This is a genomic window from Aquicoccus sp., assembly GCF_041686535.1.
Taxonomy (GTDB): Bacteria; Pseudomonadota; Alphaproteobacteria; order Rhodobacterales; family Rhodobacteraceae; genus Aquicoccus.
Map to the genome: position 1 here is coordinate 1 of NZ_JAWLDS010000009.1, position 55,717 is coordinate 55,717.

Sequence of the window (55,717 nt, forward strand, 5' to 3'; positions counted from 1 at the left end):
GGACCTTGCGCATTACGACAAAGGATTTTGACATGACTGCCCGAATGACTCTTGCCGCCTGTGTCGGTATCGGCGTGGTCATGGTTTCCGGCCCGGTCTGGGCGCAGGCCCTGTCGTCCGACAACACCACCCGGATCGAGCAGGACGGCTTGGAGAATTCCGCACGGATCGACCAGGCGGGGAGTTCGAACACCGCAGGCACCGACGCAGATCCATTGTTGCAGCAGGGGGTCGAAAACGGCTTGACGATCCGTCAAACGGGCGAAAGCAACCAGGTGGGAGCGGGTCCCGAGGGCCTGCTTCAGGAAAACACTGCGCCGGGTCTGCCCGGCGTCAACATCGCGTGGATCGAGCAAGAGGGCGGCGGCAACCGCGTGGACGGGGTGCTGCAGCAGATCGAGGGCATTGTGCCCGGCGATGGCAACCGCCTGCTCGTTCTGCAGAACGACGGTGCCGGCTTCGGGTTCAACGTGATCGACCGCGTTCAGCAGATCCTGGGGGCCGGTCTGCCCGGCCAGTCGGCCGAAATCACCATGGACGGCACGGGCAACCGGATCGAGCTGATACAGCAGGACGGCCTGTCGAACCTGCGCCGCGAAGAGAACAGCATTTTCGCCTCGATCACCGGCACGGGCAATGGCACGCAAGACCTGCGCGGAGTGGCACAGGTGTCGGGGGTGCAGGCCAGCACGTTGGTGCAGACCGGTGGCAGCGAAGACACGCTGTCGAACGGCAACATCATGCAGCTGGAGATCCAGGCAAACGGCACCGCCTTTGGCATCCTGCAGCGCGGGCGGGGCAATCTGACCGGGCCGATCGTCATCGTTGGCGATGGAAACGCCATCGGTATCGACCAGGACGGGACCGACAACGAGCTGTCGCTTGGCCTTATCGAGGGCGCCGACAACGAGATCGGACTTGCGCAGTTCGGAACCAACACCGCGGCCTTGTCGCTCTTGGGCGAGAGTGACCGCAACTCGGTGCGGATCGACCAGATGGGCAGCAACGACGCCACGGTGACGGTCGAGGGCGATGACAACGTCCTGCTCACCGATCAGGGCTACCTGGCGGGTGCGGGTGGCACGAACAATGCCGAGCTGGGCGTGACGGGCAACGACAACCGTGCCGAGTTGGGCCAGAACGGTGACGGAAACACGATGGTGCTGTTGATCGAGGGCGATTTCAACAACAACGTTGCCGGCGGGTTCACCAGCGCGATCGTGCCGTCCGGCGCGCTTCCCGGCGTCTACATCCAGGCGGGCGTTCTGAACAGCGCCGTGGCCACCGTCGAGGGCGACGCGAACGTCAGTTCCTGGTTTCAGTCCGGCGCGCTGAACACCATCCTGATGACCGTGACGGGCGATGAAAACGAGGCTTATCTGCGCCAGATTGGCAATGGAAATTCTGCCGGGTTGAACCAGAGCGGCAGGAGCAACGTGGCGGTACTCCTGCAATAGAGACACCTGACATTCGCGAACCCCTGCCGATTTTCGGACAGTGGGCTGTGCCCTGCCTTTCGGTTCGGCACGCAAGCACGTCAGGCGCGATACAACATGGCCGACCCGGCTGCATTCTTGACCATCTGCCCGCGTGTCTTTAGGCGGGGCGGGACGGAAATTTCCAAAGGATGGACCCCATGAGTAACCCCTCGCTTCTTATCCTGCCCGGTGACGGGATCGGCCCGGAAGTCATGGCCGAGGTTTCCAAGGTCATTGATTGGTTTGGCGCCAAGCGCGATTTGAACTTCGACGTGAGCGAGGATCTTGTGGGCGGTTGTGCCTATGACAAGCATGGCGCCCCCCTGCATGATGATACGATGGCCAAGGCGCAGGAGGTTGACGCGGTGTTGCTGGGCGCCGTGGGTGGGCCAAAATACGACGACCTGGATTTCAGCGTAAAGCCCGAGCGAGGGCTGCTGCGCCTGCGCAAGGAGATGGACCTTTTCGCCAACTTGAGACCTGCACAGTGCTTCGACGCGCTGGCCGATTTCTCGTCGTTGAAAAAGGAGGTGGTGGCAGGACTCGACATCATGATCGTCCGCGAACTGACAAGCGGGGTCTATTTCGGCGAACCGCGCGGCATCTTCGAGGAAGGCAACGAGCGGGTTGGGATCAATACCCAACGCTATACCGAGAGCGAGATCGACCGGGTGGCGCGCGCGGCCTTCGAATTGGCGATGAAGCGCAACCGCAAGCTTTGCTCGATGGAAAAGGCCAACGTGATGGAGTCGGGCATCCTTTGGCGCGAGGTGGTGACGGAAGTGGGCAAGGACTATCCCGATGTCGAGCTGAGTCACATGTATGCCGATGCCGGCGCGATGCAGCTCACACGCTGGCCCAAGCAGTTCGACGTGATCGTGACCGACAACCTCTTTGGTGACCTGCTCTCTGATCTGGCGGCGATGCTGACCGGCAGCCTCGGGATGTTGCCTTCGGCCAGTCTTGGCGCACCGATGGAAAACGGGCGTCCCAAGGCGCTTTACGAGCCGGTGCATGGCTCGGCCCCCGACATCGCTGGGCAGGGCAAAGCCAATCCGATCGCGTGTATCCTGAGCTTTGCAATGGCGCTCCGCTATTCCTTTGGTGCGGGCGAAGAGGCGGCGCGACTTGAGCAGGCTGTGAATGCGGTTCTGGCCGACGGGCTGCGCACGGCGGACCTGCTGGGCGAGGAAGGCGTGAAACCGGTCTCGACCACCGAGATGGGCGATGCGATCGTTGCCAAGCTCGAGGAGTCACTCTGATCTTGGAAGGTCGAATTCGGTGGTAATTCGGCCCTGCTCAACCGCCAACAAGCCGGTTGAGCAAGACCACCTCACTTTCCTCCGATATGGGGGTTGCCCAAGTGTCGTTGTAAATCTTGCCGTCGATTGACACTGAAACCCCGCGGTCGAGCTGGGGCTTGAGTGCCGGGTAATCCCGCGCCAGCCCATCGAGAAGCTGCCGAAGGTTGGCGGCCTCGATCTCGACGGTCTGCTGGCCGTCCGCAAGCTCGGCCAGCGAGCCCCAGAGTCGGACCGCCACCACTTATTCCGCCTTCAGGGCTGCCAGAACCTTGGGCGGCGACATCGGCAGCGAAGTGAGCCGAACACCCGCCGCGCGGCTGACCGAATTGGCGATGGCCGCGAGTGGCGGCACGATCGACGTTTCGCCAACGCCACGCACACCATAGGGGTGGCCCGGGTTGGGAATCTCGAGGATCACCGGTTCGATCATCGGCAGGTCGGAGGCCACGGGAATGCGGTAATCGAGGAAGCCTGCATTCTGGAGCCGCCCGTCATCGCCATAAATGTATTCCTCGTTGATGGCCCAGCCGATACCCTGGGCGGCACCACCCTGGAACTGGCCTTCGACATAATCTGGATGCACCGCCTTGCCCGCATCCTGGAACACGGTATAGCGCAGCACCTTGACGGCGCCGGTTTCGGGATCGACCTCGGTGTCGACCATGTGGGTGGCAAAACTTACCCCCGCTCCCTCGGCATTGACCTCGTGATGCCCGGCGATCGGCCCACCGGTATTCGAGGCGATGGCGGCAATCTCCTTGATCGTCATCGGCGGGAACTTCCCGGCATTGGGTCCCGCGGGATGAGCGGCCCCGTCGCGCCAATCGACCGCCTCGGGGTCGATCCCCCATTTCATCGCGGCGCGTTCCTTCATGATCTGGATCGCATGGCGGGCGGCCTTGATGGTGGCTAGGCCGACCGCGAAAGTCACGCGAGAGCCGTCGGTCACTTCGTTCTGGCCAAGACTTGCCGTGTCGGCGATGATGGTGCGGACCTGATCGAGCGGCACGCCGAGTTCCTCGGCGGCCATCATCGTCATCGAGGCGCGCGAGCCGCCGATATCGGGGTTGCCCTCTGAGAGCGATACGGTGCCATCGGGGTTGACCATCAGCGAGACGCAGGTATCGCCGCCGAAGTTGAACCAGAAGCCACAGGCCACGCCGCGCCCCTGGTTGGGGCCAAGTGGCGCGCTCCAGTGCGGGTGCGATTTCGCGGCGTTGAGCGTCGCTTCGAGGCCGATGGCGGGATATGTCGGGCCATAGGAGGATTTCGTACCTTCCCGCGCGGCGTTTTTCAGGCGGGTTTCCAGCGGGTCGAGATCAAGTTTCTGGCAAAGCTCGTCGATCACCGACTCGACCGGATAGGCCCCCATCGGTGCGCCAGGGGCGCGATAGGCGGCGGCCTTGGGCCGGTTGGTCATCACCTCGAAGCCCTCGGTGCGGACGTTTTCAAGGTCGTAGGGCGCAAAGCCGCACATCGCCGACAGGAACGCGATGCCGCCTGGATAGGCGCCGGCCTGAAGCCGGTAGCTGGCGGTGGCGCCGGTGATCGCGCCGTCCTTGGTCATGCCGATCTTGACATCGACAGAAGAGGACGCCGTGGGGCCGGTGGCGCGGAACACCTCGTCGCGACTCATGACCAGCTTGACCGGCTTGCCAGACTTGCGCGCGAGCATCAGCGCGGTAGGCTCCATCCAGACATGGGTCTTGCCGCCAAAACCGCCACCGATTTCCGAGGCGGTTACACGCAATTGTCCCGCATCGAGGCCAAGAACCCCGGCACAAACGTTGCGCACCATGTAATGGCCCTGCGTGCAGACCCAAAGATCGCCCTGACCATCGGACCCGAGCGTGGCGAGGCAGGCATGTGGTTCGATATAACCCTGATGTGTTGCCGCGGTCTTAAAGCTGCGCTCGACGATCAGGTCGGCCTTCTCAAAGCCTGATTCGGGGTTGCCATGACCGTATTGTGAGCGACCTGTCACGTTCTCGGAATAGCCTTCGGGCACGTTTTCCTGTTGCCGGCCGGTTTCGACCACCGGGGCGCCGGGCTTCATGGCCTCGTCAACATCCGTGACATGGGGCAGCACCTCGTAATCGACCTCGATCGCGGCGAGCGCCGCACGGGCGATGGATTTCGAGGTGGCGGCGACGGCGGCGACGGCATGGCCGTCATAGCGCGCCTTGCCACCGGCCATGCAGTTGTCGAGGATGTCAGCCATGTCGGCATCATCGGGCTGATGGGTGAAATCGGCGCGGGTGATCACGGCCTTGACGCCCTTCATGGCACGGGCCTTGGAGGTGTCGATGCCCTTGATCCGGGCATGGGCGTGAGGGCTGCGCAGTATTGCGCCCCAGAGCATGCCGGGGGCTGATATATCGGCGCCGTAGCGGGCCTTGCCCGTCACCTTGTCAATGCCATCGGGGCGGATCGGCCGGGTTCCGACGACCCGGAAATCGCGGGATTGATATTCGTCCTTCGGCATCAGGCGGCCCCCCTCATGTCGGCGGCGGTGTCCATCACCGCGCGGATGATCTTGTCATAACCCGTGCAGCGGCAGAGGTTTCCGGCAAGCCAGTAGCGCACCTCTTCCTCGGACGGGTTCGGGTTGCGTTCCAAAAGGTTCTTTGCAGCGACGAGAATGCCCGGGGTGCAGATCCCGCATTGCAGCGCCGCGTGTTCAAGGAATTTCTGTTGCAGCGGGTGAAGTTGGTCGCCCTGGCCCATGCCTTCGATGGTCTCGATCGCGCGGCCTTCGGCCTCGGCGGCGAGCATCAGGCAGGAACAGACAAGGCGACCATCGACCACGACGCTGCAGGCGCCGCAATCACCGGTGCCGCAGCCTTCCTTGCTGCCGGTCATGTCGAGATGATCGCGCAGCACGTCAAGCAGGGTTTCGTCGGCCTCGCAGAGATATTCGGTCTCGTCGCCGTTGATGGTCGTGGTGATATGGATCTGGGACATCAGCTGTCTCCTCTGGCGCGGGCGAGTGCAATCTTGGCGGCGCGTTTCGCGAGAACGCCGGCCACGTCCTTGCGGAAGGCGACGGTGCCGCGCTTGTCATCGATGGGTTTGGCCTCGGCCGATGCCGCGGCAGCGAGCGCGTCCAGCGCGGCGTCGTCCCCGGCGGTGCCGATGAGCGTGTCGGCGCAGGATTGCGACAGGATCACGGTGGGTGCGACCGCTCCGAGCGCGACACGGGCATCGGAAATTTTTCCCTGATCGTCGAGGGTTACGTATATGCCACAGCCGACCACGGCGATGTCCATCTCGGTGCGCGGGATGAAGCGCAGATAGGCGTCGCCGGAGCGGGCGGGCTTGGGGGGCAGGTGAATGGAGGTGACAAGCTCTCCCTTGCTGAGCGAGGTCTTGCCGACCCCGGTGGGGATGTCCTCGACCGCAACGTCGCGGGTGCCGTCGGGGCCGGCGATGCGCGCGGTTGCGCCGGCGGCCACCATGGCGGGCACGCTGTCGGCGGCAGGCGAGGCGTTGCAGAGATTGCCTGCCAGCGTGGCGCGGCCCTGGATCTGGGTCGAGCCGATCAGGTCGGCGGATTCGACCACACCGGGCCAGTCGGCCTTGAGGGCGGCATGCTCGTTCATCTCGGCCGAGGGCACGGCCGCGCCAATGCGCCAGCCGCCATCCTCTTGGGAAATAACGGTCATTTCCGCTATACGCTTGATGTCGATGATGGTGCTGGGCGCGATATTCCCGGCGCGCAAACGCACCAGGAGATCAGTGCCGCCGGCCAGAAGCCTGGCCCCCGGGTCGGCGGCGAGAAGCGCCACGGCTTGGTCGACGGATGTCGGGGTTTCAAATCTCATTCTCTTCAGCTCTCTGCTTGGCCACGTAAGACCTGGCGTCACGGGGCGGGGTCGCACGGACCCCTCTGTCCGACAGAGTGTTGCGACTCGGCTGATTTGGCAACCCCCGTTGCGCTGGCCCACTCCGGAGGGGTTAACGCGATTTTTCGGCGAAAAACCGGGGGTGATCTTCGGCTGCCGCCCGGCTGCCGGGCGTGCACCGCCGCGTTGCAGCGAAATGGTTCGCCGAAATGGTAAACGCAGCGCGCGGTGGTGGGTGAGGATGAGTATTTTGCCAAGAAAGAGACAGGGCCGCGGGCTGCCTGTCGACCTGAAATGCCCGGGATGGACAGGTGCAAAAAACCGGGCGCGGAGATGACCCGCGCCCGGTTTCAAAGGTCTGAGGTTTTCCGTGGCCGCGATCAGGCCAGGTCGAACCGGTCGGCCATCATCACCTTGGTCCAGGCGGCCACGAAGTCGTTGACGAATTTCTCTTTCGAGTCGTCCTGGGCATAGACCTCGGCATAGGCGCGCAGGACCGAATTCGAACCGAACACGAGGTCGGCGCGGGTGGCGGTCCAGCGGGTCTTGCCCGAAGCACGCTCCACGACCTCGTAGAGGTTCGAGCCTTTCGGTTCCCACTTGTAGTCCATGTCGGTCAGGTTGACGAAGAAATCGGTCGTCAGGGCGCCCTCGTTGTCGGTGAAGACGCCGTGCTTGGTGTCGCCATGGTTGGTGCCCATCGCCCGCATGCCGCCGACGAGGACGGTCATCTCGGGTGCGGTGAGGCCCATGAGCTGTGCGCGGTCGAGCATCATTTCCTCGGGCGAGACCACGTAATCCTTTTTCAGCCAGTTGCGGAAACCGTCGGAGACGGGTTCGAGCCACTTGAAGCTGTCGGCGTCGGTCATCTCGTCAGTGGCGTCGCCGCGACCCGGGGTGAAGGGCACCTCGATGTCGAAGCCTGCGGCCTTGGCGGCCTGTTCGACGCCGAGATTGCCGGCCAGCACGATCACGTCGGCCACGCTAGCGCCGGTATCCTTGGCGATCGGCTCCAGCACCGAGAGCACCTTGGCCAGGCGTTCGGGTTCGTTGCCTTCCCAGTCCTTTTGCGGGGCAAGGCGGATGCGTGCGCCGTTGGCGCCGCCGCGATAGTCCGACCCGCGGAAGGTGCGGGCGCTGTCCCATGCGGTGGCGACCATCTCGGCGACCGAAAGACCGGCATCGGCGATTTTCGCCTTGACCGCCGCGACATCATAGTCGGCGTTTCCCGCGGGGATCGGATCCTGCCAGATCAGGTCTTCCTTGGGGGCCTCGGGGCCGAAATAGCGCTCTTTCGGGCCCATGTCGCGGTGGGTCAGCTTGAACCATGCGCGGGCGAAGGCATCGTCGAATTCCTTGGGGTTGTTGTAGAACCGCTCGGAAATCTCGCGATACTTGGGATCCATCTTCATGGCCATGTCGGCGTCGGTCATGATCGGGTTGTGACGGATCGACGGGTCGGTCGTATCGACGGGCTTGTCTTCTTCCTTGATGTTGACCGGTTCCCATTGCCATGCGCCGGCGGGGCTCTTCTTGAGTTCCCACTCGTAGTTGAGCAGCAGTTCGAAATAGCCGTTGTCCCACTTGGTCGGGTGGGTGGTCCAGGCGCCCTCGATGCCCGAGGTCACGGCGTTGGTGGCCTTGCCGCCCATCTTGGGGTTGGTCCAGCCAAGGCCCTGTTCTGCGACATCCGCGGCTTCGGGTTCGGGGCCGAGGAGTTCGGCATCGCCATTGCCGTGGGTCTTGCCGACGGTGTGGCCGCCGGCGGTCAGGGCGACGGTTTCCTCGTCATCCATGGCCATGCGGGCGAAGGTTTCGCGCACCTGCTCGGCGGTCTTGAGCGGATCGGGTTCACCGTTCACGCCCTCGGGGTTGACGTAGATCAGGCCCATCTGCACCGCGGCGAGCGGGTTTTCCATCGTGTCGGGCTTGGACACATCGCCATAGCGTTCGTCGGAGGGCGCAAGCCATTCCTTCTCGCTGCCCCAGTAGGTGTCTTTTTCCGGGTGCCAGATGTCTTCGCGACCGAAGGAGAAGCCGAAGGTCTTGAAGCCCATGGATTCGTAGGCGACGTTGCCCGCCAGAATGATGAGGTCGGCCCAACTGATCTTGTTGCCGTATTTCTTCTTGATCGGCCAGAGCAGGCGGCGCGCCTTGTCGAGGTTGGCGTTGTCGGGCCACGAGTTCAGCGGCGCGAAACGCTGGTTGCCGGTTCCGGCGCCACCGCGGCCATCTGCCACACGGTAGGACCCTGCGGCGTGCCATGCCATGCGGATCATGAGGCCGCCATAGTGCCCCCAGTCGGCCGGCCACCAGTCCTGGCTGTCGGTCATCAGCGCGGTGAGGTCGGCCTTGAGCGCGTCAACGTCGAGCTCCTTGAGCGCCTCGTGGTAGTCGAAATCGCCAAGCGGGTTGGTTTTGGTATCATGCTGATGCAGGATGTCGAGGTTGAGCGCGTTGGGCCACCATTCCATCACATCCGCGCCGGTCGTCGTCAGCGCCCCGTGCATCACCGGGCATTTGCCCGACTTGTCCATGTCGTTTCCGTCCATCTTGCTCTCCCATCGTGGTTTACGAGTTGTCATGCGCCCGGGTCGCGATGTGCCCCGGATAAGTTCAACCATCACGGCACCTGCCTGTATCGGGCATGATGTCGTAGCACGGCTGATTCTCTTTCTGGAATGAATCTAACAAACTCTGACCATTGGTTTAAGTTGCATTTCCTGATTCGGCAGATAAGTTTTGCTTATGAAAAATCTGACCTTGAAGCAGTTGCGCTATTTCATGGCGCTGGCCCGGCACGGGCATTTCGGGCAGGCGGCAGAAGCCTGTGCCATATCGCAACCGGCACTTTCGATGCAGATCAAGGAGCTGGAGGAAGCGCTGGGCACACCCCTGTTCGAGCGCGGGGCGCGGCATGTGCGCCTGACCGGGTTCGGCGAGCTCTTCGAAGAGCGGGTGCGCGGGGTCTTGAGGGATGTTGACGAACTCGGCGATCTGGCGCGTGCGTCGCAAGATCGGCTGGTCGGGCGGCTCAGGATCGGGGTCATCCCGACGATTGCGCCCTATCTTTTGCCGCGGATCATCGGCGATCTGACCGCGGCCTTTCCCGAGATCGACATCCAGGTGCGCGAGACCATGACCCCGAAGCTCGTCCGGGAGCTTTCCGACGGGCTTCTGGATACGGCGATCGTGGCATTGCCCGTGTCCGAACCCGGATTCGCGGAGGTGCCGATCCTGACCGAGAACTTCGTGCTGGTGCGGCCCGAGGCCCAGGCGGGGCAGCCCGTGCCCTGTCGCGAAGGGTTGCGCGAGATGCGGCTATTGCTGCTCGAGGAGGGGCATTGCTTTCGCGATCAGGCGCTTTCGTTTTGCAGCATACCTTCGGGCCGGCCGCGCGAGGGGCTTGACGGGAGTTCGCTCTCCACGCTGGTGCAGATGGTGGGGGCCGGAATCGGGGTGACCTTCATCCCGGAAATGGCGGTCGAGGTCGAAACCCGATCGGCCCGCGTGTCGGTCGCGCGGTTCGACGATCCGCAGCCGAGCCGCACCATCGGCATGATCTGGCGCCGGTCGACACCGCTTGCCGGGCAACTGGAGCGGATCGCGCAGGTAATCCTTCCGGGCTGCCGGGCGGCTTGAAACGCAGAACGACCGATCGGGAGCGTCCGTTCAGCTGGGCCGCCGGGGGGGCGAAGTCACGCGCTCCCGGGCCATCACGCACGTTGAGCGAGCTCCGCGGTCGGACTCAAAAGCTCTAATTTGTTCGTAATATCAGAGATTTGGTCCGCTTCCTTTCGTTGGATTTGACATCTGCGGCAAGCATGTCATCGTAGTGAGACACTGTCGGCGGATCTGCCGGTGCGCAATTGGTGGCACCCGACCCGTCGTGAAAACGCATCACGAGGGCCAGATTGGCCCGGTGCGTCCCCCGGGGCAAGAGTCCGAGTGGGGGTAAAAAGCAAAGATTGTCCTCGTATTCCAGTGCGACCTGCGCTGGCTTAGTTGTACGATTGAAACAGAAAGGGAGACGACATGAAAATCACGAAACGCGTGCTCACAGGAGCGGCGGCAGCCGCGGCATTGGCCGCGAGCATGACAGCGGCACAGGCCGAAACCTGGCGCTATGCCTTCGAAGAAGCGATCACCGACGTGCAGGGCGTGTTCGCGACCAAGTTCAAGGAAGAAGTCGAGGCGAATTCGGACCACGAGATCCAGCTTTTCCCTTACGGGACGTTGGGGGAGTCTGCCGACACGATGGAACAGACCCAGGACGGCATCCTTCAATTCGTTGACCAGTCGCCGGGGTTCACCGGTTCGCTGATCCCCGAGGCGCAGGTCTTCTTCGTCCCCTACCTGCTGCCGCAGGACACCGAGGAGCTGGGCGAGTTCTTCCGCACCTCGAAGGCGATCAACGAGATGTTCCCCAAGTTCTATGCCGAGCAGGGGCTTGAGCTTCTCAAGATGTTCCCCGAGGGCGAGGTCTGCATGACCACCAAGGAGCCGGTGAGCGAACCGGCGGACCTCAACGAGGTCAAGTTCCGGGTCATGACCAACCCGTTGCTTGTGGAGAACTACAAGGCTTTCGGGGCGACCCCCACGCCGCTGCCCTGGGGCGAGACATATGGCGGCCTGCAGACCGGCATCATCCAGGGCCAGGAAAACCCGATGTTCTGGATCGAGTCGGCCAAGATGTATGAGGTGACGGACGTCATTACCTGCGTCGGCCACAACAACTTCACCACCGCGGTGATGGCCAACAAGGACTTCTATGAGGGGCTGTCGGAAGAGGATCAGCAGGTGATCCAGGACGCGATGGACGCGGCCTTCGAACACATCATCGACTATCAGAAGGGTCTGCACGAGGAGAGCCTCGAGAAGATCCTCGAAGCCAAGCCCTCGATGGAGGTCAACGTTCTTGACGAGGAAGAGCGTGCGCCCTTCGTGGCCGCAGCCGAAGAGGTCGAAGCGAAGTTCATCGAGATGACCGGCGACAGCGGTGAGGATCTGCTCGAGCAGTTCAAGGCCGACCTCGAAGCCGTGACCAACTAAAGCTCGAAACGACGGGATGCGCCCGGCAACGGGCGCATCCACATTCCAACAAATTTGCATTACAACAAGGTTCAGACAGGGACAGTTCGGTGGAAGATGAAGAAAAGCGCAGCCAGATCCAACTCAGCCAGCTGCAATCCCAGACAGATACGACCGGAACCGACGATGCCGCGCTCGAGGTGTATCAGTCCACGTTACCCGGTTTCCTAGGAACAATCGACACAGCGATCGGCCGGATAGAAAGTGTCTTTCTGGCCGTTGGCGTTCTCTTGATGGCGCTCAACACGGTGTCCAACGTGATCGGGCGCTTTATCTTTCAGAACTCGATATTCTTTTCCGAAGAACTCAACCGGATCCTGATCATCCTGATCACATTCGCGGGTATTTCCTATGCCGCGCGCCATGGGCGGCATATCCGCATGTCGGCGATTTTCGATGTCTTGCCGGTCAAGCCGCGCAAGCTGTTGATGATCATCATCGCCCTGGTGACGGCGGTCTTCATGTTCGGGCTGGCGTGGTACTCGTTTCAATACATCCTCACACAGGCAGGTCGCGGGCGGGTGCTTTCATCGTTGCAGATCCCGGTCTGGATGATCCTCGTGTGGGTGCCGATCGGCTTTTTCATGACCGGGCTGCAATACGTGCTGACCGCGATCAAGAACATGATCGAGAAGGACATCTACCTCTCGACCAATGTTCTGGAAGGCTATGACGACGAAGAGCTGGAGATCTGATCCATGGCAGTGACAATCTTTTCCATCATGATCGTTCTCCTGTTGCTGGGCTTTCCGATGATGGTCCCGCTGATCGTCGGGTCCTTCGTGGGGTTCTATTCGATGTTCGGCGGCATGGGGCAGATGGAAACCATGGTGCAACAGATGATGGCGGGTATCCGGCCTGCCTCTCTGATCGCGGTGCCGATGTTCATCTTTGCGGCCGATATCATGACGCGAGGCCAGTCAGCGGGGCGGCTTATCGACCTCGTGATGTCGTTTGTCGGCCATCTTCGGGGCGGGCTGGCCGTGTCCACGGCTGCCGCCTGCACGATGTTCGGCGCGGTCTCGGGCTCGACCCAGGCCACGGTGGTTGCGATCGGCGGCCCGCTGCGCCCGCGGATGCAGAAGGCCGGCTACAATGACAGTTTCATCCTCGCGCTGATCGTGAATTCGTCGGACATCGCCTTCCTTATCCCGCCCTCGATCGGGATGATCATCTATGGCGTCGTCTCGAACACGTCGATTGCCGAGCTGTTCATCGCCGGGATCGGGCCGGGGCTGCTGATCCTCGTGCTGTTCTCGATCTATTCGTGGATCTACGCGGTGAGAAACAACGTCCCGACCGAGGAGCGTGCCACGTGGGGTGAGCGGGGGCAGGCGCTCAAACGGGCGCTTTGGCCGATGGGCTTTCCGGCGATCATTATTGGCGGCATTTATGGCGGCATCTTCTCGCCGACCGAAGCCGCGGCGGCCTGTGTGCTCTATGCGATCATCCTGGAAATGCTGGTGTTCAAGGAAATGGATTTCCAGGCGCTTTACGATACGGCCAAATCCACCGGGCTGATCACCGCCGTGGTGTTCATTCTCGTGGCGGCCGGGATGGCATTTTCCTATATCATCTCCTTCGGACAGATCCCGCAAGCGATCCTGTCGGGCATCGGCATCGACGAGATGGGCCGGATCGGTGTTCTCGTGGTGATTTCGATCGCGTTCTTCATCGGCTGCATGTTCGTCGATCCGATCGTGGTGATCCTCATCCTGGTGCCGATCTTCGCGCCGGTGGTCAACGCGATCGGGCTCGACCCGGTCCTCGTGGGCACGATCATCACCTTGCAGGTGGCGATCGGATCGGCCACGCCGCCCTTTGGCTGTGACATCTTCACTGCCATCGCCGTCTTCAAACGCCCCTACTGGGAGGTCATTCGCGGCACGCCGCCCTTCATATTGATCCTGTTTTGCGTCTCTGCCCTGTTGATCTTCTTCCCGGACATCGCGCTGTTCCTGCGTGACGTGGCCTTTGACAAGTAGCTGAGAGGAGGACGAGGATGTTCAAACGGATACTTGTGCCTTTTGACGGGTCGAAGGGTGGCGAGAAGGCATTGCACAAGGCTGTGGAACTGGCTGAACTGTGCGGCGCGGAGATCAACGTGCTGACCGTCTATCGCCACCACGGGATGCTCGAGGCATCGTTCTCGATGGTGCGGGCCTCGGACCCGGGGCGGATGGATGACGCGATGCGCGATCATGCCAGGGAAGTGGCCGAATTCGCCAAGGAACAGGCAAAGAAGGGCGGGGCCTCGCCGGTTCGTGCCTTTGTCAAGTCGGGGCAGCCCGCCCGAACGATCGTGCGTTTCGCGAATGAGCATGAGTGCGACCTGATCGTTCTGGGTGCGCGCGGCATGGGATCGGTCGAGGGCTACCTGCTCGGCTCGGTGTCGCACAAGGTGACCGGGCTCGCGCCGATGCCGGTTCTCGTGGTCTAGCGCGAAGCCTCCAGAGAAAACGAAGAGGCCCTGCCGGGATGCTCCGGCAGGGCCTTTCCTTGTCCGGCGCGGGGGCCGATCAACTCGGGTCGGCGATGGTGCGCAGGTAAGGCAGCTTGAAATCGACATTGCCGAATTTCTGCTTGGCCTCCTCGTCCGAGAGGGTGAGGGCGACGATCACGTCCTGCCCCTTGACCCAGTTGGCGCCGGTAGCGATGGGGGTTTCATAGGTCGCCTGGAGCGCGTCGAGCGCACGCAGCACCTCGGCGAAGTTGCGGCCGACCGACATCGGGTAGGTCATGATCAACTGCACCTTCTTGTTGGGCGCGATGATGAAGACAGAGCGCACCGAGGCGCTGTCGGCGGCGGTGCGCCCATCGGGCAGATAGGCCTCGGCCGGCAGCATGTCGAAAGCCTTGGACACTTCGAGCGAGGTGTCGGCGATGATCGGAAAATCCGCCTCGGCCCCGGCATATCCCGAGATGTCGGATTTCCATTGCACATGCTCTTCGGCGCCATCGACCGACAGGCCGATGACCTTGGTGCCGCGCTTTTCCCATTCCTTGGCCAATTGCGCGACGGCGCCGAACTCGGTGGTGCAGACGGGGGTGAAATCCTTGGGGTGCGAGAACAGGATCGCCCAGCTGTCGCCGATCCAGTCGTGGAAGGTGATCGTGCCCTGATCGGTTTCGGCGGTGAAGTCGGGGACGGTCTCGTTGATGCGAAGGCCCATGCCGGAAGGTTCCTTTCGTTGTCGTGACTGTTGTTGCAATATCCAATTACCCTGTTCCGCAGCGTTTTGCAGCCCGTGTCTTGCAGCCCGGCGGTCTGAGTGACAGAGTGCCGCAGACCGGATTCCCGGGCAGTTCTGCCCTCAGCACGAATGGGAGAGACCAGATGATCGAAAAGCGTCAGTTTTATATCAACGGTGAGTGGGTGGACCCCAAAGAGGGCCGCGAGCATCACGTGATCGACCCTTCGACCGAAGAGCCTGCGGCGGTGATCTCGCTTGGCGGGCAAGCCGATACCGATGCGGCGGTGGCCGCGGCCAAGGCGGCCTTCCCGGGCTGGATGGCCACCCCCAAGGAAGAGCGTATCGCGCTTCTGGAAAAGCTGATCGAGATCTACAAGGCCCGCGCCGAGGAAATGGCCGAGACGATCACCATGGAGATGGGTGCGCCCATCGAGATGTCCAAGACCCAGCAATGGGGCGCGGGCTATGGTCACCTCAAGAATTTCGTGCGCGCGGCCAAGGGGTTCGAGATGATCCGCCCGCTGGGCGATCATGCCCCCAATGACCGGATCATCTATGAGCCGGTGGGCGTTGCGGCGCTGATCACGCCGTGGAACTGGCCGATGAACCAGATCACGCTCAAGGTGGGCGCGGCGGCGGTTGCCGGTTGCACGATGATCCTCAAACCCAGCGAGGAAACGCCGCTCGATGCGATGCTCTTTGCCGAGATGATCGACGAGGCAGGTTTCCCCAAAGGTGTGTTCAACCTCGTGAACGGCGATGGTGCAGGCGTGGGCAGCCAACTTTCGGCGCATCCGGGGATCGACATGGTGTCGTTCACCGGCTCGACCCGGGCCGGTATCCTGATTTCCAAGGCCGCGGCCGATACGCTCAAGAAAGTGCATCTCGAGCTCGGTGGCAAGGGCGCCAACGTGATCTTTGCCGATGCCGATGAAAAGGCGGTCAAGCGTGGCGTCATCCACATGATGAACAACTCGGGCCAGAGCTGTAACGCGCCCAGCCGGATGCTGGTCCAGCGCGAGAAATACGATCAGGTCGTGGAAGAGGCGGCCAGCGTGGCCAACTCGATCAAGGTCGGCAACCCCCACGAGGAAGGCCGCCATATCGGCCCGGTGGTGAACGAGACCCAGTGGAACAAGATCCAGGACCTGATCCAGGTCGGGATCGACGAAGGCGCGCGCCTTGTCGCCGGGGGCACCGGTCGGCCCGAGGGCCTCAACAAGGGGTATTACGTCCGGCCCACCGTCTTTGCCGACGTCAACAACCAGATGCGGATCGCGCGGGAAGAGATCTTTGGCCCGGTCTTGTCGATCATCCCCTTCGAGAACGAGGAAGAGGCGATCGAGATTGCCAATGACACGCCCTATGGCCTGACCAACTATGTCCAGACGCAGGACGGCGCACGGCTCAACCGGATGGCGCGCAGCTTGCGTTCGGGCATGGTCGAGATGAATGGCCAGCCGCGCGGTGCCGGGGCGCCCTTCGGCGGGATGAAGCAGTCGGGCAATGGCCGCGAAGGCGGTGTCTTTGGCATCGAGGATTTCCTTGAAGTGAAGGCGGTTTCGGGCTGGTCGAACGAGAACGACTGATCCAATCGGATGGACTGCGACATGATCCGGGGCTATCACGGCCCCGGATTTTCTTTTGGGTGCACGATGACCGAGACCACGATCACATTCGTTGCCGAGACGGTGCACAAACGTGACGTGTTCTCGGAAACCATATCGGGGCACCTGGCCGAACGGCCGGAGTTGAAGGTGGTTCTGCGCAAGCTTGACGGGGTGCCGTGGTGGGCGCGCCCGGTGGCGTGGGTCCTGGCCCGGCGCGAGATCGCCGGTCTGCGCGCGGTGGACGGGATCGAGGGGGTGCCCGCGCTCTTGCGGGTGGATCGCGAGGGGTTGTTGCGCAGCTGGTCGCAGGGAACACCCCTGCAACTGGCCAAGCCGGATCACGCGGAATGGTATCGCGATGCCAAGCGGCTCTTGCGCGAGATGCGGCGGCGGGGGGTCACGCATAACGACATCGCCAAGCCGCAGAACTGGTTGATGACGCCCGAGGGCCGGGCGGCGGTGATCGACTTTCAACTGGCCTCGGTTCATCGGCGGAAGGGCAAGATTTTCAAGGTAATGGCGCGGGAGGACCTGCGCCACCTGCTGAAACAGAAGCGCCGCTACGCGCCGCATCTTCTGACCGCATCGGAGCGGCGGATGCTCGAGCGCAAGGCCTGGCCGACGCAGCTGTGGATGGCGACGGGCAAGCGGGCCTATAATCTCGTGACCCGGCGGCTGATGAACTGGTCGGACGGAGAGGGTACGGAGGACCGGATCGAACGCGACGGCGCGGCGGTGCGCGCAGGGCTGATGGCGGGGGGCGGAGTGCGCGAAGTGGCGCTCTTTACCTATGCGCTGCCGGCGCGGGGGGTGGGGCTTTATGCCTTTGCCGAAACCGATCTGGATCATGCGGGTTTGCGCGCGCGGGTGAGCGAGGCGCAGGCGGACCTGGTTCAGCCGGTGGTCCGGTTGCCGCGCCGGGCCGATGGTCGGCTGCGCGAGGATGCGTTGCAACTGGTGGCCACGAACCGTCTGGACGAGTTGGAGGCGATGATGGCGGCCGAGCCCGACCTGGCAGAGGTCCTCAAGCCGATCATCGCGGGGCGGCAGAACCTCACCGACCGGGTATTTTAGCCGATTGCGGGGCTTTTCTTTGCCGGATCATGTCATATATTGTCTTTTGAATGTAAGATCAGGAGGCTGACATGGCCCAATCCATGAAACTGACCTGTCTGGAGTGCGGGCAGGTGAACCGGGTGCCGGCGGAACGGCTGGGCACAGGGGCGAAATGTGGCACATGCGGGGCGCGGCTGATCCCGGGCAAGGTGGCCGAGATCGATCTGGCGACGCTGGAAAAGGCCGCGCGGAATGACGATCTGCCGCTGGTGGTGGATTTCTGGGCGCCGTGGTGTGGCCCCTGCCGAATGATGGCGCCGGAATTTTCCAAGGCGGCGCAAGAGCTTGGTGGTCAAGCGCGTCTGGTCAAGCTCAACACCGAGGCGCATCCCAAGGCTGGGGCGACCTACGGCATACGCGGTATTCCGACCATGGCCGGTTTTGTCGGTGGACGGGAAAAGGCGCGGCAATCCGGCGCGATGCCGGCGGCGCAGATCGTGAACTGGGTGAAAAGCGCGTTCTGACCGCGGCGTTCAGCGTGTGCTCTGTGAGCGTGCGATGACACCGGGCATGGTGTCGGGAACATTGATGCTGCGGACGATCAGCGTGTGTACATACGCACCAGCCATGACCAGCGCTGCCGGGGTAATGCAGGCGACAAGATAGATCATCAGGGCCTGAAACCAGGTCACGTCGGCGAAGACGAGTGCCGCAATCGAAGCGACAATGCCAAGGACACCGGAGAGGATGATCACCACAATTGCCATATGCCAACCTTTCATTGACCGCCTTCGAGCCCCCTTTTACAATCTCGATCGCAAATACGCCGTAAATATGGCGCGATCGGGGTTGAGTTGTGACGGGAACCTAGCCTGTGCGTTTCAACTTCAGGTTTATACCACGGCAGTTTACAAAAGGTAAACCGCAGCGTCGGTGCCTGGGCGGCGATCCACCGGCGGGCCGGAGCGGCTGAGTCGACGGGGCTTAGGGTGTGAGCCGGGTCAGACCGCCGCGACGACCTTGTCGAGCATCTCGCGGACCCGGGTGACGACCTTCTTGAGATCCTCATTGTCGATGGCAGCCATCGACGCGATCGGATCGACGGCCGAGATCTCGACCCCGGCATCCGTGCTGCGCAGGATCACGTTGCAAGGCAGCATCGTGCCAAGCTTGGGTTCATGGCCAATTGCCTCCCATGCGAGAGCCGGATTGCAGGCGCCGAGGATCCGGTAATCGGTCATGTCCTTGTCGAGTTTTTTCTTCATCGTGGCCTTGACGTCGATCTCGGTCAGCACGCCGAAGCCGGCATCCATCAGGGCCTTGCGGGTGCGGGCGTCGACCTCTTCGAACCCGGCGTCGGTGATCGTGCGATCCATCGTGTAGGACATGGAAAACTCCTTAGAAGTCAGAGGACAGTGACCTTCGTGCCGATCGGAACACGGTCATAGAGGTCGATTGCATGTTCGTTTATCATGCGGATGCAGCCATTCGAGACGGACCGTCCGATCGAACCGGGTTCGGTGGTGCCGTGGATGCGGTAATAGGTGTCACGCCCGTTCTGGAAGAGATAGAGCGCGCGGGCGCCGAGCGGGTTGCCGGGGCCGCCGGGCTGGACGTAATCGTTATCCTTGAACTCGGCATAGGTCTCGGGCTCGCGCTCGATCATTTCGTCGGTGGGGCGCCATGTGGGCCATTTCTTCTTCACGTCGATCGTGGCGGTGCCGGTGAATTCCAGCCCGGCCTTGCCGACACCGACACCGTAGCGCAACGCGCTGCGCGGCTCGATGATGTAGTAGAGGAAATGGGCCTTGGGCAGAACCAGGAGTTGCCCGGGGGTGTAAGATGCTGAAATCTTTACGGTTTGTGGAGCGAACACCGGGTCGAGCTGGAACGCGGCGCGAGCGACATGAGGCGCGGCAAGGGTGCTGGCGGCGACGGCGGTGAGGAATGTGCGACGGTTGATCATGGTCGGTCCCAAGTGCTTCTGTATGACTGGAATCTTGTCATGCGGGGCGGAAATATCAATATATGCCTATCCGATCGCACGAAATCGTTAAAGCCCCGTGGGCAGGGCCGAACCGGGGGGTGATTTCCGTGCACCATCCGGCTGCCGGCCGGCTGTCGGGGGGCGACGGACCATCCCAGGGTCGCAAGGGTTAACGCGGCGTGCGGTGTGCGGCGGGCGCGGACGGCGAAATCCGGCGTCGAATGCAAAACGCGGCCCACGATGGGGCCGCGTTCGTTCACGTCATCCCGAGTGATCGGGAAGAGGCGTCAGGCCAGCGCGATGTTCGTGGCCGACTCGCGGCCGTCGCGGCCGGATTCGACGTCGAACGTCACTTTCTGATCGTCGGCGAGGCTGGTGAGGCCCGAACGCTCCAGCGCGCTGATGTGAATGAACACATCCTTGCCGCCGGTTTCCGGTGCGATGAAGCCGAAGCCTTTAGTTGCGTTGAACCATTTTACGGTGCCATTGGCCATGTCCGTAGTCTCCAATAATGATGTTGCCCACGGTATTGCGGCAACCCGGCGTCGTCGGTCTGGATCGAGTGACTGAACGCCGTTTGAAGGGAGACAGTGGGTCGAAAAAGAATAACATCTGCGACGAGCCGTATGACGCATGGCAGCGAACATTGCAAGCGAAATCGTCGGGCCCGCGCAGAACCGTCCGGGCGCGATGCGCCCGGACGCATCAGCGCCGGACGTAGGTTTGCCACAGCCAGATCAGCAGGAGCGCACCGAGCACCGCACCGATGAAGCCGGCGGCGAAGCCCATCACGCTCAGCAGGACGCGCAGGATCAGCCCGCCGATCAGCGCCCCACCGATGCCGATGGCCACGGTGGTGATGATGTCGGTATCCAGGTTCATGATCCGGGTGGCGAGGAACCCCGCCGCCGCGCCGATGATGATGAGCCAGACGATGGCCATGGGGGCCCCTTTCAGCGTTTTCGGAAATGGGTGGGGACGATGATGAGCGCACCGATGGACGAGACGATGGCGTTCAGGCCCGGCGAGCCGAAGCCGATGCCGAACATCAGCCGGACGAAATAGAACAGGAAGGCGCCGCCGACGCAGATGATGATCGAGGGGATGACGCCGTTATGGGTGAAGCGCGATTTCTCGGAGGCGTAGCCGATGATACCTGCGATGACGACGGTGCCCATGATGGTGGGAAACATGCGTTGGTCCTTATTCGAGCCGCGCGCCGGGTTCGAGGCGGATGCCGCGCTGGAACCTGTCGGCATCCTGCGCCTTGTGGCCGGGTCTTTGCAAGCGCGTGATCTGCACTGCCCCCGTGCCGCAGGCCACTGTGAGGGGCGTGTCGAGCAGGGTGCCGGGTGGCCCCTCGCCCTGCCCCATATGCGAGCCCAGCAGCTTGAGCCGTTCGCCCTGCAACATGCACCATGCGCCGGGAAAGGGAGAAAGGCCGCGGATCTGGCGGTCGATCTCGGGGGCGGGGCGGGTCCAGTCGATGCGGGCCTCGGACTTGTCGATCTTGGCGGCATAGGTGACGCCGGTTTCGGGCTGCGGCTCGGGGGTGAGCCGGTCGAGGCGGGTGAGCGCATCGGTGATCATGTCCGCACCCATCGCGGCGAGGCGGTCATGCAGATCGGCGGTGGTGTCCTCGGGGCCGATGGGGGTGGACTGGCGCAAGAGCACCGGACCGGTGTCGAGCCCTTCCTCCATCTGCATGATGCAGATGCCGGTTTCGGAATCGCCGGCCATGATCGCGCGATGAATGGGGGCCGCCCCGCGCCAGCGTGGCAAAAGCGAGGCGTGGATGTTGAGGCAGCCGTGTTTCGGTGCGTCGAGCACGGGTTTGGGCAGGATCAGCCCGTAGGCCACGACCACGGCGATATCGGCACCGAGACCGGCGAAGGCGGCCTGTTCCTCGGCGGATCTGAGCGAGGCCGGGTGCCGGACGGTCAGGCCCAGTTCCATCGCGCGGGCATGGACCGGGGTGGGGCGATCCTTCTTGCCGCGCCCGGCGGGGCGGGGCGGCTGGCAATAGACCGCGACGATGTCATGGCCCGCGGCCGCCAGCGCGTCGAGTGCGGGGACCGAGAAGTCGGGGCTGCCCATGAAGATGATGCGCATCGTGGAAATCCTTCGCGGGGTGCCGGGCGTAGAAAATTCGATAGGGTGCGACACGCTATAGCCCCCTCGTCCCGTCATTTCAATTTGCGCGCCCGCTTGATGAGCCGGTCGCGTTTGAGCCGGGAGAGGCGGTCGAAATACATCTTTCCGTCGAGGTGGTCGATCTGGTGCTGCACCGAGGTGGACCAGAGGCCGACGAGGTCGCGGGTTTCGATCTCGCCCGCGTCGTTCAGGAAGCGCACGGTCACGCCGCGCGGCCGTTCGAGCCGGGCCGAGACGCCGGGCAGGTTGGGGCTGGCCTCTTCGTGGTCGCGCAGGATGGCGGAGGCGTCGATGATCTCGGGGTTGGCCATGCGGATCGCCTGGCCGCGCGCATCGCTGGCATCGACCACGGCGAGGCGCAGCATCACGCCGATCTGGGGCGCGGCGAGGCCGACGCCCGGCATGGCCTCCATCGTGTCGATCATGTCGGTCCAGATGGCGTGGATGTCGTCGGTGATCCCGGCCACGGGGTCGGCCGGGGTGCGCAGGCGGCGGTCGGGCCAGCGGATGCAGCGGCGGACGCTCATGCGTGGTCAGCGAGCCAGGGTTTTTCCAGCGTTTCGCGCAACTCGGGCGCGATCCGGTCGAAATGAAGCATCCCGTTGAGGTGGTCGAATTCGTGCTGGATCACGCGGGCCTCGGCCCCGTCGAAATCGCCCATGTGGATGTCGCCGGTTTCGTCCGTCCATTGCATGGTCACGGCCTTGTGGCGTTCGACCGGGACGGCGAGGCCGGGGACCGAGAGGCACATCTCCTCCATCACCACGGGGATGCGTTCGCAGGCGATCATCACCGGGTCGATCATCACCATGGGCGTGCCTTCGCCGTCCTTCCATGTCGCGTCGAAGACGAAGAGCCGTTTCATCACTCCGACCTGTGGCGCGGCGAGGCCACGGCCCTTTGCGACATACATGGTGTCGAACATGTCGGCGATGAGCGGGCGCATGTCCTCCTGGCCGACATGGGCGCAGCGTTGCGACAGGCGCGGGTCGGGCCATTCGAGGATCGGCAGGACGCTCACGCGCGGGCCTTTTCCCGTTTGAGCTTTTGCATCTTGCGGGTGATCATCTGGCGTTTCATCGCGCCGAGATAGTCGATGAAGAGCTTGCCGTCGAGGTGGTCGATCTCGTGCTGGACGCAGGTGGCCCAGAGGCCGGAAAAATCCTCGCTCTGCGGGTTGCCGTCGCGGTCGATCCATTTCACCGAGACCTCGGCAGGGCGGGTGACGTCGGCATATTGCTCGGGGATCGAGAGGCAGCCCTCTTCGTACGTGCTTTGTTCGTCGGAGCGGGCGGTGATCTCGGGGTTGAACATGACGAGGGGGCGGGGGGCGGCGCCCTCCTCCTTGACGCAGTCGAGCACGATCAGGCGGCTGAGCACGCCGACCTGGGGTGCAGCAAGGCCGATGCCCGGCGCGTCATACATGGTTTCGAGCATGTCATCGGCCAGCGCGCGCAGATCGTCGGAAAGATCGCTCACGGGCGCGCAGGCCTTTTTCAGGCGCGGATCGGGATGGATGAGGATGGGCCGTTTCATGCGGATGATTTAGGCGATGCGGGGGCGATCTGCAACGGTGTCGCGCGCGACCCGGGCGAGGCAGGGCGGGACCGTGTCATGACCTCGGCGCCGCGGATGGGCGCGATGAGGAGATAATACCGAATTGATAACCATTATAGGGAAGGTATTCCTCAATGCTCCCGATTGCCGGAACCCGCTTCCATTTTCGACGCATCCACTGGAATATCGTGGTTTGGCGGAAAGGCGATTGTCACCCGCCTGTTGATGAGATTACCTAGCCACGCGGCGCGATCAAGGAGGACGTGATGAATTTCGACGAGGTCATCGACCGGCACGGCACCCATTCGGTGAAATGGGACATGATGGAAAAGATTTACGGGGTGCCGGCGGATGACGGGATCGCGATGTGGGTGGCGGACATGGATTTCCGCCCGCCGGCGGCGATCCAGCGCGCGTTGCAGGGGATGCTCGATCACGGGATCTATGGCTATTACGGCGACGATGCATCCTATCGCGCGGCGATCGGTTGGTGGATGCAGACGCGCCATGGCTGGTCGATCGAGCCGGAATGGATTTTCACCACCCATGGGCTGGTGAACGGCACCGCGATGTGCGTGGACACCTGGACCGAGCCGGGCGACGGGGTGGTCTTGTTCACCCCGGTTTATCACGCCTTTGCCAAGGTCATCAAAGCCAACAATCGCCGGGTGGTGGAATGCCCGATGGTGATCCGCGATGGCCGCTACGAGATGGATTTCGACAGCTATGACGCGATCCTCGACGGATCGGAAAAGATGGTGATCCTGTGCAGCCCGCACAATCCGGGCGGGCGGGTCTGGTCGCGGGTCGAGCTGGAACAGGTGGCGGATTTCGCCAAACGGCATGACCTGGTCCTGGTCTCGGACGAGATTCACCACGACCTGGTGATGCCGGGGCAGACGCATACGCCGATGGCGCTGATCGAGGGCGTGTCCGACCGGCTGGTGATGATGAGTGCCACGACCAAGACCTTCAACATCGCCGGGAGCCATTCGGGCAACGTGATCATCGCCGACGAGGCGCTGCGCGCGCAGTTCGGGGCGCGCATGGCGGGCCTGGGCATGTCGCCCAATTCCTTCGGGCTGGTGATGGCCGAGGCGGCCTACAGCCCCGAGGGCGCGGAATGGGTGGACGCGCTTTGCGCCTATCTCGACGGGAACAGGCAGGTGTTCGACGAGGGGGTAAACGCGATCCCGGGGCTGCACTCGATGAAGCTCGAGTCGACATATCTCGCCTGGGTGGACTTCGAAGGCACCGGGATGAGCCGGGACGAGTTCACCCGGCGCGTGGAAGAAACTGCGCGGATCGCGGCCAATCACGGGCCGACCTTCGGCTCGGGCGGCGAGAATTTCCTGCGATTCAACCTGGCCACGCCAAGATCCCTGGTGAGCGAGGCGGTGGAGCGGCTGCAGGCTGCGTTCGGCGACCTGCAGTGAGCCATCGCGCGCACGCGGCCCGGCCCCCGGGGCGGGGCCTGTCGGGTGCGCGCACCGGTATTGGCGGGTGATCTATCGCGCGTCTTCGATCAGGCCGGTCGGCGCATCCTCTTCGCGGGCGAAGTCGAGCGGCGCATGGTCATGGGCCTGTGTGCTGCGCTTGTATTCATAGCGAATCTCGGTCCCCTCTTTCTCGGAGGCGATGACGAGGCATTGGGCCTTGTGGTGCGCGCCGTCGTAAAGATCGACCAGCCCCCGCATATGCGGCGCGTCCTCGGCATCGAGGGCGAACCCGTCCTTCCAGATACGCAATACGGGATAGGTGTCGTCACCCACCTTGACGCGCATGCGGCCATTCTTGCGCGCCGCGAGCCTGCGGGCCTGCTCCAGCCCGGCGCGCAACTCTTCGGTCAGAAACTCGGTCATCGGCGAGGCCCCCAGCGGTCGATTCCGTTTCATCACAAGTCTGACCGGAAGGATCGAATAGTCAAGTTAAGGTCGTGTGAAGCCATGCGCTCCGCTTCTCTTGATCCGGGTGGCCCGGTGTTTCGTAACAAGATAACATTTGTCGTTCTTCGGGTGATGTGCACAAGCGCGCAGCATCCTGCGCGCGGGGCGAGGCTTGGACAAATGCGACGCAATGCATAGGTGCGGTCAAAGGGCAAGGAGAGTGACAATGGGTCAACTGGTCGAGGGAACGTGGCAGAGCGGGTGGTATGACACCAAGTCCTCGGGCGGGGCATTCCGGCGCAGCGCGGCGGTGTTTCGCAACTGGATCACGTCCGATGGCGCCCCGGGGCCCAGCGGTGCGGGCGGCTTCAAGGCCGAGAGCGGGCGTTATCACCTCTACGTTTCCCATGCTTGCCCATGGGCGCATCGCACGCTGATCTTTCGGTCGCTCAAGGGGCTGGAGGATCACGTCGGCCTGTCCGTGGTGCATCCCGACATGCTCGATGACGGGTGGAGTTTTGCCAGCGATTTCCCCGGCGCGACGGGGGACGGGCTCTATGACCTGGCTTACCTGCGCGAGATCTACCTCAAGGCCGAGCCGAAGATGTCGGGGCGGGTGACGGTGCCGGTGCTGTGGGATCGCGAGACCGAAACAATCGTGTCGAACGAAAGCGCCGAGATCATCCGGATGTTCAACTCGGCCTTCGATGCCATCACCGGCAATCGCGAGAATTACTGGCCGTGGGATCTGCGCGGCGATATCGAGGCGGCGAACGCTCGGATCTATGACACGCTCAACAACGGGGTCTACAAGGCGGGGTTCGCGACCACGCAGGCGGCCTATGACGCGGCGGTGGGGCCCTTGTTCGAGACGCTCGACTGGCTTGAGCGGCATCTTTCGGACAACCGTTACCTGATGGGCGCACGGATTACCGAGGCCGATTGGCGGCTCTTCACCACGCTGGTGCGGTTCGACGCGGTCTATCACGGGCATTTCAAGTGCAACCGGCGGCGGATCGTGGATTATCCCAACCTCTGGGCCTACACGCGCGAGCTTTATCAATGGCCGGGCGTGCGCGAGACGGTGCATATGGATCACATCACGCGCCATTACCATTACAGCCACGAGACCATCAATCCGCACCGGATCGTGCCGATCGGGCCGGTGATCGATTTCGAGTCGGCGCATGGGCGCGCCGCGATGCGGTTCTGAGCGGCCGCACCCCACTGCCCGTCCGGGCGGACGGGGGTTATCCTCGAACGCTTCGCACTGCGCGAACTGCCCGATCCGGTCGGCCCGCGTGACCGTGAACTGCGTGGGCATCAACCGCGCAAGGCAGACCGCGCTTCGATCCCGGTCGCACCAGAGAAATGAACCGCACCGGGTTTGCCGCAGGCATGTTGATGTCAGTTGCGCGGCCATGGTCCGAGTTTCCAGCGCTGCCGGAAGAACCGAGCGGGCTGATGCCATCTTGACCCCAAGCAAGGTCCATGCGAACAAAACTCACCGGCTCGCCAGCCCCAAGTGAAACCGCGACCCACCCCGGACAGCCTGCCAAGCGGTCAAACTATCCGAAGCATATCCATTAAGTTGGCGCTGTAATGGAAAATGGAGACATGAAGAAAAAAAAATATGGCGCGACGCAACCTTGCCCGGCTTTTGAAGCGCTCTCAAAAAACCCCTATAGAGCGATGGCTTGTGGAAAAGCTGAGATAGGGGCGGGGCCGGTCGAAAATGGACCCAAAAATGTGAGAATGTGCCAAGCCCTTTTCGTGAACAAGTCAAGACCAGGACGCGAATTGACAAGTGATCTATTCCGAACCGGAAAGGGAAATTGCCGAATTGGATATGCACATATGCAATTTGCGTTTATCCAATCTTCTCGACCCGGTTTCCATCTTTTCAATGGAACAAAAGAAACTGCCCCTGAAACCGGGGCAGCGGATGTATTCGAAGATGCTGTTGTGTGAATCCATGTCGCATATCGTATCCTCAAACCTGTCCACTTCACTGCACGCTTCTTTTCCTTATCGCCCGCGGGGCTGAAATGAACCCTATTGATAGAAGGCCGACTCGAATGCCCGGACCGTCCCCGCGTGAAGAGCTTTTCCATAACCCCCAATTCGATTCCGGAGCCTTTGCCTCCAGCATGGAAAAAAAGGAAGCGCCGCGCACCTTCGGGATCATTTTCACGCCGCGGTCTGGCTCATCCTGGTTGACCGACGTTCTGAGCCAAACGCGTTTGTTGGGAAAACCGCAGGAATGGTTCAATCCGAATTTCGTGCCCAATATCACGCGCGCAGTGAATGCCAAGGATCTCGACAGTTATCTCAAGATGCTTCGCCGCAAGCATAAACCCGGGGGCTTTTTCTCATTTGAGGTGACAATTTACCAGATGTTGCGTGTGTTTGGTAGCGAACGCAACTTTCTTGCCCGCTTTCCGGAAACGACCCCGCTATTCTACCTGACCCGGGAAGACATGGTGCTCCAGGCCATTTCACTTTCCAAGGCAGTGCGCACCTCTGTATTTCATTCACCGAATGCATCGGATGACGAGATTGACAAGGCAGACACGGAATTCTCATATGATGCAGCCGAAATCAAACGGTGGCTCGATCATGTCTTTGATCAGGAGAAGAAGTGCGAGGCATTCTTTTCAGCCGCGGGCCTGCATCCGCACCGGATGAGTTACGAACAGGTCACCGCTGACGGGGCCGAAGCAACGGTGCGAAGATTCCTGCGTGTCCTGAAGCCAGAGAAGGCGACCGAACTGGTGATCCCGGATCTCGAGCCCAAGCACAGGAAGATCGCATCCAGCCGGAACGGCGACTACGCCACGCGGTTTCGCGAGGAGCATCCCGAAAAGATAGCCGAGATCGAGGCATTCCGAGCCGATCTTCCCGCTCTCGACACTTGAAGTCCCGCGATGTCGCGCAGGCTCTATATACACATCGGTGCGCACAAGACCGCCACAACGGCGGTTCAAAGGGCCTGTTGGAAAGAGCGCGGCATTCTTGCGCAGAATGATCTGCTCTACCCGGAGTCGAACATTTATCACTTTGGGCACCACCGGCTGGCCTTTGCGCTGAAGTCTCGCCCCGATCCGAAACGGGGCGATGTTCCGGACATGGATGAAGAGATCGCGGCGTTGCGCGACGCGATCGAGAGCGCCGATCGATCGAGGGTTCTCATATCCAGCGAGGCATTTTTCGTGATGCACAGGGCGAAGCTCAAACGCCTTCGCGCCGCGCTGGATGGCATTGACGTTCGCGTCCTGGCTTTCGTGCGCCGGCAGGACGATTACCTTTTATCGCTCTACAATCAAAATGCGCGCATGATCGGTAACGATTTCACCCGACCGTTGCGCAAATATGTTGCCGACCCACGCAGCATCGGAGGAGAAATCTCCTTCTTGCGTTGGTTGAACCTTTGGCGAGAAGTGTTCGGTGGGGATGCCGTGCATCTCTGGCGGTACGAGGATCGTGACCCGTTGGATGCCATGCTCGAGATCATCGGGCTTCCGGAAGGGCTCATCACGACGCGGGGCGGCGTGAACGCATCTTCCCCCGCGGTGGTGGTGGAAGCGGTACGCCTGGCCAAGCGTGCCGGCTTGCCGCGGCGGGTCCAGTCGGCTGTACGAAGCGCCACGACGCGCATGTTCGCCAACTGGCCGAGAAGACGGCTATCAGACTCTCAACGCGCCAGTATTCTCGATGTCTTCGCAGAGGAGAACGATGAGTTGTTTGCATCGTTCGACATGGAGAACACTTATCGCTTGTCGTGAAAGGATGGAACATTGGCGACCCCGGCAGGATTCGAACCTGCAACCTGCCCCTTAGGAGGGGGCTGCTCTATCCAGTTGAGCCACGGGGCCTTGCCCGGGCTTGTTAGCGCAGGATCGCCGGGTTGTCATGACCATGATTTCACTTGTCGCATCCTTTGTGCTCATGCACTTGCGTCACGGGTTGAACCGGGCCGATTCTTCGGGCTAACTGGACGAAGAGAATTCATGCCGGGCATCCCCCTTGACCACGCCTCCTAAGCGCCCCCTGACATTGCGAGACGTATCCGAAGCCTCCGGTGTTTCGGAGATGACGGTCAGCCGCGTGTTGCGCAATCGTGACGATGTTTCCGATGCGAGCCGGCAGAAAGTGCTGCAGGCGGCCAAGCGCCTGGGCTATGTGCCCAACAAGATCGCCGGCGCGCTGGCGAGCCAGCGGGTCAATCTCGTCGCGGTGATCATTCCGTCGATGTCCAACATGGTCTTTCCCGAGGTGATGACAGGAATCAGCCACACCCTGGAAGACAGCGGCCTTCAACCGGTTGTGGGGATCACCGACTATCTTCCCGAGAAGGAAGAAAGGGTGCTCTATGAAATGCTGTCCTGGCGGCCTTCCGGGGTGATCATCGCCGGGCTTGAACATTCCGAGGCGTCGCGCGCAATGCTCATGGCCAGCGGGATTCCCGTCGTTGAGATCATGGATACGGATGGCCAGCCGGTCGACTCGGTCGTTGGCATCTCGCATCGCGCGGCGGGACGCAAGATGGGTGAAGCCATCGTCGAAGCAGGCTACAGGAAGATCGCGTTTCTGGGGACGAAAATGCCGCTTGACCACCGCGCACGCAAGCGGTTCGAAGGATTCACCCAAGCCCTGGCCAAGGCCGGAATCGAAGCCGTCGATCACGAGTTCTACTCCGGTGGTTCGGCACTGGCAAAGGGACGGGAAATGACCGCGACCGTCCTGTCACGCACCAAGGATATTGATTTCATATATTATTCCAACGACATGATCGGCGCCGGGGGCCTTCTCTACCTTCTTGAGCAAGGAGTCGATGTGCCCGGACAGATCGGACTGGCCGGCTTCAACGGTGTCGAACTGCTCCAGGGCTTGCCGAAACGGCTCGCCACGATGGATGCCTGCCGGGCCGAAATCGGCCGGGAGGCGGCAAAGATCATCCTCGGGCGCAGCCAGGGCCAGGATGTCGATCCGTCACCGGTCAGGATCGAACTGACCCCGATGATTTCCCGGGGCGATACCTTGCGCGTGACGGGCGGCTGATCGCCGGGATGCAAGCGTTAAGCCAAACGTAAGATTTGGCCTGCTACACCTTTTCACGGGTGAGTTAGCAAGGTGGTGAGATGAGCGCGCAAAGCAATGCCGCGCCAGTCATCATCAAACGGAAGAAAGTCGTCACAAGTGGCGATCACCACGGCGGAGCGTGGAAAGTTGCCTATGCCGATTTCGTAACGGCGATGATGGCGTTCTTCCTTTTGATGTGGCTGCTGAACGCGACGACAGAGCAGCAAAGAAAGGGCGTTTCCGACTATTTCAGCCCGACGATTCCCGTTCACCGGGTATCTGGTGGAGGAGTTGGGGCCTTCGGAGGAGAGAGTGCCTTCTCCGAGCTTGAACTGCCGCAGAACGGCATTGGCGCGACGAATCGGCGCTCGACGGAGGCCCGGCAGGCGCGTGGAGAAAGTGGCCTGGCGGCGGAAGGTACCGAAGCCGATCCGATGCAGTCCGAGCCGGATGAGCAGACCGAAAAGCTCCTGCAGATTCAGGAAGCGCTCATGGGGCGCGCAGGGGAAAGCAAGTTGCCCGACGACATTCGCAAACACGTCGTCTCGCATGTGACGGACGAAGGCTTGATCCTCGAGTTTTTCGATGCAAGGGGCCAGCAATTGTTTGATCCCGGCGGCGATTCTCCCACCGAATTGCTGAATCGGATCGTGACATTTCTCATCCCGGTTCTGGGCCAGATCGGGAACGGTATCGCGATCGACGGGCACACGCGCGCCCGTGCCGTGGTCATGGTCGAAAACCCGGTTTGGGACCTGTCATCCTCGCGTGCAAGCAGAATGCGCGCCGCTCTCGAGGACGCGGGCTTGAAGTCTGCGCGTTTCAGGCGTGTGACGGGGCATGCCGACCAAAGCCTTGCGACCGACAACCCGATGTCGCTTCGCAACAACCGGATCGAGATCATCATCTTGCGGGACAACACGTGAATGCATGGAGGATTTTAGCCGTTAGGTCGCTGTTAATGGCCGCGCGTTATGCCTTGTCGCTGACCGATGTTGGTGCAGCAGAAAGGCGTGTCCATGACGATTTCATCTTCGCTCAATGCCGGCGTTTCCGGCCTTGCCGCAAACGCGACGCGTCTCGCGGCGATTTCCGACAATATCACGAACTCGTCCACGTTCGGCTACAAGCGGGTCGAAACCGATTTCCATTCCATGGTGATCTCGCCCGAGGGCGGGACCTATTCCGCCGGTGGCGTACGCAGCACGACACAACGCCTGATCGACGAGCGTGGCGCATTGCTTTCCACATCGAATCCCACGGACCTTGCGGTGCGCGGACGCGGCATGCTCCCGGTGGCCCAGATCTCGGACATCCTGAGCGACAATGGCGAGGCGCAGATGAACCTCTCGACCACGGGTTCGTTCCGCACCGATGAGAACGGCTACCTCAAGTCCGAAGCCGGTCAGGTTCTGCTGGGCTGGCCGGCCTTGGCGGACGGCACGATTCCGACCTATCCCAGAGACACGTCCGACGGGCTCGAACCGGTGCGCATCAACGTCAACGAATTCTCGGGGGAACCGACCACCAGGATCGACCTGGGTGTCAACCTGCCCGCTGTCCAGACAGAAGAGGGGGCGGAAGGAAAGACATCGGAACTCTCGGTGGAATACTATGATAATCTGGGAACCCCGGAGAACCTGACCATCGAGTTCACACCAACCGTTCCGGCGGCAGGGTCCTCGAACGAATGGACCATGACCATCACCGACTCGGCCTCACCGGGGGTGACCATCGGCGAATACACGCTGGAGTTCGACGACGGCCGCAGCTCGGGCGGAACGCTGCAATCGGTCACGACCGTCACGGGCGGGGCCTATGATCCCGCAACAGGGGCGATGATCGTCGATGTTGCGGGTGGGCCGGTGGAACTCGATATCGGGCTTCTCGGTGCGGCTGACGGTCTGACCCAGCTGTCGGACACTTTCGCGCCGGTGTCGATCTCGAAAGATGGGTTTCCCGTGGGCAACATGACATCGGTCGAGGTCGATGCCAACGGGATGGTGAAGGCACTGTTCGACACGGGGATCACCCGAACAATCTATCAGGTTCCACTGGTGGACCTGCCCAACCCGAACGGCATGGTGGCACTCGACGAACAAACCTATCGGCCTTCGCCGGAAAGCGGGCCGTATTTCCTTTGGGATGCGGGCGACGGGCCGACAGGTGATATCGCGTCCTTCGCCCGGGAAGAATCGACAACCGATGTCGCGGGCGAACTGACCTCCATGATCGAGACCCAACGTGCCTATTCCTCGAACGCCAAGGTCATTCAGACCGTGGACGAGATGCTTCAGGAAACCACCAATATCAAACGCTGAAACCTGAAGTGAGACACATTTCATCCCGAAGGAGCTTGCCATGAGTCTGTCCGGAGCCCTGTCCAATGCGCTTTCGGGCCTGAATGCGGCCTCACGTTCCTCCCAGGTGACGGCGTCGAACCTGTCGAATGCCACCACTCCGGGCTATGGCCGCCGCGAAGTCGAGCTGGGTGCGAACGGTTTGGGAACGCATGGCGGCGTCTCCGTTCTGGGCACCACCCGCCATATGAATCCCGGCCTGCTCTCGGAAGTCCGCCTGGCCAGCGCAGCGCGGGCCGGGTCGGATGAGACCGCGAAATTTCATGATCGTCTCGAAACGTTGATCGGCTTGCCATCCGACCCGGCATCACTCGGCGCCACAATCACGCGTTTCGAAAGCGCGCTTGTCGAGGCGGCCAGCCGCCCGGACCTCACCGAACGCCTTGGTGCCGTTCTGCAAAGCGCCGAGGACCTCGCCAGTGGGTTCAAGCAGGTGTCGGATGGCATTCAGTCCATGCGCGGAGAAGCGGATCGCAAGATTGCGAGCGACGTAGACTCCCTCAACACGCTCCTGTCGCAAGTGCGCGACATCAATCGACAAATCACTGTATCAACTGTGAATGGCCGGGACAGTTCGGCACTCGAGGATCAGCGGCAGGTCATGATCGACAGCATCGCCGAGATCGTCCCGGTCAAGGAGACAAAGCGGGAGCTTGGCGCGGTCGCGCTCTTTACATCGGGCGGGGCGATCCTCCTCGATGGGAACGCCGCGCGGGTCGAATTCTCGGCAACCAACATGACCGCACCACACATGACACAGGCCGGTGGAGAGCTGTCCGGGTTGACGATCAACGGCAGGCGGGTCGCCACCGACGCCGAGGGCGGCCCGATGCATGGCGGACGATTGGGGGCCTTGTTCGAATTTCGCGACGAAATCGCTCCGAAGATCCAGACCCAGGTCGATGCCACGGCACGCGATCTCGTAGAGCGGTTCGAAAGCGCGGGGCTCGATGCGACCCGCACCGCCGGTGATCCCGGTCTGTTCACGGATGGCGGGGCGGCCCTCGCACCCGGCGATGAAACCGGCTTGTCCGGTCGCCTGGCGCTCAATGACGCCGTGGTTCCCGAAAATGGCGGTGCGCTCTGGCGACTGCGCGACGGCCTCGGCGCAGCCGATCCGGGCCCGGTTGGCAATGGCACACTGCTTCGCGACATGGCGTCGGCCCTTTCAGAAGGCCGAACCCCGGCATCCGGGGCCTTCGGCCCGGGCAAGTTGAGCGCCGCGGGTTTGCAATCGGGGTTGCTCGACCAGATCTCGAATGACCGCAACGCGAGCGAACTTGAGCAATCCTTCGCAGCGGCCCGGTTCGACTCGGCCAATTCTCAACTGCTTGCCGAGGGCGTCGATTCCGATCAGGAAATGCAGCGCCTGATGCAGATCGAACAGGCCTATGCCGCGAACGCGCGCCTGCTTCAAACCGTCGGCGAAATGTTCGACGCCCTGATAAGGATCTGATCCATGCCAAATCTTTCCGTTGGTGACATGTCGCAATCGGTGCTGCTGCGACAGCAGAACACGCGCTTGTCCTCCGAACTCGGACGCTTGACCGAGGAGCTTGCAACCGGCCGGACCGCCGATCCGTCACGGCATCTGAAAGGCAATTTCAGTCACCTGAGCGCGCTTGAACGTGACCGGACGACACTCGAAAGCTATGGCATGGCCGCAACCGAGGCACAGACCTTCACCGGCACCATGCAAACGGCACTGGGCAAGGTACAGGAGACGTCCGGCAATCTCGCGGCGGATCTGCTCGCTGCGGGAAACGGCGGGTTGCCCGAGGTTGTGCAATCCACGTCGGGCAAGGCCGGCGAGGCATTCGACGCGCTGGTGACGACGCTGAACAGCTCGGTTGCCGGGCAGGCTCTCTTTGCCGGCGCGCGCACGGATGCCACCGCCCTCGCCAGCGCCGATGCGATGCTCACGGAAATTCGCGGCGAGATCTCCGGCGAAACCGATCTGCCCGGCATGATTGCGGCGGTCGAGGCCTGGTTCAACACACCTGGCGGCGGCTTCGAGACCGTTGGGTATCTGGGCGAACAGAACGGGACAAAGCCCTTCTTGCTCGGCGAGAACGAGACTGTATCCCTCAATCTCGGCGCCGACGCCCCACAACTGCGCAGTATTCTCATGCACACGGCAATCGCCGCCCTCGCGGCAGATCCTGAGCTCGGCTTGCCGAACGAGCTGCAGAAAAGCCTTTTGGCCCATGCCGGAAACGGCCTGGTTGCCGCACAGGATCCGCTGACCGGAATTCGTGCCGATCTGGGATACACCGAGGCCCGCGTCGAAGAGATCGCAACCCGGATTGCCAGCGAAAAGACGGCATCGGAATATGCCATCAACACACTCCTCGGTGTCGACCCTTTCGAGACTGTGACACGGCTCGAAGAGGTTCAGCTTCAACTTGAAAGTCTCTACACCGCCACGGTCAGGCTCGGCAGACTGTCGCTTGCGGAGTACATGCGATGAAGTTGCTCCTGGTTTTCCCCGTCCTTCTGGCGCTGACCGGGATGGCGCATGGCAGCGAAATCCGGATCAAGAACCTCGTCGAGTTCGACGGTGTCCGCGGGAATGACCTGGTGGGTTATGGTCTCGTGGTCGGCCTGAACGGGACGGGTGACGGGATTCGAAATGCCCCGTTCACCGAAGAAATCATGTCGAGCATCCTCGAACGCCTGGATGTGAACGTGACCGGTGAACAGTTCCGACCCAAGAACGTGGCCGCGGTTTTCGTCACCGCCACGCTTCCGCCCTTTTCGAGGTCCGGCAGCCAGATCGACGTGACGGTCTCGGCGATCGGCGACGCCAAGAGCCTCTTGGGCGGGACCTTGATAATGACGCCGCTGAACGCGGCGGATGGACAGATCTACGCCGTTGCACAGGGAACGATCATCGCGGGCGGCGCGGCAGCCGAAGGCGCGGCGGCCGCCGTCGTTCAGGGTGTGCCCACATCCGGCGTGATTCCGTCGGGTGCGCGGGTGGAGCGGGAGGTCGATTTCGAGCTCGCCTCACTCGACACCGTGCGCATCGCGCTGCGCGAGCCGGATTTCACGACCGCGGCGCGGATCGAAACCGCGATCAATGCCTCGCTGGGGCGCCAGGTCGCGATGATGCTCGATTCGGGCACTGTGCGGCTTGATGTTGCAGCGATGAATGCGCGCTCACCGGCCCATGCCATCGGCCGGATAGAAAACATCCTCGTTCAACCCGAGCACAAGGCGCGGGTGGTTGTCGACCAGAGATCAGGCACGATCGTCATGGGGCAGGACGTGCGCATTTCCCGCGTTGCCGTGTCGCAGGGGAATCTCAACCTCCGCGTCCAGGAGCAACCGATCGTGGTTCAGCCCAACCCCTTCGCCGAGGGCGACACGATCACGGTGCCGAGAACGGATGTCGAGATCGAGGAGGAACCGGGCGTGGCGCTCGCAGAGGTTTCGCCGGGCACCTCGCTGTCAGAAGTTGTCGCCGGGCTGAATGCCCTCGGCGTCGCCCCGCGCGACATGATCGACATCCTCAAGAGCATCAAGGCCGCAGGCGCCCTTCATGCCGAATTCGTCGTGCATTGACACCTCACGTGTCATCCATGTCCGATGATCTGAGGATGGGAAAGAACACCCCGTCGGACCACACTCCGAACCAATCGACGCCGTCAATCTCGTGCTGCGCTCCAAGCTCGACAAGGCGGTAGAAGCTCTTTCGGTCGATCAGGGCTTCCAGGTTCGCGCGAATCAGAACATAGGGTCTTGGCTCACCGGTATCGGCGTCGATCTCGACCCGGATCGGGTTCTCCGCGGAAGCCGCCGCATGGTCCCCGACATTGGTGCCAAAGGTCAAGACCTGGTCCCGGCCCTCGCCTTCGCGCGTGAAATCGACCGCCACGAAGGGCGCATCATCCACCGTGATTCCCACCTTCTCGACCGGGGTCACAAGAAAATAGTCGTCCCCGTCCTTGCGCAATATGGTGGAAAACAGCCTGACCAATTCCGGGCGCCCGATCGGCGTTCCGAGATAGTACCACGTGCCATCCGGCGCGATGCGCATGTCGAGATCACCGCAAAACGGCGGATTCCACTTGTGCACCGGGGGCAGGCCCTTCGCGCCCTTGGCTGCCTTTGCCGAGGCAACAACCCCTTCCAATGACGGGTTCACGGTCATTTGTCCGCTCATAGCTTTTGCCATTCCTGTTCCGCGCGTTACACTCAGCCGAGGCTATCCGAACTGCAGGAGTTTTTCCATGTCCCATTCCGAAACCCTGGTCCCCGAGATCGAGGCGCTCGAAGAGCGGCTTGCCCGCGCCAAGGCCTCGATCACGCGGCGTTTCATCGGCCAGGGCTCGGTTGTCGACCTGACGCTTTCGGCGCTTCTTTGCGGCGGTCACGGGCTTTTGATCGGGCTGCCCGGCCTTGGAAAGACCCGGCTGGTCGAAACGCTTTCGACGGTGATGGGGCTCGAAGGAAACAGGGTTCAATTCACGCCCGACCTCATGCCTTCGGATATCCTGGGCAGCGAGGTGCTCGAAACCGGCACTGATGGCAGCCGCAGCTTCAAGTTCATCGAGGGGCCGGTGTTCTGCCAGCTTCTGATGGCCGATGAAATCAACCGCGCCAGCCCGCGCACGCAATCCGCTCTGCTTCAGGCCATGCAGGAGCGGCGCGTCACCGTTGCGGGCAAGGACCGGGCGCTTGAGACGCCGTTTCACGTTCTCGCCACGCAGAACCCGATCGAACAGGAAGGCACCTACCCCCTGCCCGAGGCACAGCTCGACCGATTCCTCGTGCAGATCGACGTCGCATACCCGGACCGGGACACCGAGAAATCCATCCTTCTGGAAACGACCGGGGAGACCGAACAGCAGGCAGAGAACGTGTTTTCCGCGTCTGACCTGATCGCCGCGCAAAACCTGCTGCGGCGAATGCCGGTCGGGGATGCGATCGTGGAGCAGATCCTCGATCTGGTCCGTGCCTTTCGTCCCGACGACCCGACCGCGAGTGAAACCATCCGCACCAACGTGGCCTGGGGTCCCGGGCCGCGCGCCGCGCAGGCGCTCATGCTGACGGTCAGGGCACGCGCCCTGCTCGAAGGACGGTTGGCGCCGGGGCCGGATGACATCCTTGCCATGGCCCGGCCGGTCCTGAGCCACCGCATGGCCCTCAATTTCGCTGCCCGCGCACGCGGCGACAGCCTGACCGATCTGATCGACACGGTGGCACGCGATATCCTGCGCCACGAGGCCGCTGCGTGAGCCAGAGCCCGTCCTCTCTCAAGCAGACGGCCGAACAGGAGGCGTCGCGTCTTCCGTATCTGCTCGCCCGGGCGGACCATCTGGCCGGGTCCATTCTCATGGGCGAGCATGGGCGTCGCCGCGCCGGGCAGGGTGACGATTTCTGGCAATACCGCCCGATGCAGGCCGGGGATTCGCGGCGAATGATCGACTGGCGTCGCTCGGCCCGCTCCGACACGCAGTTCGTGCGTGAAAAGGAATGGCAGATCGCGCAAAGCGTGCAGCTCTGGATCGATCCTGCCGCCTCGATGCGCTTTGCCAGTTCGGATGCCCTCCCGGACAAGTCCGACCGCGCGCGACTGATCGGGCTGGCCCTTTCGATCCTGCTGTTGCGGGCCGGCGAACGTGTCGGCCTGTTGGGCGGGTTGCTGCCCCCGCGGCGCGGCGAGGTTCAGATCACCCGGCTGGCCCAGGCGCTGTCCGAGGATCAGGATGCCGACTATGCCGCGCCCGACACACGCGGCCTGATTGCGCATGCGTCCGCGGTGTTCGTGTCCGATTTCCTTGCCGATCCCGCCCCCGTTCTGTCGGCACTAACCGATGCGGCGGATCGCGGCGTGCGCGGCGTTCTGTTTCAGGTGCTCGACCCGGCCGAGGAAAGCTTCCCGTTCCGGGGACGCACCCTTTTCGAAAGCGTCGCCGGATCACTCTCGCATGAAACGCTCAAGGCGTCCGAACTGCGCGAGAATTATCTGGAAAGACTGGCGCGCCGAAAGGCCGAGCTTGAAGCCATGTGCGCCGTGGTCGGATGGCGTTATCATTGCCACCATACCAGCGAAAGCGCGCAATCCGCCCTGCTCTGGCTGTATCAGGCAATCGACGGAGCGCGCCGATGATGGGTGCACTTGCCTTTACGGCCCCCTGGCTGCTTCTCGCCCTGATCGCGCTGCCGGTGCTGTGGATCCTGCTGCGCGCCGTCCCCCCGGCCCCGATCCGCAGGCGATTTCCGGCGGTTACTCTTCTCCTTGGCCTCAAGGACGATGACAGCATTTCGGACCGCACGCCCTGGTGGCTCTTGCTGCTGCGCACGCTTGCGGTGGCGGCGATCATCATCGGCTTGGCCGGTCCGGTGCTGAACCCCGATGAGCGCGGTGCAGTCGGCCAGGGGCCGCTTCTCGTGGTGATGGACGGCGGCTGGGCCAGTGCCGATGACTGGGATGCGCGGATTCAGAAGGTCGACGAACTGTTGACCGAGGCAAGCCGGGCGGGCCGCACGGCGGCGGTGAGCCTCTTGGCCGGTCGCCCCGAAGCGCCGGTCTTCGTCTCGGCATCCGACCTGCGCGACACCCTCGCCGGGCTGCACCCGGCCCCGTGGCTGCCCACGCCCGAGCGGATGGAGCGATTTGCCGCACTGCTGCCCGAGCGTGATGACATGGAAACCGTCTGGCTGTCCGATGGTTTGGCACGCGACGGGCGCGAGGCGCTCTTCGAGACGTTCCAGGGGTCGGGGCGCACCACGATCCTCGAGGCCAACCGGGCGGTGCAGGCCATCACCGCGCCGCGCTACAAGGATGGCGCGATCGAGTTCGACCTGTCACGGTCGGCGACCGGTACCGCCGAGCCCGCCACGGTGCAGTTCATCGGAACCGATCCGAACGGGAGCGAGACGGTCCTCGACGAGCAGGAATTGGCCTTCGAACCGGGTCAGGCCGACATGACCGAAAGCCTGTCGCTCCCCGCGGAAATGCGTGGCCGAATCTCGCGGCTGGCTCTAAAGGGGGTCGAAAGTGCCGGCGCCGTGGCCCTCAGCGATGACAGCCTCGGACGCCGCGAGGTGGCGCTCGTCTCGACGCGCGAGGATCGTGAGGGGCTCGAATTGTTGTCGCCACTGCATTTCCTGCGAAACGCCCTGCAACCGAATGCGGAACTCCTCGAAGGGGCGCTGGGCGAGGTTCTGCCCGCCAATCCCGACGTGGTGATCCTTGCCGACATCGCAGAACTTGCCCCCGATGACGAGGCCGCCCTGACCGAATGGGTCGAAGAGGGCGGGCAGCTCTTGCGGTTCGCCGGTCCACGCGTCGCGGCCAGCGAAATCAGCCGCGAGGACGAGCATCCACTCATGCCGGTCAGGCTGCGCGCGGGCGGGCGCACGGTCGGCGGCGCGATGAGCTGGGGCGAGCCCAAGACGCTTGCGCCTTTTGACGACGATTCGCCCTTTGCCGGTCTGAACATCCCTGACGATGTCACCGTGAATGCACAGGTTCTGGCCCAGCCCGACCCGTCATTGTCGGATCGCGTTCTGGCGCGGTTGAGCGATGGCACCCCACTTGTCACAAGCAAGGGGATGGGCAACGGGCGGGTGACCTTCTTTCACGTCACCGCCAATGCCGAATGGTCGAGCCTGCCGCTCTCCGGGCTTTTCGTCGACATGCTGGATCGTCTGTCCGTCGCATCCGTCAGCACCCCCGGCGGGGAGCAGGATCTTTCCGACACCTTCTGGGAGCCGGTCCTCGTTCTCGACGGATATGGCAGGCTTGAAGATGGCAGCAGCCTGCCCGGCGTCGATGGTGAATCGCTTGTCACAGAGGCGCTGGGCGAGGAGATGCGCGCGGGCCTCTACCAACGGGACGACCGGGTGATCGCGCGAAATGTCTTTGCGCCCGGGGATCAACTGGCCGAGATGAACTGGCCCGAGAATGCCCGGGTTCTGGGCATGACGCGCAACGGCGAAATTCCACTTGCCGGATGGTTCCTGGCCTTGTCACTTGCCTTGCTCTGCTTCGATATCCTCGCCTCTCTGGCCCTGTCGGGGCGGCTTTACATCGCGCGCGGGGCGAGCGCCGCCAGTGTCTTGGCGTTGGCGATCCTGATCGCGCCGCCAAAGGCCACGGCCGATGACGAACGGGCGATCCGTGCCACCTCCGAGGTCGTTTTCGCGCATGTCCTGACAGGCGACAACAGCATTGACGACACCGCTCATGCCGGCCTGACGGGCTTGTCGCAAACTCTCTCTCAGCGCACATCGGTGGAGCCGGGCACGCCGATCGGCGTCGATCTCGAACAGGACGAACTGGCCTTTTACCCGATCATCTACTGGCCGATCACACCCGAACAGGCCCGACCCTCGGAGCGCGCCTATGACAAGCTCAACCAGTATCTGCGCTCGGGCGGGATGATCCTTTTCGACACGCGCGACGGCGACATCTCGGGCTATGGCACGGCAAGCCCGAATGGCCGCAAGCTTCAGCAACTTGCGCAACCACTCGACATTCCGCCGATCGAGCCCGTTCCGTCCGATCATGTGCTCACGCGCACCTTCTACCTGTTGAAGGAATTCCCGGGCCGACACCGCGATCGCGACATCTGGGTCGAGGCATCGCCGCCGGATGCGGAACAGGTCGAGGGCATGCCGTTCCGCAATCTCAACGACGGTGTGACACCGGTCGTGATCGGCGGCAACGACTGGGCGGCGGCCTGGGCGGTGGATGAGCGCGGAAACCCGAGCTACCCGGTGGGACGCGGCGTTGCCGGGGATCGCCAGCGTGAAATGGCCTACCGCTTCGGGGTCAACCTGATCATGTACGTGCTGACCGGGAACTACAAATCGGACCAGGTCCATGTGCCTGCGCTTCTGGACAGGCTGGGACAATGAACACATCCGTCGTCTTCATACCGCTTCTGCCCTGGCCGATCATTGCCGTTCTCGCACTGATCACCGCCGTCCTCCTGGGACTGGCCGTCTGGCGCGGTCTCTCGGGCTGGTTGTTGCGATTGCTCGGGGCCGCCGTCCTGATCCTGGCCTTGCTGTCTCCGCGCATTCAGCAGGAGGAGCGGCAGGCGCTGAACGATATCGCCATCGTCGTGGTCGACAACAGCTCCAGCCAGAGCCTCGCAGACAGGGCCGAGCAGACCGAAACCGCCTTCGAGGAACTCGAAACCCGCCTTTCGAACCTCGGCAACACCGAGATACGCCGCGTCGATGTGGGTGACGGTGCAGGCGATAGCGGGACACGGCTCATGACCGCGCTCACCCGGGCCCTGAACAAGGAGCCTCGTTCGCGAATTTCCGGCGTTTTCCTCGTGAGCGATGGCCGGATTCACGATGTCGAGAATGCCCCCGACCTGTCCGCGCCGATGCACCTGCTATTGACCGGTGAGCCATCCGACTGGGATCGGCAGATCGTTGTCGAAGATGCACCGGCCTTTGCCATTCTCGACGAGGAGGTCACGCTCACGGTCCGGGTCGAGGACAGTGGCGCGGTGCCCGACGACGCGTCTGTTGCCCCGCTCGAGGTATCGGTCGATGGCGAGCCGCCTGTCAGTCTCGACGTCCCGGTGGGGCGATCCGTCGACATCCCGATCCAGATCAATCACACCGGTCGCAACGTCTTTCAGATCTCGACGCCCGAGACCGAGGGCGAACTGACGGCACGCAACAATATCGCGCTGGTGCAGGTCAACGGCGTCCGGGACCGCCTGCGCGTGCTTCTTGTCTCGGGTGAGCCACATCCAGGCAGCCGGACATGGCGCAATCTCCTGAAATCCGACAGCTCCGTGGATCTGGTGCATTTCACGATCCTAAGACCACCGGAAAAGCAGGATGGCGTACCGGTCGGGGAGCTTTCGCTCATCGCCTTTCCCACCCGGGAATTGTTCATCGAGAAGATCGACGATTTCGACCTGATCATCTTCGACCGTTACAAGCGGCGGGGGATTCTGCCCTCGGTCTATCTCGACAATGTGCGCCAGTATGTCGAGGGAGGCGGGGCCGTCCTCGTTGCGGCGGGTCCGGATTTCGCCAGCGCCGACAGCATTTTCCGCTCGCCCCTCTCCGAGGTTCTGCCCGCAAGCCCGACCGCCAGGGTGATCGAGCGGGGATATCGCCCGAAGGTGAGCGAGCTTGGCAAGCGCCACCCCGTCACGTCAAACCTCGATGCATCCGATCAGCCTGCCGATTGGGGCCGCTGGATGCGCCAGATCGAGGTGACACCGGTAGAAGAGCGTGACGGTCATGTCGTCATGGATGGACACGAGGGTGCGCCGCTGCTGGTCCTCGACCGGGTCGGCGAGGGGCGGATCGCGCTCCTGGCGTCGGATCACGCCTGGCTCTGGAACCGCGGTTTCGAAGGCGGCGGTCCGCAACTGGACTTGCTGCGGCGCCTTTCGCACTGGATGATGAAGGAGCCGGAGCTCGAGGAGGAAGATCTTGTCGCCGAGCCCGATGGCAAGGATATCAAGATCACCCGGCGCACGCTGGCCGACACGGCCGCCCCCGTCACGGTGACGTCGCCGGATGGCGAATCCTCTGAACACCGGCTGGTCGAAAGTGCTCCGGGCGTGTTCGAGGGCACCGCCGAGGGCGACGAGATCGGGCTTTACCGGCTGTCCGACGACGAGAAATCCGCCCTGGTGGGTCTCGGGCCGATCTCGCCGCGCGAATTCGTCGATACCGTTGCAGGGCCGGACTGGGTCGAACCCGTTCTGGAGGCACATCGCGGCGGCTCGAAACGCCTGAGCGAAGGAATGCCGACCATCAGAACGGTCAAGACGGGAAGGCCGGCAACGGGGCGCGGCTGGCTGGGCATCACCCCGCGCGCGGCCTATGACGTGACGGACATGAAAACGCGCGCCCTGTTGCCCGCATGGTTGTCGCTCCTGCTGGCAGCCGGCCTGCTGATCCTGGCGTGGCTCAGGGAAGGGCGTCGCTAGATCCGCCATCCCGACAAGGCGCGTTGCGGCGCGCCCTGGCCCGCCCGACACCGGAGGGCAAGGCTCCCCTACAAATACCCGCTCACGAGGCTCGCCGATATCAGGCTCCAGCCATCGGCAAGCACGAAGAACGACAGTTTGAAGGGCAACGAGACCAGGGCGGGCGGAACCATCATCATGCCCATCGACATCAAGACCGCGGCCACGACGATGTCGATGATCAGGAAGGGCAGGAAGACGAGGAAACCGATCTGAAACGCTCGCGAGATTTCCGAGAGCAGGAAACTGGGGATCAGGATCGACATGGGCGAGTCCCGAAGTTCCTGCGTCCCGGAATAATCCGGACGCAGCGCCGCCATGGCCTCGAACGTCGAAAGATCCAGTCGCCCCGCCATGAAGTCGCGAAACGGGTCAAGCGCCCGCTCCAAACCCCTCTCGGCGCTGATTTGCTCCGAGATCATTGGTGAGATCCCGATCCGCCAGGCATCTTCGAAGACCGGCTCCATGACAAAATAGGTCAGAAAGAGGGCAAGGCTCACGATGAACATGTTCGGCGGCGATTGCTGCAACCCGATGCCCTGGCGCAGGATCGACAATACCGTGACGATCATCGGAAAACACGTCAGCATGATGGCAAGGCCGGGGGCCACGCTCAATATGGTGATCAGCGCGATGAGTTGAATGGAGGTGCCAGTGATCGACCCGTTTTCGCCAAACCCGATGGAGAGCTCCTGCGCCGTCGAAAGCGATGGCGCGAGCGCCGCGACAAGAAAGACGGCAAGGAACCCGAAGATCCGCGGGCCCCTCATCTAGAAGCTTCCGCCTTGCTTGATGATCTCGGTCAGCCGTACCCCCAGTTGCCCCGCGTCTTCCCCTTCGAGCTCTTCCAGCTCGCCCCGCGCGATCAGTCGTCCACCAACGAAAAGCTCGACCGGATCTTCGACACGGGTATCGAGTGGGAGAATGGCATTCTCGCCCAGCGCAAGAAGGTCACGGATCATCGGGCGCGCCTTGCCGACCGAGACCGTGACCTCGATCGGAATGACCGAGAACATGTCGCCTTGCGGCATTTCCTGGTTCCGCGCGTCGCTCTTATCCGGCATTCTCGATCTCCTTGGTGGCATTGTTTTCCAGTTGTTGGTAGAAACCTTCGACCGCGGTGCGGATCTCGCTCACGGCGGCATCCAGGTCGATGTGCCGCTCGATCTCGTCCAGCCGGATGTAGGCCTGTCCGGCGCCAAGGCTCTCCTCGGCCGACAGCTTGAAGGACGAGATGTTGCATCGGGCCAGCATCGCCTCCAATGCGGGCCTGTTTTCCGGGCAGACGGCGATCTCGATCTCATGCTGTGCGGCGGCTTCGGTCAGTGTCATCAGCTCGGACAACAGACGCGATCCGAATCTCGAGCTTGCGATCTCGGGCAGAAGAACCCCGACAACCTGCTCGAGAACCGGCTTGAGGGATCTCAGGATCTCGGCCTGCGCCTCGTGATAGGCAAAGGAGATCTGTTGGAGATTCTGCGCGAAATCCTGGGAAATCCGTGTCTTGTCGTCGGATTGCGATTTGATCGCGTCATCCCAACCTGCCCTGTATCCCTCTTCGAAAGCCTCGAGCTTGCTTTCCTCGAGGTCCACCTCGGTTATCGACACGACCGGGGCGGCGGCGTGGGCCGTGGTATCAAAGGATTCCAGAAGATGCGAAATGCCCATCATGCGTCCTCTTCTTTCGGTTCCAGCCAGTTTCTCAGGATTTCGACGGTTTCCTCCTTTCGCTCCTCGATCATGGTTCGCAAACGCCCGACCGGGTCTTCACCGGAGCGCTCGGCGAGCGCATCGCCCGGATCTGTCCGCGTCGAGGGCACGAGCTCCATTCTTTCGGTGTTGCGCGGTGTGTCGTCGATCTCACCTGTCAGGGCGTCCATCCTCGCCTCCTGTCGCGCGGACCCGTCCAGACCCGGCAGGGTCGGGGGCGCCGTCAGAGCCCCGGTGTCTTGCCGGGCTCCCTTCAGGATCGGTCGCAGGACGAGGAGGGCCGTAGCCAGAACCGTCAGCGCCAGAATGACGAGCTTCACAAGGGACATGACGTCAATGCCCCACGCGTCGATCAATGACGGCGCCGATCCGGTGCCGGGCGCGCCCGGGGCCTCGAACTCCATGGCCTTGATCGTGATCATGTCCCCACGTTGCTCGTCGTAACCGACCGCGGAGGCGACAAGCTCGCGCAGGTTCGCCAGTTCGGCATCCGACCTTTGCGGGTTGCCCGGCTCTGCCGCCGCGTCGGGGCCAAGCGCGCTGTTGACCAGAACCGCGACAGTCAGTCGCTTGACCGCACCCGGCTCCCTTACGATCCTGCGCTCGGTTTCCGAGATTTCGTAATTGATACGCTCGCGTGTCCTGTTCTCGTTTCTCTCGCTGTTCTGCTGGGCGTCCGCATCGCCATCGGGCAGGTTCGAGGCGACGCCGACCGCCGCCGTATCGGCGTTGGTGGACCTGTTGACGGTCTCTTCGGAGTCGGTGCTGATGACCACGCGGCTGTCCGGGTCGATCTGCTTTTGATGTATCGATTCGCTCTCGGTGATGGTCTCGATGCTGACCTCCACCACGGCGTTTCCGTGACCGACCCGCGCCTCGAGCAGGTTCTGGACCCGACCGCGCAGGATCTCCGCTCTCTGATCCGCAAGACTGGTCGCGTTCGACGAGTCCGAATCGTCGATCACCCCGCCCTGACCGTCCACGATCGCGACATTCTCGGGGGTAAGGCCGGCGACGGCCGATGCCACCAGATACTTCAGGGCCTTGGCATGGCGCGCAGGAAGGTCGCCCCCAGCCGTGATCACCGATACGGACGCGCTCGGCTCGGAGTCGTTGAACGCGGTCCGCCGAAGCGAGGTCGCGATATGGACCCGTGCACTCGAGATCATCGGGCTTGCAAGGATCGTCCTTGCAAGTTCGCCTTCCTTGGCGCGCCAATAGGCAGCATCGAACATCTGCGATGTGGTGCCAAAGCCGTTCAACCCGTCGAGAACCTCATAGCCCGTGCTGGACATGCCCGGCAGCCCCTCGCTGGCGAGGCTCATGCGCAGGGCGTCGCGTCGCGAGGTTTCAACGAAGATGCTGTCGCCGCGAATCTCATGCACTACGCCCTTGGCCTCAAGCGCCTGCATGACATCGCCCGATGCCCGGTCCTCAAGGCCGGAATAGAGCAAGCTCATGCTCGGCTTGGTGGCGATCTGGAAGATCGCGAAAAGCGTCGCGACGACGGCAAGCCCGCCGAGGACAGCGATGACCTGCTTGCGCGTATCCAGCGACAGCCACAGGTTTTTCAGGTGTTGCATATGCCTCTCCGGACCATTGGAAACGGGTCTCCCCGGACGCAGCTTGTTCCAGATCTTGATTAAGAATCGGTTAGGGGCCGCTTGCTATTGTTCCGCCATCGCAACGGTCGGAGGCTTCCATGGCGGACACGCAAGACGAAAATGACGACGCCGGTGAAGGCGGCGGAAAGAAGCGCTCGAAAACCTTTCTTTTCATAGGCCTGACCATCGGGATCATCGGCGCCGCCGGCGGCTTCTACGCGGCCTATTCGGGATATATCCCGACGGGTTCAAACCCTGACATCGGGCGATTCGAGGCGCGGGAAAGCGATGCCGACGACATGCCGGATGTTCGTTTCGTGCCGATCGAGCCGATCGTCGTTCAACTTCGGACGGACGGGGAAAACAGGCACCTTCGCTTTCGCGCGCAACTCGAGGTTCCATCCGAATTCCAGGGCGACGTGACCAGGTTTCTGCCGCGCGTTGCGGATGTCATTAACGGATATTTGCGAGCCCTGGACTATACCGACATAGCGGATTCCGCCGCGCTTGTTCGAATTCGCGGGCAGATCCTGCGACGGATCAAGGCGGTCATCGGAGAGGGCAAGGTCAACGATCTTCTGATCATGGAATTCGCGGTAATCTAGGGGGCTTCAATGCAATTCGTTGCGGATATTCTATTGGTTGCAGGTGCGTTGGGGGCCGGGATCTACTGCTTCGTCATCGCAAGGCGTCTCGCGCGGTTCAACGATCTGGAATCCGGGGTCGGACGGGCCGTGGCGCTGCTCTCGATGCAGGTCGATGATCTCACCTCGACATTGAGCGAGGTCAGGGATGCCGCCTCCACCACCACCGAATCGATCTCGGGCCTGACCGACCGGGCCGAGCTGGCCGCCAAGAGGCTGGAACTGCTGCTCGCGTCGATGCACGACATCACCGAGGCGCCGGAAGAGACCGGGTCATCGCCGCCCGACGGGTCCGAGCCGGTGTTCCTGAGACACGCAGGCGGGAAGGACTGACGCATGGTTGCCATTGCCAAGCGATCGGCAAGTTCCGGACGCCGCATGCGCCCGGTCGGACGGGCCCTATTTCTTGTCGCCTTCTTCCTGATGGCCTCCGGTTTGCTGCGCCTGGGAACCAATGTGGGCGGCGTCCTTGCCGATCAGACCGCAGGACAGCCCGAGGCCGAGGAACCCAACGGCAAGGACAAGGACTCGGCCGCAATGCAGGAGTCCGAGGTAAGCGCCGTCCTCGAGGCCCTGACGAAGCGGGAAAACCGCCTTGAGCAGAGAGAAGCACAACTGGAACAAAGGTTGCAGGATCTCGCTGCGGCAGAAGCCCAGATCGAACACCGGCTGAGCGAGTTGAAAGCCGCGGAAACCGAGCTGAAACGCACGATCGACATCGCCGACGGTGCCTCCGAACGCGATCTGGAAACGCTCACTGCGGTCTATGAAAACATGAAGTCCAAGGACGCGTCCCTCGTATTCGAGCAGATGGACCCGGACTTTTCCGCCGGGTTCCTGGCCCGGATGAAGCCCGAGGCGGCGGCCGGGATCATGGCGGGTCTGAGCGCCGAGCGCGCCTATTCCATCAGCGCGATACTCGCCGGGCGAAGTGCGCTCGGCCCGAAGAATTGAGCGGCAGGGGAGTGGTCATGCAAGCACATGCGTCCTTTCGGTCGGTTGCAGCAACGGGGATATGAGGGATGAACGGAATTATCGGTATCGGGGTGGTTCTTTCGATGGTTTTCGGGGGCTACCTGCTCGCGGGCGGAAACATTGGCATCATCATGAAGGCGTTGCCATTCGAGCTGATGATGATCGGTGGCGCCGCGATCGGTGCCTTTCTGATTTCCAATGACCTGCATGCGGTGAAGAAGACGCTCAAGGATATAAGAAAGGTCTTCAAGGGACCGAACTGGAAACCGGAGGATTACCGCGATCTGATCTGTCTGCTTTACGAGTTGATCAGGCTGGCCCGAACCAGCCCGGTCGCGATCGAAGAACACGTGGAAGATCCCGGAAACAGCGCGATTTTCCAAAGGTATCCCAAGATCGTCACCGACAGGGAGGCGGTCGAACTGATCGCCGACACATTGCGCTCCGCATCCATGAACTATGATGATCCCCACCAGGTCGAAGAGGTTCTGGACAAGCGAATGGAGGCGAACCTGCATCATTCCCTGCATTCCAGCCACGCGCTTCAGAACATGGCGGACGGGTTGCCCGCGCTCGGCATTGTCGCCGCGGTCCTGGGCGTCATCAAGACCATGGGTTCGATCGACCAACCGCCCGAGATCCTGGGCAAGATGATCGGCGGTGCCCTCGTCGGGACTTTCCTCGGCGTCTTTCTTTCCTACGGCTTCGTCGGCCCGTTCTCGGCAAAGGTCCGGAACGTGGTCGAGGAGGATGAACATTTCTATCACCTGATCCGCGAAATCCTGATCGCGAACCTTCACAACCATTCGGCCAATATCTGCATCGAGGTGGGGCGTCAGAACATTCCCATCAACCGCCGCCCGAGCTTTTCGGAGCTTGAGAAATCGCTCAAGGACCTGCGCAAGGAAGCCTGACAATGCCGACAGTCTGTCGAAAGTGGTTGTTCCTGGCCCTGCTGATGGCCTTTCAGCTGGCCGCCCACGGCGTGGCGGCCGAAACGATCCGGGTGCGCGGGGGCGAGCATGAGGGGTTCACCCGGCTGGCGCTCGATCTGCCCCGCAGTCTTGCATGGCGGTTGGTCGAGCATGAAACCCGTTTCGACCTCGTGTTCGAGGCGCCTGACCTGACCTTCGATTTGTCTGCCGCCCGGTCCCGGCTGAATTCGGATCGCCTCGGAGCGGTCGAACAGGGGCAACGGGACGGCGTTCTGCGGGTCGGCCTGAATTGCGATTGCGCGGTCAATGCCTTTCTCTTCGGCGGCACAATGCTGGTCGTCGACGTGAGCGAACGCCGATCCGCAAGCCCCGATGTTGCAGGTGAACGAGAGCGAGCCGATTTTCTCACGACCTTCTGGATCGACAACGCCGTCCTGCGCGCGAACCATGCGACGAAACCGGCCATGGCGCCGCCTGCTGACCCGCCGCAGGAGGCCGGGGACGACAAGAAACCGAAGAGTGCTCCGCGGCGCCGGATACCGCAGGTCGCTTCTGCAAGCCCGACGATCATGCCGCACGCGACCGCGGAACAGCCCGATACCGACGCGAAGGAGCAGGACGCGTTGCATGACCTTGTGACCACGGCCCTGCAAGACGCGGACGGCGAGGGGTTGCAAGGCGTTAATCTCGCCATTCGCAACGGCGCCGACCAGCCCGAACCACGCGACCGGCTCGCCGCAATGGCGGCAACGAGGGATGAAACCTGTCTCGTCGAAAAGGACCTGGATATCGCGGATTGGGCACCCGAGGGGCATTTCCCGAGCGCCATCGGCAGGCTCAGATCCGAGCTTTACGGAGAATTCGATCGGTCGAGGCGGGAGATCGCCCTTGAGTTGGCAAAGGTCTACATCTTCTTCGGCTTCGGGGCCGAGGCCATGCTTGTCCTTGAGGAGTTCGTCAATGATGCCGGGCATCTCGTGGCCATCGCGTCGCTGATCGAGAGCGGCACGGTCCCCGGGCAGAACATGTTCGCCGATGCGCTGTCATGCGACAACGAAGCCGCGCTCTGGTCGATGCTGAGCCACGAGGCGGGCGCGATCGGAACGGGAGTCGACCCGTCGGCCGTGCTGACCGCCTTTGACCGGCTGCCGTCCACCTTGCGCACGCATCTTGCCGGGGACCTGAGCGAGCGGTTTCGGTCGCTCGACATGCCGCAGGACGCGAAAGAGGTGCTCAGGCTCGCGGCGCGCAGCGGCGCGGCGGCGGATCCGAACGCGAAACTGGCCAGCGCCCTGATCCGCGACGACGAGAACCGGGCCGGCGACGCGTATGAAACACTGACGGAATTGACCGAACAGAACCACGAAACCTCGCCGAGGGCCATGATCGAACTGATCTCGCGAAAGATGCGCGAGGACGGATCGATCGATTATGACACCGCACAAATGGCACGCATCCTTCAAAAGGAGTATTCCAAGAGCGAACTCTCCGCCGAGCTTCGTTTCTCCACGGTTGTCGCGCTGACCCTTTCGGATGCATTTTCCGAATCCCTCGATGCGCTGGCGAGGCTCCGGGCCGATGTCGATGGCGACGCCTTTCGCCAGGTCCAGGACTTCCTCCATGATCGCATGGCGCGCAAGGCATCCGACCCTGTGTTCCTGTCGGCCGCTCTCGCCCTGACACCCGATACCCTGAACGAGCTTGTCCCCGAGACAGTTTTCGGCATCGCGGACCGGCTTGTCGCGCTCGGCTTTCCCGATTCGGCCCTCGATCTTCTGGGGCCGGCGTTTCGCGGGCACGACATGCAGGCGGCCAGGCTCCTGCGGGCCAGGGCGCAAATCGACCTCGGGAATCCCGACATGGCCACAGCCGAACTGTCCGGGCTCGAAGGTGCGCACGCCGACAGGCTGCGCGCGCGGCTAAGCGAATCGAGACGGGATTTCGAGCAGGCCCTGGCCCTCTACCGGGGTCTGGGCGACGGCGACAAGGTCGAGGCGCTGGAAGAGTTGCTGGCAGGGCCGCCTGCAAACCCGGAAATCGGGCAACCATCCGGCATTGACGCGACCGGACCTTCAAACGATCCGGCACCCCTGGACTCCTCGCGAAGGCGCGTGGATGCAAGCGCCGATACCCGTCGCGAGATCGAGACGCTCCTGGCCGCGCCGCCGCCGGAATAGGCGTCGACAACAGGCCGTCCCCGGCCCGTCGTCACCCGCTGGCGCCTTCCGTCACCAGGCTCAGGACCTGCCCCCCCGCGGCCTCGGCATCGGCCGGGTCATGCGTGACCATGAGCGCCGGAATAGCCCGGTCGCGGATATGCGCAAAGGTGAACCCCCGCACCGCGGCCCGCCGCGCCGCGTCGAGCCTCGAAAAGGGCTCGTCAAGCAAAAGCGCCTGCGGGTCAGCGAGTAGCGTGCGCATCAGCGCCGCCCGCGCCCGCTGGCCGCCCGAAAGCGTCGCCGGGTCGCGCTCGTAAAGCCCGCCCAGGCCGGCCTGTTCCAGTGCCGCCTCGACTGCCGCGCGCCGCGCCAACCGCCCGCCTATCTCGCGGGCGAGGCCAAAGGCCAGGTTGTCGCCCACCGACAGGTGCGGAAACAGCGCCGCATCCTGGAACATCAGCCCGATGCGCCGCGCCTCGGGTGGCAGTTGCGTAACCTCCCGCCCATCGAGCCGGACCGAACCCGTCATCGTGAACCCCGCCGCCAGGTGCCCGCCGATCGCGTCGAGCAGGGTCGACTTGCCGATCCCCGATGGCCCCATCACCGTGGCCACCTCGCCGCTCTCGATGCGCAGGTCGAGCGGTGCGAAAAGCGATGGCTCTTGCCGGTAACGCACCGAAAGCCCCTTGATCTCCAGCGTCATGTGCCCGGTCCCCAACCCTGCAACGCGCGCCGGTTGCGATGCGCCAGCGCCGGAATGAGGAACGCCGCCGCGTAGGCCGCAAAGGGCAGCCCCGCCTGTAGCGTCGCGTAAACCCCCGTCACACGCCTGTCCGAAGACGACGACAGCGTCACCGCCTCGGTCGTCAGGGTCGCGATTCGCCCCGCCCCCATGAAGAGCGTCGGCAGGTATTGCGCCACCGACACCGCCACCCCGATCGCCGCCGCGGTCAGGATCGGCGTGAGCAGCACCGGCAGTTTCACCGCCCAGAGCCTGCGCCACGGCCCGGCACCCAGCGCCGCCGCCGCCCGTGGCAACCCGGGGTCAAGCGCCCGCCACGGGTCCGACAACGCGATCATGACATAGGGAAACACGAACAGCGCCTGCGCCCAGATCACCGCCGCCATGCCGCCCGAAATACCGATCCGCAGGAAAAGCACGTTGAGCCCGTAGAGAAAGGCGATCTGAGGCACCAGCAGCGGCAGGTAAATGAGCGCCTCGGCCCAGCGCGCGCGTCGCATCCGCGCCCGGTCCTCGCCTTCGAGCCAGGCCACCGCCAGCGCCAGCGCAAGCCCCGTGGTCGCAAAGGCCAAGAGCACCGTATGCCACAGCGCCCACCCCCAGCCCGCGCCGGGGCGCATCCATGCCCCGGACGACCAGCTCTCGGGCAGCATCCCGGGCCAAGGCCAGCGCCAGGCCAGCGACCAGACCACCAGCGCGAGCATGCCCAGCGCGCCCGCCATCATCACCGTCGCCGTCACCCCGGTGGCGAGCATCAATCCCGGTTCGGCCGAAAGCCCCCGCCCGCCACGCCTCAGCCACCACAGCCCGACGCGCTTCACCCCCCGCTCGACCAGCAGCATAAGGCCGAAGGACAGCGCCACCAGCACCCCCTGAAGCACCGCCCCCGCCGAGGCGGGCAACAGCATCGCCGTATCGGGCGCCGAGAACAGCCGGAGCAGCATCACCGCGAGCGTCGGCGGGTTCGACGGGCCGAGGATCAGCGCCATGTCGACCACCGACAGCGAATAGGCCAGCACCACCATCACCGGCAGCCGCACCAGCGGCCAGACCTGCGGCAGGATCACCTTGACCCACACGATCCCGCGCCCATAGCCCAGCGCCCGCCCCACCGCGATATGCCGCGCCACCGCGATCTGGCTCAGCGCCGAAAGCATCACCAGCATGAGGAACGGCACCTCCTTGACCAGAAGCCCGAGAATGAGCGCCCCGCCCCAGGGATCGTTCACCGTGATCAGCATCGGCGGCCGGTCCCACCCGACAAGCGGCGCCAGCGACCGCGCGATCCATCCCGAGGGCGACAGCAGAAAGGCAAGACCGATGGCCACCGCGGCATGGGGCGCGGCCAGGAACGGGGTCAGCATCCGCCCGCCCGTGCGGGTGCTCATCCGGCCATGCACCGCCGCGCATGTCCCCGCCGCCAGGATCAGCGACAACACCGTCGCCCCCAGCCCGGTCAGCAGCGTGAGTTTCAGGCTCGTGCCCAGACCGGGCAGTTCGGCGAGCATCCGCCACGGCTCAAGCGACAGGTGATTGGCGCCGATGGCCGGCAGGATGCCAAAGCCCGCCCGCGCCGTCTCCCAAAGCCCGGCGATGATCGGCAGGATCACCCCGCCCGCCACCGCCAGCAACACGGCAAGCCGCAGCGCCCGGCCCGGCGACGTGGAGGACGCGGTTCCGTTCACCGCGTGTAACGCCGCGCCCATTCCTCGGTCAGCCGCGTCATCCAGCTGGCATGCGGCTCGGGCAGCGTCGGGCCGAGATCGTCGAGCCCGGGCAGCGCCGGGGCACTGGGCAGCGCCTCGAACCGGGCCTGCGCGGCCTCGTCGAGCCGATCCGGATCGAGCACCGAGAACGAGCCCAGAACCTCGATATTCTGCATCCGCGCCTGCACCTCGGGGTCCAGAAGCAGGTTCGCCACCACCATCGCACCCGCGGCATGGGCGGCGTTATAGGGGATCGCCACGAAACTCACGTTGCCGATCGTGCCGCCCTCGGGCACGAAAACCCGCGCGCTCTCGGGCAAAAGCCCCTGCGCGATGGCGGCTGCGGTCGAGGCCGGATCGAAGGACATCGAGATGTCGATCACCCCGTCATTCATCAACTGCTGTTGCACCGACTCGTTCTCGGGAAGGGCCTCGCCCCGCCGCCACATGTTCGGACGCAGCGCGTCATACCACTCCCAAAGCGGTGCCGCCTGCGCGGCAAAACTCTCATCCGTCACCGGCTCGAGCAGCACCTCAGGGTCCGGCGCCAGCTCGATCAGCGCCTGCTTGAGAAAGCTCGCCCCCATGAAATTCGCCGGATCGGGGTGGGTGAACCGCCCCGGATTCGCCTCGGCCCAGACCACGAAATCGCGCATCGTTTCGGGCGGCGCCTCGACCCGCGCGCTGTCGTAACTGAACACGAATTTCGCCAGCCGCCACGGGCTTTCCATCCCCTCCACCGGCACGGTGAAATCAAGCGCGGCCGGCGCGCCCGGCGACAGATCGACAAACCGCGCATTGGGCAGCCGCTCCGCGAAGGGGCCATAGAGCAGATCCTGCTCCTTCATGGCCAGGAAATTCGGCCCGTTGATCCAGATGAGATCGACCGCCCCGCCGCTGTCCCTGCCCGCCGCGCGCTCGGAAATCACCCGTGTCACCGCCTCGGCGGTATCGCTCAGCCGGACATGGTTGATGCTGACCCCGTGGCGCCGTTCGGCCTCGCGGCCTACCCAGTCGATGAAGGCATTGGTCCGCTCGTCGCCGCCCCATGCGTTCCAGTAAACGGTCTGGCCCCGCGCCGCGTCCAGCACCTCCTGCCAGTCATCGGCCAACGCGGGCCGGGCGAAAAGCGCGGCGATCACGGAAAGGATCAGGGCAAATCTCATGGTGACTCCTCTGGTCGGTCTCGAACGGATGTCGTGCCGGCGCCGCCCAGCGCGACCCAGCCCTGACGCCACCGCGTCAGCGTGGTCAGCGCGCAGGCCGCGGCGAAGATATAGGCGAGCACCGGGAAATGCACCGGAAAAAGGCACATCAGGATGAAAAGCGCGACGGTCTCGAACCCCTCGGTCAACCCGCCGAGGTAATAGATCCCCTTGGTCGGATAGGCCGGGGCCGCGCGGCCCTCCCTGGCGATCACCGCCGCGAAGGCCAGGAACGACGACCCCGTGCCCACGAACGCCGCGATGAGCACCGCCGCCGGCAGGGCATTGGCATCCGGCGCGGCCAGCGCAAACCCCAGCGGCACCAGCGCGTAAAAGACGAAATCCAGCGCGATATCGAGAAACGCGCCCCGATCCGACGGCCCCGTGATCCGCGCCACCGCCCCGTCAAGCCCGTCCATCAAGCGGTTGAGCAGGATCGCGACAAGCGCCGCGCCAAAAAACC

At 63.1% G+C, this 55,717-nt stretch carries 56 protein-coding genes and 1 tRNA gene (1 of these 57 cut by a window edge); 30 read left to right on the forward strand and 27 right to left on the reverse strand.

Annotated elements, in window-relative coordinates; all coding sequences use genetic code 11:
• The first annotated feature begins 32 nt into the window (after positions 1–32).
• Both ACESL9_RS03630 and leuB read left to right on the forward strand, forming a co-directional pair.
• Positions 33–1,457 (forward strand): hypothetical protein, encoded by a 1,425-nt coding sequence (locus tag ACESL9_RS03630; protein WP_372674518.1) that lies wholly within the window; start codon positions 33–35, stop codon positions 1,455–1,457.
• A 179-nt stretch (positions 1,458–1,636) separates the two neighbouring features.
• Complete coding sequence (gene leuB, locus ACESL9_RS03635) at positions 1,637–2,740, forward strand: 3-isopropylmalate dehydrogenase (protein WP_372615118.1); 1,104 nt, start codon at positions 1,637–1,639, stop codon at positions 2,738–2,740.
• Positions 2,741–2,777: 37 nt separating this feature from the next.
• Here the strand turns inward: leuB and ACESL9_RS03640 are convergent, their stop codons facing one another.
• The 5 genes from ACESL9_RS03640 to katG form a co-directional block, all read right to left on the reverse strand.
• Positions 2,778–3,020: a MoaD/ThiS family protein gene (locus tag ACESL9_RS03640; protein ID WP_372615119.1), complete on the reverse strand. Its 243-nt coding sequence runs from the start codon at positions 3,018–3,020 to the stop codon at positions 2,778–2,780.
• A gap of 3 nt (positions 3,021–3,023) precedes the next feature.
• Positions 3,024–5,267 carry a xanthine dehydrogenase family protein molybdopterin-binding subunit gene (locus ACESL9_RS03645; RefSeq protein WP_372615120.1) on the reverse strand — a complete coding sequence of 748 codons (2,244 nt, stop codon included), beginning with the start codon at positions 5,265–5,267 and terminating at the stop codon, positions 3,024–3,026.
• Entirely contained in the window at positions 5,267–5,746 is a 480-nt protein-coding gene (locus ACESL9_RS03650; RefSeq protein ID WP_372615121.1) for a (2Fe-2S)-binding protein, read from the reverse strand. Before ACESL9_RS03650 ends, ACESL9_RS03645 begins: the two co-directional genes overlap by 1 nt.
• Complete coding sequence (locus ACESL9_RS03655; protein ID WP_372615122.1) at positions 5,746–6,606, reverse strand: FAD binding domain-containing protein; 861 nt, start codon at positions 6,604–6,606, stop codon at positions 5,746–5,748. The genes ACESL9_RS03650 and ACESL9_RS03655 overlap by 1 nt, the downstream gene beginning before the upstream one ends.
• 401 nt (positions 6,607–7,007) lie before the next feature.
• Positions 7,008–9,179 carry a catalase/peroxidase HPI gene (gene katG, locus ACESL9_RS03660; protein ID WP_372615123.1) on the reverse strand — a complete coding sequence of 724 codons (2,172 nt, stop codon included), beginning with the start codon at positions 9,177–9,179 and terminating at the stop codon, positions 7,008–7,010.
• 196 nt (positions 9,180–9,375) lie between these two features.
• Between katG and ACESL9_RS03665 the strand changes: the two genes are divergently transcribed.
• The 5 genes from ACESL9_RS03665 to ACESL9_RS03685 all read left to right on the forward strand — a co-directional run bounded on the left by ACESL9_RS03665 (position 9,376) and on the right by ACESL9_RS03685 (position 14,158).
• Positions 9,376–10,269, forward strand: a complete 894-nt coding sequence (locus ACESL9_RS03665; RefSeq protein WP_372674519.1) for a LysR substrate-binding domain-containing protein — start codon at positions 9,376–9,378, stop codon at positions 10,267–10,269.
• 393 nt (positions 10,270–10,662) lie between these two features.
• Positions 10,663–11,679 (forward strand): TRAP transporter substrate-binding protein DctP, encoded by a 1,017-nt coding sequence (gene dctP, locus ACESL9_RS03670; protein WP_372674520.1) that lies wholly within the window; start codon positions 10,663–10,665, stop codon positions 11,677–11,679.
• A gap of 131 nt (positions 11,680–11,810) precedes the next feature.
• A complete protein-coding gene (locus tag ACESL9_RS03675; RefSeq protein WP_372615130.1) occupies positions 11,811–12,413 on the forward strand; it encodes a TRAP transporter small permease in 603 nt (200 codons plus the stop codon).
• 3 nt (positions 12,414–12,416) lie between these two features.
• Positions 12,417–13,703, forward strand: a complete 1,287-nt coding sequence (locus ACESL9_RS03680) for a TRAP transporter large permease (RefSeq protein ID WP_372615126.1) — start codon at positions 12,417–12,419, stop codon at positions 13,701–13,703.
• A gap of 17 nt (positions 13,704–13,720) precedes the next feature.
• The gene (locus tag ACESL9_RS03685; RefSeq protein ID WP_372615127.1) at positions 13,721–14,158 is read left to right on the forward strand and encodes a universal stress protein; all 438 of its coding nucleotides are present in this window, start codon (positions 13,721–13,723) and stop codon (positions 14,156–14,158) included.
• A gap of 79 nt (positions 14,159–14,237) precedes the next feature.
• On the opposite strand, the gene ACESL9_RS03690 is transcribed toward ACESL9_RS03685, so the two are convergent.
• Positions 14,238–14,891 (reverse strand): peroxiredoxin, encoded by a 654-nt coding sequence (locus ACESL9_RS03690; RefSeq protein ID WP_372615128.1) that lies wholly within the window; start codon positions 14,889–14,891, stop codon positions 14,238–14,240.
• A gap of 164 nt (positions 14,892–15,055) precedes the next feature.
• Between ACESL9_RS03690 and ACESL9_RS03695 the strand changes: the two genes are divergently transcribed.
• From ACESL9_RS03695 to trxC, 3 genes are all read left to right on the forward strand, one after another.
• Entirely contained in the window at positions 15,056–16,501 is a 1,446-nt protein-coding gene (locus tag ACESL9_RS03695) for an aldehyde dehydrogenase family protein (RefSeq protein ID WP_372674521.1), read from the forward strand.
• Between the two features lie 66 nt (positions 16,502–16,567).
• Positions 16,568–17,596: a serine/threonine protein kinase gene (locus ACESL9_RS03700; RefSeq protein ID WP_372674522.1), complete on the forward strand. Its 1,029-nt coding sequence runs from the start codon at positions 16,568–16,570 to the stop codon at positions 17,594–17,596.
• 71 nt (positions 17,597–17,667) lie between these two features.
• Positions 17,668–18,102 (forward strand): thioredoxin TrxC, encoded by a 435-nt coding sequence (gene trxC, locus ACESL9_RS03705; protein WP_372613986.1) that lies wholly within the window; start codon positions 17,668–17,670, stop codon positions 18,100–18,102.
• Between the two features lie 9 nt (positions 18,103–18,111).
• On the opposite strand, the gene ACESL9_RS03710 is transcribed toward trxC, so the two are convergent.
• From ACESL9_RS03710 to def (ACESL9_RS03755), 10 genes are all read right to left on the reverse strand, one after another.
• A complete protein-coding gene (locus ACESL9_RS03710; RefSeq protein WP_372613988.1) occupies positions 18,112–18,345 on the reverse strand; it encodes a hypothetical protein in 234 nt (77 codons plus the stop codon).
• A gap of 234 nt (positions 18,346–18,579) precedes the next feature.
• Positions 18,580–18,966, reverse strand: coding sequence for a DUF302 domain-containing protein (locus tag ACESL9_RS03715; RefSeq protein ID WP_372613990.1), 387 nt, complete (start codon positions 18,964–18,966; stop codon positions 18,580–18,582).
• 17 nt (positions 18,967–18,983) lie between these two features.
• Positions 18,984–19,544, reverse strand: coding sequence for a L,D-transpeptidase (locus tag ACESL9_RS03720; RefSeq protein ID WP_372613992.1), 561 nt, complete (start codon positions 19,542–19,544; stop codon positions 18,984–18,986).
• 308 nt (positions 19,545–19,852) lie between these two features.
• A complete protein-coding gene (locus tag ACESL9_RS03725; RefSeq protein WP_372613994.1) occupies positions 19,853–20,059 on the reverse strand; it encodes a cold-shock protein in 207 nt (68 codons plus the stop codon).
• Positions 20,060–20,270: 211 nt separating this feature from the next.
• Positions 20,271–20,507 (reverse strand): GlsB/YeaQ/YmgE family stress response membrane protein, encoded by a 237-nt coding sequence (locus tag ACESL9_RS03730; RefSeq protein ID WP_372613996.1) that lies wholly within the window; start codon positions 20,505–20,507, stop codon positions 20,271–20,273.
• Between the two features lie 11 nt (positions 20,508–20,518).
• Positions 20,519–20,758 (reverse strand): hypothetical protein, encoded by a 240-nt coding sequence (locus tag ACESL9_RS03735; RefSeq protein ID WP_372613998.1) that lies wholly within the window; start codon positions 20,756–20,758, stop codon positions 20,519–20,521.
• 10 nt (positions 20,759–20,768) lie between these two features.
• The gene (gene fmt / locus ACESL9_RS03740; RefSeq protein ID WP_372614000.1) at positions 20,769–21,677 is read right to left on the reverse strand and encodes a methionyl-tRNA formyltransferase; all 909 of its coding nucleotides are present in this window, start codon (positions 21,675–21,677) and stop codon (positions 20,769–20,771) included.
• 74 nt (positions 21,678–21,751) lie between these two features.
• Positions 21,752–22,246, reverse strand: coding sequence for a peptide deformylase (gene def / locus ACESL9_RS03745; protein ID WP_372614002.1), 495 nt, complete (start codon positions 22,244–22,246; stop codon positions 21,752–21,754).
• The gene (gene def / locus ACESL9_RS03750) at positions 22,243–22,740 is read right to left on the reverse strand and encodes a peptide deformylase (protein WP_372674523.1); all 498 of its coding nucleotides are present in this window, start codon (positions 22,738–22,740) and stop codon (positions 22,243–22,245) included. Before def (ACESL9_RS03750) ends, def (ACESL9_RS03745) begins: the two co-directional genes overlap by 4 nt.
• Positions 22,737–23,255 (reverse strand): peptide deformylase, encoded by a 519-nt coding sequence (def, locus tag ACESL9_RS03755; protein ID WP_372614006.1) that lies wholly within the window; start codon positions 23,253–23,255, stop codon positions 22,737–22,739. The genes def (ACESL9_RS03750) and def (ACESL9_RS03755) overlap by 4 nt, the downstream gene beginning before the upstream one ends.
• 287 nt (positions 23,256–23,542) lie before the next feature.
• Here def (ACESL9_RS03755) and ACESL9_RS03760 point away from each other — a divergent pair, with 287 nt between their 5' ends.
• Entirely contained in the window at positions 23,543–24,712 is a 1,170-nt protein-coding gene (locus ACESL9_RS03760) for a MalY/PatB family protein (RefSeq protein ID WP_372614008.1), read from the forward strand.
• A gap of 72 nt (positions 24,713–24,784) precedes the next feature.
• Here ACESL9_RS03760 and ACESL9_RS03765 read toward each other — a convergent pair whose 3' ends face one another.
• Positions 24,785–25,138: a hypothetical protein gene (locus ACESL9_RS03765; RefSeq protein WP_372674524.1), complete on the reverse strand. Its 354-nt coding sequence runs from the start codon at positions 25,136–25,138 to the stop codon at positions 24,785–24,787.
• Between the two features lie 250 nt (positions 25,139–25,388).
• Between ACESL9_RS03765 and ACESL9_RS03770 the strand changes: the two genes are divergently transcribed.
• The 4 genes from ACESL9_RS03770 (at position 25,389) to ACESL9_RS03785 (ending at position 28,947) form a co-directional block, all read left to right on the forward strand.
• Entirely contained in the window at positions 25,389–26,375 is a 987-nt protein-coding gene (locus ACESL9_RS03770) for a glutathione S-transferase family protein (protein ID WP_372614012.1), read from the forward strand.
• A gap of 404 nt (positions 26,376–26,779) precedes the next feature.
• Positions 26,780–27,133 (forward strand): hypothetical protein, encoded by a 354-nt coding sequence (locus ACESL9_RS03775; protein ID WP_372614014.1) that lies wholly within the window; start codon positions 26,780–26,782, stop codon positions 27,131–27,133.
• Positions 27,134–27,240: 107 nt separating this feature from the next.
• The gene (locus ACESL9_RS03780) at positions 27,241–28,080 is read left to right on the forward strand and encodes a Stf0 family sulfotransferase (protein ID WP_372614016.1); all 840 of its coding nucleotides are present in this window, start codon (positions 27,241–27,243) and stop codon (positions 28,078–28,080) included.
• Between the two features lie 9 nt (positions 28,081–28,089).
• Complete coding sequence (locus tag ACESL9_RS03785; RefSeq protein ID WP_372614018.1) at positions 28,090–28,947, forward strand: hypothetical protein; 858 nt, start codon at positions 28,090–28,092, stop codon at positions 28,945–28,947.
• A 13-nt stretch (positions 28,948–28,960) separates the two neighbouring features.
• Here the strand turns inward: ACESL9_RS03785 and ACESL9_RS03790 are convergent.
• Positions 28,961–29,037, reverse strand: a tRNA-Arg gene (locus ACESL9_RS03790).
• 151 nt (positions 29,038–29,188) lie between these two features.
• On the opposite strand from ACESL9_RS03790, the gene ACESL9_RS03795 reads away from it, so the two are divergent.
• The 6 genes from ACESL9_RS03795 to ACESL9_RS03820 all read left to right on the forward strand — a co-directional run bounded on the left by ACESL9_RS03795 (position 29,189) and on the right by ACESL9_RS03820 (position 36,171).
• Positions 29,189–30,223, forward strand: a complete 1,035-nt coding sequence (locus ACESL9_RS03795) for a LacI family DNA-binding transcriptional regulator (protein WP_372614020.1) — start codon at positions 29,189–29,191, stop codon at positions 30,221–30,223.
• Positions 30,224–30,303: 80 nt separating this feature from the next.
• On the forward strand, positions 30,304–31,170 hold the full coding sequence (locus tag ACESL9_RS03800; RefSeq protein ID WP_372614022.1) for a flagellar motor protein MotB: 867 nt from the start codon (positions 30,304–30,306) through the stop codon (positions 31,168–31,170).
• A gap of 93 nt (positions 31,171–31,263) precedes the next feature.
• A complete protein-coding gene (locus tag ACESL9_RS03805) occupies positions 31,264–32,565 on the forward strand; it encodes a flagellar hook protein FlgE (RefSeq protein WP_372614024.1) in 1,302 nt (433 codons plus the stop codon).
• Positions 32,566–32,605: 40 nt separating this feature from the next.
• On the forward strand, positions 32,606–34,060 hold the full coding sequence (flgK, locus tag ACESL9_RS03810) for a flagellar hook-associated protein FlgK (protein WP_372614026.1): 1,455 nt from the start codon (positions 32,606–32,608) through the stop codon (positions 34,058–34,060).
• A gap of 3 nt (positions 34,061–34,063) precedes the next feature.
• Entirely contained in the window at positions 34,064–35,074 is a 1,011-nt protein-coding gene (locus ACESL9_RS03815) for a flagellin (protein WP_372614028.1), read from the forward strand.
• A gap of 41 nt (positions 35,075–35,115) precedes the next feature.
• Positions 35,116–36,171 (forward strand): flagellar basal body P-ring protein FlgI, encoded by a 1,056-nt coding sequence (locus ACESL9_RS03820; RefSeq protein ID WP_372614087.1) that lies wholly within the window; start codon positions 35,116–35,118, stop codon positions 36,169–36,171.
• Between the two features lie 4 nt (positions 36,172–36,175).
• Here the strand turns inward: ACESL9_RS03820 and ACESL9_RS03825 are convergent, their stop codons facing one another.
• Positions 36,176–36,772 (reverse strand): DUF1285 domain-containing protein, encoded by a 597-nt coding sequence (locus tag ACESL9_RS03825; RefSeq protein WP_372614030.1) that lies wholly within the window; start codon positions 36,770–36,772, stop codon positions 36,176–36,178.
• A gap of 67 nt (positions 36,773–36,839) precedes the next feature.
• Between ACESL9_RS03825 and ACESL9_RS03830 the strand changes: the two genes are divergently transcribed.
• The 4 genes from ACESL9_RS03830 to ACESL9_RS03845 are packed head-to-tail and all read left to right on the forward strand — an operon-like array spanning position 36,840 to position 43,535.
• Entirely contained in the window at positions 36,840–37,847 is a 1,008-nt protein-coding gene (locus tag ACESL9_RS03830) for an AAA family ATPase (RefSeq protein WP_372614032.1), read from the forward strand.
• The gene (locus ACESL9_RS03835; protein ID WP_372614034.1) at positions 37,844–38,722 is read left to right on the forward strand and encodes a DUF58 domain-containing protein; all 879 of its coding nucleotides are present in this window, start codon (positions 37,844–37,846) and stop codon (positions 38,720–38,722) included. Before ACESL9_RS03830 ends, ACESL9_RS03835 begins: the two co-directional genes overlap by 4 nt.
• Positions 38,719–41,478: a DUF4159 domain-containing protein gene (locus ACESL9_RS03840; RefSeq protein ID WP_372674525.1), complete on the forward strand. Its 2,760-nt coding sequence runs from the start codon at positions 38,719–38,721 to the stop codon at positions 41,476–41,478. The genes ACESL9_RS03835 and ACESL9_RS03840 overlap by 4 nt, the downstream gene beginning before the upstream one ends.
• Positions 41,475–43,535 (forward strand): hypothetical protein, encoded by a 2,061-nt coding sequence (locus ACESL9_RS03845; RefSeq protein WP_372614038.1) that lies wholly within the window; start codon positions 41,475–41,477, stop codon positions 43,533–43,535. The genes ACESL9_RS03840 and ACESL9_RS03845 overlap by 4 nt, the downstream gene beginning before the upstream one ends.
• Positions 43,536–43,603: 68 nt before the next feature.
• Here the strand turns inward: ACESL9_RS03845 and fliP are convergent, their stop codons facing one another.
• Genes fliP through fliF form a run of 4 tightly spaced genes read right to left on the reverse strand, consistent with a single transcriptional unit; the run spans position 43,604 to position 46,867 of the window.
• Positions 43,604–44,344, reverse strand: a complete 741-nt coding sequence (gene fliP, locus ACESL9_RS03850) for a flagellar type III secretion system pore protein FliP (RefSeq protein WP_372614040.1) — start codon at positions 44,342–44,344, stop codon at positions 43,604–43,606.
• Positions 44,345–44,638: a FliM/FliN family flagellar motor switch protein gene (locus ACESL9_RS03855; protein WP_372614042.1), complete on the reverse strand. Its 294-nt coding sequence runs from the start codon at positions 44,636–44,638 to the stop codon at positions 44,345–44,347.
• On the reverse strand, positions 44,628–45,245 hold the full coding sequence (locus ACESL9_RS03860) for an ABC transporter ATP-binding protein (RefSeq protein WP_372614044.1): 618 nt from the start codon (positions 45,243–45,245) through the stop codon (positions 44,628–44,630). The genes ACESL9_RS03855 and ACESL9_RS03860 overlap by 11 nt, the downstream gene beginning before the upstream one ends.
• Positions 45,242–46,867 (reverse strand): flagellar basal-body MS-ring/collar protein FliF, encoded by a 1,626-nt coding sequence (fliF, locus tag ACESL9_RS03865; RefSeq protein WP_372614046.1) that lies wholly within the window; start codon positions 46,865–46,867, stop codon positions 45,242–45,244. The genes ACESL9_RS03860 and fliF overlap by 4 nt, the downstream gene beginning before the upstream one ends.
• A gap of 119 nt (positions 46,868–46,986) precedes the next feature.
• On the opposite strand from fliF, the gene fliL reads away from it, so the two are divergent.
• From fliL to ACESL9_RS03890, 5 genes are all read left to right on the forward strand, one after another.
• The gene (gene fliL, locus ACESL9_RS03870; protein ID WP_372614048.1) at positions 46,987–47,493 is read left to right on the forward strand and encodes a flagellar basal body-associated protein FliL; all 507 of its coding nucleotides are present in this window, start codon (positions 46,987–46,989) and stop codon (positions 47,491–47,493) included.
• A gap of 9 nt (positions 47,494–47,502) precedes the next feature.
• Positions 47,503–47,865, forward strand: coding sequence for a hypothetical protein (locus ACESL9_RS03875; protein WP_372614050.1), 363 nt, complete (start codon positions 47,503–47,505; stop codon positions 47,863–47,865).
• Between the two features lie 45 nt (positions 47,866–47,910).
• A complete protein-coding gene (locus tag ACESL9_RS03880; RefSeq protein WP_372614052.1) occupies positions 47,911–48,486 on the forward strand; it encodes a MotE family protein in 576 nt (191 codons plus the stop codon).
• 68 nt (positions 48,487–48,554) lie between these two features.
• Positions 48,555–49,421: a flagellar motor stator protein MotA gene (gene motA, locus ACESL9_RS03885; RefSeq protein ID WP_372614053.1), complete on the forward strand. Its 867-nt coding sequence runs from the start codon at positions 48,555–48,557 to the stop codon at positions 49,419–49,421.
• A 2-nt stretch (positions 49,422–49,423) separates the two neighbouring features.
• On the forward strand, positions 49,424–51,619 hold the full coding sequence (locus tag ACESL9_RS03890; protein WP_372614055.1) for a hypothetical protein: 2,196 nt from the start codon (positions 49,424–49,426) through the stop codon (positions 51,617–51,619).
• Between the two features lie 31 nt (positions 51,620–51,650).
• On the opposite strand, the gene ACESL9_RS03895 is transcribed toward ACESL9_RS03890, so the two are convergent.
• The 4 genes in view from ACESL9_RS03895 to ACESL9_RS03910 are tightly spaced (each overlapping or abutting the next) and all read right to left on the reverse strand, a layout consistent with a single transcriptional unit that may run on beyond the window.
• Positions 51,651–52,304, reverse strand: a complete 654-nt coding sequence (locus ACESL9_RS03895) for an ATP-binding cassette domain-containing protein (protein WP_372614057.1) — start codon at positions 52,302–52,304, stop codon at positions 51,651–51,653.
• A complete protein-coding gene (locus tag ACESL9_RS03900) occupies positions 52,301–54,049 on the reverse strand; it encodes an ABC transporter permease (protein WP_372614059.1) in 1,749 nt (582 codons plus the stop codon). The genes ACESL9_RS03895 and ACESL9_RS03900 overlap by 4 nt, the downstream gene beginning before the upstream one ends.
• Complete coding sequence (locus ACESL9_RS03905) at positions 54,025–55,215, reverse strand: ABC transporter substrate-binding protein (RefSeq protein WP_372614061.1); 1,191 nt, start codon at positions 55,213–55,215, stop codon at positions 54,025–54,027. Before ACESL9_RS03905 ends, ACESL9_RS03900 begins: the two co-directional genes overlap by 25 nt.
• On the reverse strand, positions 55,212–55,717 hold the 3' portion of the coding sequence (locus ACESL9_RS03910; protein ID WP_372614063.1) for a CDP-alcohol phosphatidyltransferase family protein. 145 nt of this gene lie beyond the right edge of the window; 506 of the gene's 651 nt are visible here — the last part of the coding sequence; its start codon lies beyond the right edge, outside the window — the gene reads right to left on this strand; it ends in the stop codon at positions 55,212–55,214. The genes ACESL9_RS03905 and ACESL9_RS03910 overlap by 4 nt, the downstream gene beginning before the upstream one ends.

Coding starts and splice junctions, on each gene's coding strand:
- def (WP_372614002.1), bottom strand. CDS start 22,246: ATGAGCGTCCGCCGCTGCATCCGCTGGCCCGACCGCCGCCTGCGCACC.
- fliP (WP_372614040.1), bottom strand. CDS start 44,344: ATGAGGGGCCCGCGGATCTTCGGGTTCCTTGCCGTCTTTCTTGTCGCG.
- ACESL9_RS03895 (WP_372614057.1), bottom strand. CDS start 52,304: ATGACGCTGGAGATCAAGGGGCTTTCGGTGCGTTACCGGCAAGAGCCA.
- trxC (WP_372613986.1), top strand. CDS start 17,668: ATGGCCCAATCCATGAAACTGACCTGTCTGGAGTGCGGGCAGGTGAAC.
- motA (WP_372614053.1), top strand. CDS start 48,555: ATGAACGGAATTATCGGTATCGGGGTGGTTCTTTCGATGGTTTTCGGG.
- ACESL9_RS03770 (WP_372614012.1), top strand. CDS start 25,389: ATGGGTCAACTGGTCGAGGGAACGTGGCAGAGCGGGTGGTATGACACC.
- ACESL9_RS03680 (WP_372615126.1), top strand. CDS start 12,417: ATGGCAGTGACAATCTTTTCCATCATGATCGTTCTCCTGTTGCTGGGC.
- ACESL9_RS03760 (WP_372614008.1), top strand. CDS start 23,543: ATGAATTTCGACGAGGTCATCGACCGGCACGGCACCCATTCGGTGAAA.
- ACESL9_RS03905 (WP_372614061.1), bottom strand. CDS start 55,215: ATGAGATTTGCCCTGATCCTTTCCGTGATCGCCGCGCTTTTCGCCCGG.
- ACESL9_RS03825 (WP_372614030.1), bottom strand. CDS start 36,772: ATGAGCGGACAAATGACCGTGAACCCGTCATTGGAAGGGGTTGTTGCC.
- ACESL9_RS03875 (WP_372614050.1), top strand. CDS start 47,503: ATGCAATTCGTTGCGGATATTCTATTGGTTGCAGGTGCGTTGGGGGCC.
- ACESL9_RS03840 (WP_372674525.1), top strand. CDS start 38,719: ATGATGGGTGCACTTGCCTTTACGGCCCCCTGGCTGCTTCTCGCCCTG.
- ACESL9_RS03805 (WP_372614024.1), top strand. CDS start 31,264: ATGACGATTTCATCTTCGCTCAATGCCGGCGTTTCCGGCCTTGCCGCA.
- dctP (WP_372674520.1), top strand. CDS start 10,663: ATGAAAATCACGAAACGCGTGCTCACAGGAGCGGCGGCAGCCGCGGCA.
- ACESL9_RS03775 (WP_372614014.1), top strand. CDS start 26,780: ATGAAGAAAAAAAAATATGGCGCGACGCAACCTTGCCCGGCTTTTGAA.
- ACESL9_RS03855 (WP_372614042.1), bottom strand. CDS start 44,638: ATGCCGGATAAGAGCGACGCGCGGAACCAGGAAATGCCGCAAGGCGAC.
- ACESL9_RS03685 (WP_372615127.1), top strand. CDS start 13,721: ATGTTCAAACGGATACTTGTGCCTTTTGACGGGTCGAAGGGTGGCGAG.
- ACESL9_RS03710 (WP_372613988.1), bottom strand. CDS start 18,345: ATGGCAATTGTGGTGATCATCCTCTCCGGTGTCCTTGGCATTGTCGCT.
- ACESL9_RS03665 (WP_372674519.1), top strand. CDS start 9,376: ATGAAAAATCTGACCTTGAAGCAGTTGCGCTATTTCATGGCGCTGGCC.
- ACESL9_RS03630 (WP_372674518.1), top strand. CDS start 33: ATGACTGCCCGAATGACTCTTGCCGCCTGTGTCGGTATCGGCGTGGTC.
- ACESL9_RS03695 (WP_372674521.1), top strand. CDS start 15,056: ATGATCGAAAAGCGTCAGTTTTATATCAACGGTGAGTGGGTGGACCCC.
- ACESL9_RS03900 (WP_372614059.1), bottom strand. CDS start 54,049: ATGGGCGCGGCGTTACACGCGGTGAACGGAACCGCGTCCTCCACGTCG.
- ACESL9_RS03735 (WP_372613998.1), bottom strand. CDS start 20,758: ATGTTTCCCACCATCATGGGCACCGTCGTCATCGCAGGTATCATCGGC.
- ACESL9_RS03800 (WP_372614022.1), top strand. CDS start 30,304: ATGAGCGCGCAAAGCAATGCCGCGCCAGTCATCATCAAACGGAAGAAA.
- ACESL9_RS03845 (WP_372614038.1), top strand. CDS start 41,475: ATGAACACATCCGTCGTCTTCATACCGCTTCTGCCCTGGCCGATCATT.
- ACESL9_RS03785 (WP_372614018.1), top strand. CDS start 28,090: ATGTCGCGCAGGCTCTATATACACATCGGTGCGCACAAGACCGCCACA.
- ACESL9_RS03700 (WP_372674522.1), top strand. CDS start 16,568: ATGACCGAGACCACGATCACATTCGTTGCCGAGACGGTGCACAAACGT.
- ACESL9_RS03730 (WP_372613996.1), bottom strand. CDS start 20,507: ATGGCCATCGTCTGGCTCATCATCATCGGCGCGGCGGCGGGGTTCCTC.
- ACESL9_RS03725 (WP_372613994.1), bottom strand. CDS start 20,059: ATGGCCAATGGCACCGTAAAATGGTTCAACGCAACTAAAGGCTTCGGC.
- ACESL9_RS03830 (WP_372614032.1), top strand. CDS start 36,840: ATGTCCCATTCCGAAACCCTGGTCCCCGAGATCGAGGCGCTCGAAGAG.
- flgK (WP_372614026.1), top strand. CDS start 32,606: ATGAGTCTGTCCGGAGCCCTGTCCAATGCGCTTTCGGGCCTGAATGCG.
- ACESL9_RS03650 (WP_372615121.1), bottom strand. CDS start 5,746: ATGTCCCAGATCCATATCACCACGACCATCAACGGCGACGAGACCGAA.
- ACESL9_RS03655 (WP_372615122.1), bottom strand. CDS start 6,606: ATGAGATTTGAAACCCCGACATCCGTCGACCAAGCCGTGGCGCTTCTC.
- ACESL9_RS03860 (WP_372614044.1), bottom strand. CDS start 45,245: ATGATGGGCATTTCGCATCTTCTGGAATCCTTTGATACCACGGCCCAC.
- ACESL9_RS03715 (WP_372613990.1), bottom strand. CDS start 18,966: ATGTCCTACACGATGGATCGCACGATCACCGACGCCGGGTTCGAAGAG.
- ACESL9_RS03690 (WP_372615128.1), bottom strand. CDS start 14,891: ATGGGCCTTCGCATCAACGAGACCGTCCCCGACTTCACCGCCGAAACC.
- leuB (WP_372615118.1), top strand. CDS start 1,637: ATGAGTAACCCCTCGCTTCTTATCCTGCCCGGTGACGGGATCGGCCCG.
- ACESL9_RS03720 (WP_372613992.1), bottom strand. CDS start 19,544: ATGATCAACCGTCGCACATTCCTCACCGCCGTCGCCGCCAGCACCCTT.
- ACESL9_RS03815 (WP_372614028.1), top strand. CDS start 34,064: ATGCCAAATCTTTCCGTTGGTGACATGTCGCAATCGGTGCTGCTGCGA.
- fliF (WP_372614046.1), bottom strand. CDS start 46,867: ATGCAACACCTGAAAAACCTGTGGCTGTCGCTGGATACGCGCAAGCAG.
- ACESL9_RS03645 (WP_372615120.1), bottom strand. CDS start 5,267: ATGCCGAAGGACGAATATCAATCCCGCGATTTCCGGGTCGTCGGAACC.
- ACESL9_RS03880 (WP_372614052.1), top strand. CDS start 47,911: ATGCGCCCGGTCGGACGGGCCCTATTTCTTGTCGCCTTCTTCCTGATG.
- ACESL9_RS03890 (WP_372614055.1), top strand. CDS start 49,424: ATGCCGACAGTCTGTCGAAAGTGGTTGTTCCTGGCCCTGCTGATGGCC.
- def (WP_372614006.1), bottom strand. CDS start 23,255: ATGAAACGGCCCATCCTCATCCATCCCGATCCGCGCCTGAAAAAGGCC.
- ACESL9_RS03765 (WP_372674524.1), bottom strand. CDS start 25,138: ATGACCGAGTTTCTGACCGAAGAGTTGCGCGCCGGGCTGGAGCAGGCC.
- ACESL9_RS03820 (WP_372614087.1), top strand. CDS start 35,116: ATGGCGCATGGCAGCGAAATCCGGATCAAGAACCTCGTCGAGTTCGAC.
- fliL (WP_372614048.1), top strand. CDS start 46,987: ATGGCGGACACGCAAGACGAAAATGACGACGCCGGTGAAGGCGGCGGA.
- fmt (WP_372614000.1), bottom strand. CDS start 21,677: ATGCGCATCATCTTCATGGGCAGCCCCGACTTCTCGGTCCCCGCACTC.
- katG (WP_372615123.1), bottom strand. CDS start 9,179: ATGGACGGAAACGACATGGACAAGTCGGGCAAATGCCCGGTGATGCAC.
- ACESL9_RS03780 (WP_372614016.1), top strand. CDS start 27,241: ATGCCCGGACCGTCCCCGCGTGAAGAGCTTTTCCATAACCCCCAATTC.